Source organism: Halopolyspora algeriensis, assembly GCF_003337235.1.
Classification (GTDB): Bacteria; Actinomycetota; Actinomycetes; order Mycobacteriales; family Pseudonocardiaceae; genus Haloactinomyces; species Haloactinomyces algeriensis.
In genome coordinates, this window is the sequence record NZ_QPJC01000003.1 from 37724 (window position 1) to 95394 (window position 57671).

General features: G+C 67.1%; 53 protein-coding genes, 3 tRNA genes, 1 pseudogene and 1 CRISPR repeat array (1 of these 58 cut by a window edge). Of the genes and pseudogenes, 19 read left to right on the forward strand and 38 right to left on the reverse strand.

What is annotated here, in order from left to right:
- Window positions 1-7: 7 nt before the first annotated feature.
- The 6 genes from DFQ14_RS06575 to DFQ14_RS06600 all read right to left on the reverse strand — a co-directional run bounded on the left by DFQ14_RS06575 (window position 8) and on the right by DFQ14_RS06600 (window position 1959).
- On the reverse strand, window positions 8-205 hold the full coding sequence (locus tag DFQ14_RS06575; RefSeq protein WP_114452221.1) for a DUF397 domain-containing protein: 198 nt from the start codon (window positions 203-205) through the stop codon (window positions 8-10).
- On the reverse strand, window positions 202-531 hold the full coding sequence (locus DFQ14_RS06580) for a DUF5753 domain-containing protein (RefSeq protein WP_114452222.1): 330 nt from the start codon (window positions 529-531) through the stop codon (window positions 202-204). The genes DFQ14_RS06575 and DFQ14_RS06580 overlap by 4 nt, the downstream gene beginning before the upstream one ends.
- Window positions 532-584: 53 nt before the next feature.
- Window positions 585-983, reverse strand: coding sequence for a type II toxin-antitoxin system VapC family toxin (locus tag DFQ14_RS06585; RefSeq protein ID WP_114452223.1), 399 nt, complete (start codon window positions 981-983; stop codon window positions 585-587).
- A complete protein-coding gene (locus tag DFQ14_RS06590) occupies window positions 983-1255 on the reverse strand; it encodes a type II toxin-antitoxin system Phd/YefM family antitoxin (RefSeq protein WP_114452464.1) in 273 nt (90 codons plus the stop codon). The genes DFQ14_RS06585 and DFQ14_RS06590 overlap by 1 nt, the downstream gene beginning before the upstream one ends.
- 108 nt (window positions 1256-1363) lie before the next feature.
- Entirely contained in the window at window positions 1364-1561 is a 198-nt protein-coding gene (locus DFQ14_RS06595; protein WP_114452221.1) for a DUF397 domain-containing protein, read from the reverse strand.
- On the reverse strand, window positions 1558-1959 hold the full coding sequence (locus DFQ14_RS06600) for a DUF5753 domain-containing protein (protein ID WP_147275565.1): 402 nt from the start codon (window positions 1957-1959) through the stop codon (window positions 1558-1560). The genes DFQ14_RS06595 and DFQ14_RS06600 overlap by 4 nt, the downstream gene beginning before the upstream one ends.
- Between DFQ14_RS06600 and DFQ14_RS22615 the strand changes: the two are divergent.
- The 3 genes and pseudogenes from DFQ14_RS22615 to DFQ14_RS06615 all read left to right on the forward strand — a co-directional run.
- Window positions 1874-2050, forward strand: a pseudogene (locus DFQ14_RS22615) (Imm1 family immunity protein); the annotation flags it as partial. The gene DFQ14_RS06600 and the pseudogene DFQ14_RS22615 overlap by 86 nt on opposite strands.
- Window positions 2051-2432: 382 nt before the next feature.
- Window positions 2433-3284, forward strand: a complete 852-nt coding sequence (gene fdhD, locus DFQ14_RS06610; RefSeq protein WP_114452225.1) for a formate dehydrogenase accessory sulfurtransferase FdhD — start codon at window positions 2433-2435, stop codon at window positions 3282-3284.
- Window positions 3285-3356: 72 nt separating this feature from the next.
- Complete coding sequence (locus DFQ14_RS06615; protein WP_179951511.1) at window positions 3357-4373, forward strand: alpha/beta hydrolase; 1017 nt, start codon at window positions 3357-3359, stop codon at window positions 4371-4373.
- Here DFQ14_RS06615 and DFQ14_RS06620 read toward each other — a convergent pair.
- The 7 genes from DFQ14_RS06620 to DFQ14_RS06650 form a co-directional block, all read right to left on the reverse strand.
- Window positions 4347-4985 (reverse strand): RBBP9/YdeN family alpha/beta hydrolase, encoded by a 639-nt coding sequence (locus DFQ14_RS06620; RefSeq protein ID WP_114452226.1) that lies wholly within the window; start codon window positions 4983-4985, stop codon window positions 4347-4349. The genes DFQ14_RS06615 and DFQ14_RS06620 overlap by 27 nt on opposite strands.
- A 145-nt stretch (window positions 4986-5130) precedes the next feature.
- Window positions 5131-6414 (reverse strand): ATP-dependent Clp protease ATP-binding subunit ClpX, encoded by a 1284-nt coding sequence (gene clpX, locus DFQ14_RS06625; RefSeq protein WP_114452227.1) that lies wholly within the window; start codon window positions 6412-6414, stop codon window positions 5131-5133.
- A gap of 256 nt (window positions 6415-6670) precedes the next feature.
- Window positions 6671-7303 carry an ATP-dependent Clp protease proteolytic subunit gene (locus DFQ14_RS06630; RefSeq protein WP_114452228.1) on the reverse strand — a complete coding sequence of 211 codons (633 nt, stop codon included), beginning with the start codon at window positions 7301-7303 and terminating at the stop codon, window positions 6671-6673.
- Window positions 7304-7356: 53 nt separating this feature from the next.
- Entirely contained in the window at window positions 7357-7983 is a 627-nt protein-coding gene (locus DFQ14_RS06635; RefSeq protein WP_114452229.1) for an ATP-dependent Clp protease proteolytic subunit, read from the reverse strand.
- 345 nt (window positions 7984-8328) lie between these two features.
- Window positions 8329-9759, reverse strand: a complete 1431-nt coding sequence (tig, locus tag DFQ14_RS06640) for a trigger factor (RefSeq protein ID WP_114452230.1) — start codon at window positions 9757-9759, stop codon at window positions 8329-8331.
- Between the two features lie 214 nt (window positions 9760-9973).
- Entirely contained in the window at window positions 9974-10171 is a 198-nt protein-coding gene (locus DFQ14_RS06645) for a hypothetical protein (RefSeq protein WP_114452231.1), read from the reverse strand.
- A 211-nt stretch (window positions 10172-10382) separates the two neighbouring features.
- A tRNA-Pro gene (locus DFQ14_RS06650) sits at window positions 10383-10456 on the reverse strand.
- A 141-nt stretch (window positions 10457-10597) separates the two neighbouring features.
- On the opposite strand from DFQ14_RS06650, the gene DFQ14_RS06655 reads away from it, so the two are divergent.
- From DFQ14_RS06655 to DFQ14_RS06670, 4 genes are all read left to right on the forward strand, one after another.
- Window positions 10598-10671 (forward strand) — tRNA-Gly (locus tag DFQ14_RS06655).
- A gap of 235 nt (window positions 10672-10906) precedes the next feature.
- Complete coding sequence (locus tag DFQ14_RS06660; RefSeq protein ID WP_246195689.1) at window positions 10907-12421, forward strand: DHA2 family efflux MFS transporter permease subunit; 1515 nt, start codon at window positions 10907-10909, stop codon at window positions 12419-12421.
- A gap of 133 nt (window positions 12422-12554) precedes the next feature.
- On the forward strand, window positions 12555-13181 hold the full coding sequence (locus DFQ14_RS06665; RefSeq protein ID WP_114452465.1) for a 2'-5' RNA ligase family protein: 627 nt from the start codon (window positions 12555-12557) through the stop codon (window positions 13179-13181).
- A gap of 150 nt (window positions 13182-13331) precedes the next feature.
- Window positions 13332-14090 carry a hypothetical protein gene (locus DFQ14_RS06670; protein ID WP_114452233.1) on the forward strand — a complete coding sequence of 253 codons (759 nt, stop codon included), beginning with the start codon at window positions 13332-13334 and terminating at the stop codon, window positions 14088-14090.
- Window positions 14091-14117: 27 nt separating this feature from the next.
- On the opposite strand, the gene DFQ14_RS06675 is transcribed toward DFQ14_RS06670, so the two are convergent.
- The 3 genes from DFQ14_RS06675 to DFQ14_RS06685 all read right to left on the reverse strand — a co-directional run bounded on the left by DFQ14_RS06675 (window position 14118) and on the right by DFQ14_RS06685 (window position 15894).
- Window positions 14118-14924, reverse strand: coding sequence for an Fpg/Nei family DNA glycosylase (locus DFQ14_RS06675; RefSeq protein WP_114452234.1), 807 nt, complete (start codon window positions 14922-14924; stop codon window positions 14118-14120).
- 127 nt (window positions 14925-15051) lie between these two features.
- The gene (locus DFQ14_RS06680) at window positions 15052-15405 is read right to left on the reverse strand and encodes a hypothetical protein (protein WP_114452235.1); all 354 of its coding nucleotides are present in this window, start codon (window positions 15403-15405) and stop codon (window positions 15052-15054) included.
- Window positions 15406-15423: 18 nt separating this feature from the next.
- Entirely contained in the window at window positions 15424-15894 is a 471-nt protein-coding gene (locus DFQ14_RS06685; RefSeq protein ID WP_114452236.1) for a ribose-5-phosphate isomerase, read from the reverse strand.
- A gap of 124 nt (window positions 15895-16018) precedes the next feature.
- Here DFQ14_RS06685 and DFQ14_RS06690 point away from each other — a divergent pair, with 124 nt between their 5' ends.
- Window positions 16019-16816 carry an MBL fold metallo-hydrolase gene (locus DFQ14_RS06690; protein ID WP_114452237.1) on the forward strand — a complete coding sequence of 266 codons (798 nt, stop codon included), beginning with the start codon at window positions 16019-16021 and terminating at the stop codon, window positions 16814-16816.
- Between the two features lie 71 nt (window positions 16817-16887).
- Here DFQ14_RS06690 and DFQ14_RS06695 read toward each other — a convergent pair whose 3' ends face one another.
- The 3 genes from DFQ14_RS06695 to DFQ14_RS06705 all read right to left on the reverse strand — a co-directional run bounded on the left by DFQ14_RS06695 (window position 16888) and on the right by DFQ14_RS06705 (window position 18231).
- Complete coding sequence (locus DFQ14_RS06695; RefSeq protein WP_114452238.1) at window positions 16888-17289, reverse strand: type II toxin-antitoxin system VapC family toxin; 402 nt, start codon at window positions 17287-17289, stop codon at window positions 16888-16890.
- Complete coding sequence (locus DFQ14_RS06700) at window positions 17289-17543, reverse strand: hypothetical protein (RefSeq protein WP_114452239.1); 255 nt, start codon at window positions 17541-17543, stop codon at window positions 17289-17291. The genes DFQ14_RS06695 and DFQ14_RS06700 overlap by 1 nt, the downstream gene beginning before the upstream one ends.
- A 64-nt stretch (window positions 17544-17607) precedes the next feature.
- Window positions 17608-18231, reverse strand: coding sequence for a mycothiol-dependent nitroreductase Rv2466c family protein (locus DFQ14_RS06705; RefSeq protein ID WP_114452240.1), 624 nt, complete (start codon window positions 18229-18231; stop codon window positions 17608-17610).
- A 246-nt stretch (window positions 18232-18477) separates the two neighbouring features.
- Between DFQ14_RS06705 and pepN the strand changes: the two genes are divergently transcribed.
- Window positions 18478-21060, forward strand: coding sequence for an aminopeptidase N (pepN, locus tag DFQ14_RS06710; protein WP_114452241.1), 2583 nt, complete (start codon window positions 18478-18480; stop codon window positions 21058-21060).
- Between the two features lie 185 nt (window positions 21061-21245).
- Here pepN and DFQ14_RS06715 read toward each other — a convergent pair whose 3' ends face one another.
- The 3 genes from DFQ14_RS06715 to DFQ14_RS06725 form a co-directional block, all read right to left on the reverse strand.
- Complete coding sequence (locus DFQ14_RS06715) at window positions 21246-21752, reverse strand: DUF5130 family protein (protein ID WP_114452242.1); 507 nt, start codon at window positions 21750-21752, stop codon at window positions 21246-21248.
- Entirely contained in the window at window positions 21739-21990 is a 252-nt protein-coding gene (gene ctaJ, locus DFQ14_RS06720; RefSeq protein ID WP_114452466.1) for an aa3-type cytochrome oxidase subunit CtaJ, read from the reverse strand. Before ctaJ ends, DFQ14_RS06715 begins: the two co-directional genes overlap by 14 nt.
- Window positions 21991-22627: 637 nt before the next feature.
- Window positions 22628-23281, reverse strand: a complete 654-nt coding sequence (locus tag DFQ14_RS06725; RefSeq protein ID WP_179951512.1) for an HNH endonuclease — start codon at window positions 23279-23281, stop codon at window positions 22628-22630.
- Between the two features lie 235 nt (window positions 23282-23516).
- Between DFQ14_RS06725 and DFQ14_RS06730 the strand changes: the two genes are divergently transcribed.
- From DFQ14_RS06730 to DFQ14_RS06750, 5 genes are all read left to right on the forward strand, one after another.
- Window positions 23517-25634 carry a prolyl oligopeptidase family serine peptidase gene (locus tag DFQ14_RS06730; protein WP_114452243.1) on the forward strand — a complete coding sequence of 706 codons (2118 nt, stop codon included), beginning with the start codon at window positions 23517-23519 and terminating at the stop codon, window positions 25632-25634.
- A gap of 162 nt (window positions 25635-25796) precedes the next feature.
- Complete coding sequence (locus DFQ14_RS06735) at window positions 25797-26774, forward strand: mechanosensitive ion channel family protein (RefSeq protein WP_114452244.1); 978 nt, start codon at window positions 25797-25799, stop codon at window positions 26772-26774.
- Window positions 26775-26790: 16 nt separating this feature from the next.
- On the forward strand, window positions 26791-27177 hold the full coding sequence (locus DFQ14_RS06740) for a globin (RefSeq protein WP_114452245.1): 387 nt from the start codon (window positions 26791-26793) through the stop codon (window positions 27175-27177).
- A 114-nt stretch (window positions 27178-27291) separates the two neighbouring features.
- Complete coding sequence (locus DFQ14_RS06745; protein ID WP_114452246.1) at window positions 27292-28566, forward strand: alpha-amylase family glycosyl hydrolase; 1275 nt, start codon at window positions 27292-27294, stop codon at window positions 28564-28566.
- Window positions 28567-28671: 105 nt separating this feature from the next.
- On the forward strand, window positions 28672-29928 hold the full coding sequence (locus DFQ14_RS06750) for an alpha-amylase family glycosyl hydrolase (RefSeq protein ID WP_114452468.1): 1257 nt from the start codon (window positions 28672-28674) through the stop codon (window positions 29926-29928).
- Between the two features lie 24 nt (window positions 29929-29952).
- On the opposite strand, the gene DFQ14_RS06755 is transcribed toward DFQ14_RS06750, so the two are convergent.
- From DFQ14_RS06755 to ssb, 6 genes are all read right to left on the reverse strand, one after another.
- Complete coding sequence (locus DFQ14_RS06755) at window positions 29953-30594, reverse strand: DUF8185 domain-containing protein (protein ID WP_114452247.1); 642 nt, start codon at window positions 30592-30594, stop codon at window positions 29953-29955.
- Window positions 30587-31030, reverse strand: a complete 444-nt coding sequence (locus DFQ14_RS06760; RefSeq protein WP_114452248.1) for an acyl-CoA thioesterase — start codon at window positions 31028-31030, stop codon at window positions 30587-30589. Before DFQ14_RS06760 ends, DFQ14_RS06755 begins: the two co-directional genes overlap by 8 nt.
- 97 nt (window positions 31031-31127) lie before the next feature.
- Window positions 31128-36107 carry an NAD-glutamate dehydrogenase gene (locus DFQ14_RS06765; RefSeq protein WP_114452249.1) on the reverse strand — a complete coding sequence of 1660 codons (4980 nt, stop codon included), beginning with the start codon at window positions 36105-36107 and terminating at the stop codon, window positions 31128-31130.
- A gap of 125 nt (window positions 36108-36232) precedes the next feature.
- Complete coding sequence (locus DFQ14_RS06770; protein WP_141921355.1) at window positions 36233-38716, reverse strand: hypothetical protein; 2484 nt, start codon at window positions 38714-38716, stop codon at window positions 36233-36235.
- A gap of 17 nt (window positions 38717-38733) precedes the next feature.
- Window positions 38734-40410, reverse strand: coding sequence for an energy-dependent translational throttle protein EttA (gene ettA / locus DFQ14_RS06775; protein WP_114452469.1), 1677 nt, complete (start codon window positions 40408-40410; stop codon window positions 38734-38736).
- A gap of 144 nt (window positions 40411-40554) precedes the next feature.
- Window positions 40555-40998 (reverse strand): single-stranded DNA-binding protein, encoded by a 444-nt coding sequence (gene ssb / locus DFQ14_RS06780; protein ID WP_114452251.1) that lies wholly within the window; start codon window positions 40996-40998, stop codon window positions 40555-40557.
- 380 nt (window positions 40999-41378) lie between these two features.
- On the opposite strand from ssb, the gene DFQ14_RS06785 reads away from it, so the two are divergent.
- Together DFQ14_RS06785 and DFQ14_RS06790 are read left to right on the forward strand one after the other, a co-directional pair.
- Window positions 41379-41455, forward strand: a tRNA-Arg gene (locus tag DFQ14_RS06785).
- 88 nt (window positions 41456-41543) lie between these two features.
- On the forward strand, window positions 41544-43364 hold the full coding sequence (locus tag DFQ14_RS06790) for a tyrosine-type recombinase/integrase (protein WP_114452252.1): 1821 nt from the start codon (window positions 41544-41546) through the stop codon (window positions 43362-43364).
- A gap of 56 nt (window positions 43365-43420) precedes the next feature.
- Window positions 43421-45799: a CRISPR direct-repeat array (repeat unit 37 nt; unit sequence GTTGCGATCCTCGCCAGCCCCGGAGGGCTGGCGCCAC).
- A 162-nt stretch (window positions 45800-45961) separates the two neighbouring features.
- Here the strand turns inward: DFQ14_RS06790 and cas2 are convergent.
- The 10 genes from cas2 to DFQ14_RS06840 form a co-directional block, all read right to left on the reverse strand.
- Window positions 45962-46252, reverse strand: coding sequence for a CRISPR-associated endonuclease Cas2 (gene cas2 / locus DFQ14_RS06795; RefSeq protein ID WP_114452253.1), 291 nt, complete (start codon window positions 46250-46252; stop codon window positions 45962-45964).
- Between the two features lies 1 nt (window position 46253).
- Window positions 46254-47270 carry a CRISPR-associated endonuclease Cas1 gene (gene cas1, locus DFQ14_RS06800; protein ID WP_114452254.1) on the reverse strand — a complete coding sequence of 339 codons (1017 nt, stop codon included), beginning with the start codon at window positions 47268-47270 and terminating at the stop codon, window positions 46254-46256.
- The gene (gene cas4, locus DFQ14_RS06805; RefSeq protein ID WP_114452255.1) at window positions 47263-47907 is read right to left on the reverse strand and encodes a CRISPR-associated protein Cas4; all 645 of its coding nucleotides are present in this window, start codon (window positions 47905-47907) and stop codon (window positions 47263-47265) included. The genes cas1 and cas4 overlap by 8 nt, the downstream gene beginning before the upstream one ends.
- On the reverse strand, window positions 47907-48803 hold the full coding sequence (gene cas7c, locus DFQ14_RS06810; RefSeq protein WP_114452256.1) for a type I-C CRISPR-associated protein Cas7/Csd2: 897 nt from the start codon (window positions 48801-48803) through the stop codon (window positions 47907-47909). The genes cas4 and cas7c overlap by 1 nt, the downstream gene beginning before the upstream one ends.
- Before the next feature lie 44 nt (window positions 48804-48847).
- On the reverse strand, window positions 48848-50620 hold the full coding sequence (gene cas8c, locus DFQ14_RS06815) for a type I-C CRISPR-associated protein Cas8c/Csd1 (RefSeq protein ID WP_114452257.1): 1773 nt from the start codon (window positions 50618-50620) through the stop codon (window positions 48848-48850).
- Window positions 50620-51288 (reverse strand): type I-C CRISPR-associated protein Cas5c, encoded by a 669-nt coding sequence (gene cas5c / locus DFQ14_RS06820; RefSeq protein WP_114452258.1) that lies wholly within the window; start codon window positions 51286-51288, stop codon window positions 50620-50622. The genes cas8c and cas5c overlap by 1 nt, the downstream gene beginning before the upstream one ends.
- The gene (cas3, locus tag DFQ14_RS06825; RefSeq protein ID WP_114452259.1) at window positions 51285-53498 is read right to left on the reverse strand and encodes a CRISPR-associated helicase Cas3'; all 2214 of its coding nucleotides are present in this window, start codon (window positions 53496-53498) and stop codon (window positions 51285-51287) included. The genes cas5c and cas3 overlap by 4 nt, the downstream gene beginning before the upstream one ends.
- 335 nt (window positions 53499-53833) lie before the next feature.
- Window positions 53834-54358 (reverse strand): flavoprotein, encoded by a 525-nt coding sequence (locus DFQ14_RS06830; protein WP_114452260.1) that lies wholly within the window; start codon window positions 54356-54358, stop codon window positions 53834-53836.
- Window positions 54355-55554: a helix-turn-helix domain-containing protein gene (locus tag DFQ14_RS06835; RefSeq protein WP_114452261.1), complete on the reverse strand. Its 1200-nt coding sequence runs from the start codon at window positions 55552-55554 to the stop codon at window positions 54355-54357. Before DFQ14_RS06835 ends, DFQ14_RS06830 begins: the two co-directional genes overlap by 4 nt.
- Before the next feature lie 235 nt (window positions 55555-55789).
- Window positions 55790-56152, reverse strand: coding sequence for a helix-turn-helix domain-containing protein (locus DFQ14_RS06840; RefSeq protein WP_114452262.1), 363 nt, complete (start codon window positions 56150-56152; stop codon window positions 55790-55792).
- 175 nt (window positions 56153-56327) lie between these two features.
- Between DFQ14_RS06840 and DFQ14_RS22230 the strand changes: the two genes are divergently transcribed.
- The 3 genes from DFQ14_RS22230 to DFQ14_RS06855 form a co-directional block, all read left to right on the forward strand.
- Window positions 56328-56606, forward strand: coding sequence for a helix-turn-helix domain-containing protein (locus tag DFQ14_RS22230; protein ID WP_114452263.1), 279 nt, complete (start codon window positions 56328-56330; stop codon window positions 56604-56606).
- 30 nt (window positions 56607-56636) lie between these two features.
- Window positions 56637-57542, forward strand: coding sequence for a helix-turn-helix domain-containing protein (locus tag DFQ14_RS06850; protein ID WP_114452264.1), 906 nt, complete (start codon window positions 56637-56639; stop codon window positions 57540-57542).
- Window positions 57543-57658: 116 nt separating this feature from the next.
- Window positions 57659-57671, forward strand: the 5' portion of a protein-coding gene (locus tag DFQ14_RS06855; RefSeq protein ID WP_114452265.1) for a hypothetical protein. 176 nt of this gene lie beyond the right edge of the window; the window shows 13 of its 189 coding nt (coding positions 1-13); the start codon lies at window positions 57659-57661; the stop codon falls past the right edge of the window.

Here is a 57671-nt window from a genome sequence, read left to right on the forward strand (position 1 = left end):
TCGCGGCTCAGGCGAAGCGGTCGGCCTTGATGGCGGCCACGAACGCCTGCCACTGCCGGTGATCGGTGGTGAAGTACCCGGCCGCGCGGTCCTTGGTGTCGCGCACGGCGGCACCGCCGGCCACCCGGCCGACCTCGACGCAGGTGCTCGCGTTCTGACTCCGGCTGGACTTGCGCCAGTTCGTGGGATGCTGGTGCGGCGTCATGGGGCTGCCTCCATATCCTTGGCGATCTCGGCGATGAACTCCGAGGACTCTTCGGGGCTCATGGCTGCCCGAAAGACCGTATCGGCGGCCTCCCGATAGCTCTGCACATCCTCCTGCTCGTGCAGGAACAATCCCGATCGGCGACTTTCCAGTTGCACCACGGGCGTCTGCTCGGACTCGATCAGCAGGAACAGGCCCTCCAGCGCGGGATGCCAGCCGCTGGAGAACGGCACCACCCGAAGGTCCACATTGGGCAGCTTGGCCATCTCCCCGAGGTATTCGAGTTGCTCGACCATCACCTCCGGGGCACCGATGACCTGCCGCAATGCGGCCTCCCCCGGTCGCACTTTCGATAACGAAGAGTCACACGGCGGCGCCATCAGTCGCCCGGATGAGCAGTGGCCAACCCGAGGGAGTCCGCTGCGGCCAGTAGTCGCTTGTCGTAGGTGACGAATGCGGTCAGGTGCGCGCCGAAGACGGCCGAAGCAGTAGCCAGATGAACGGCGTCGAGCGACCGCAGGTAGGGGTCCTGGTAAGCACCCGCCGTGGCGCGCACCAGGTCGTCGATCTCGTACAGCGCGACCCTCCGCAGGATCGCGGGTACCGACCCAAGCAGCTCCGGTTCACTACGGCGCAACGCACGCGGCACCTCGACCTCCACCAGCGCCGAGGAGACCAGTGACTGATCACTGCGGTCGTGCAGCCACGTGACCAGTTCCTCGCTGGCGACCTCGGGACGGATGATCTTGATCAGGGCTGCCGTGTCCAGGTAGATCATCAGTAGCGTTCCTCGTCGCGCATCTCGCTGACGAGTTCGCCGCTCTCGTGGTCGGTACGGACGGGTCCTCGCGGCCGGGGCATCGGGTCATCAATGGTGGGCAGGCGAAGCTTGCCGCTCGCCGCCATTTCGGACAGCGGGTTCGCAGCAGCGGGCACCAGCCGGGCCACCACCGCCCCGCGTTCGGTGACCTCGATCTCCTCGCCGCGCTTCACGCGGGCCAGCACACTGGCGGTCTCCTGATTGAGTACACGTACCGGCACTTCGCTCATGAACACAGTGTAGTACGAATACGTCAGACAAGCCATCTGCGCGGCGGTGACCACACAAGAGGGGTTGCCCAACCCCGACAAGGCCGGGCAACCCCGCACCTGCGCGGCTCAGGCGAAGCGGTCGGCCTTGATGGCGGCCACGAACGCCTGCCACTGCCGGTGATCGGTGGTGAAGTACCCGGCCGCGCGGTCCTTGGTGTCGCGCACGGCGGCACCGCCGGCCACCCGGCCGACCTCGACGCAGGTGCTCGCGTTCTGACTCCGGCTGGACTTGCGCCAGTTCGTGGGATGCTGGTGCGGCGTCATGGGGCTGCCTCCATATCCTTGGCGATCTCGGCGATGAACTCCGAGGACTCTTCGGGGCTCATGGCTGCCCGAAAGACCGTATCGGCGGCCTCCCGATAGCTCTGCACATCCTCCTGCTCGTGCAGGAACAATCCCGATCGGCGACTTTCCAGTTGCACCACGGGCGTCTGCTCGGACTCGATCAGCAGGAACAGACCTTCCAGCGCGGGATGCCAGCCGCTGGAGAACGGCACCACCCGAAGGTCCACATTGGGCAGCTTGGCCATCTCCCCGAGGTATTCGAGTTGCTCGACCATCACCTCCGGGGCACCGATGACCTGCCGCAGCGCGAGCCACCGATGGTCCCCGCCAACGGCACGAACTCCGAGCCGGTCGACTACTGGCTCGGCGGCCTGCACCACACCCCGGCCACACACCGAGATCCCCGTCGAACAAGCTCTCGCGGCCGTGGACGAGTTCAAGCGCACCGGACAGCGCCCCACCTGCATCAACTGGCGTCCGAAGGCGCCGGCGACGCAGCAGACGGGTGACCAACCGGACCGACCACCATTCGAGGAGTGGGTCCAGAATGATCAGTGTCTTTATCGAGCGGGTAGTGGATCGAGTGGTTGCGACGACCACGGAAGAGGCCGAGGAGGTTGTCCGGACGCTGCTTTCCGGACCGGAGACCCACCAGACCGGCGTGGTCGTCGACCCCGACCACGGTCGAACGAGCAGGCACACTGGAGATACCGCGAGCCGGGTGACCCGCTTGCGTCGCGGGACGAGGTTGTGTCTCCCGACGAGAAGGATCACGGTATACCCAAATCACGGTATACACAGCGTGGGTGGAACAGCACAAGAGTCCATCCGACCAGACGAGGAGGACCGGATGGGACGGATCACCGTACGGCGCCCGGTACTGCGGATCACCTCCGAGGGCACCCGGCAGCGGCCGGACACCCTCGCCGCCGAGGAACCGCTGGAAATCCGCGTCGATTCTCACCCCCTCAGCGTCACCATGCGCACCCCCGGCAACGATGTGGAACTCGCGCACGGATTCCTGCTCACCGAGAGCGTGATCACCACCGACGCCGACGTGCGCGCCGCGCGCTACTGCGACAGCCCCGGCCCGGACGGGCGCAACACCTACAACGTGCTGGACGTGCACCTCGCCCCGGGCGTCACCCCGCCCGACGCCTCGGTGGAACGCAACTTCTACACCACCTCCTCCTGCGGGGTGTGCGGCAAGGCGGCCCTGGACGCAGTGCGTCTGCGCACCCAGCACCCCCCGGCGGACGACCCGCTCACCATCACCCCCGAGCGGCTGACCGAACTGCCCGACCGGCTCCGCGACGCGCAGCGGGTGTTCGACTCCACCGGCGGGCTCCACGCCGCGGGCCTGTTCGACGCAGGCGGTGAACTGCTCGCCCTGCGCGAGGACGTGGGCAGACACAACGCCGTGGACAAGGTGCTCGGTCGGGCCCTGCTGGACGGGCGTGTGCCGCTGTCCGAATGCGTGCTGATGGTTTCCGGCCGGGCCTCGTTCGAACTCGTCCAGAAAGCCGCCATGGCCGGGGTCCCCATGCTCACCGCCGTGTCGGCCCCCTCGTCCCTGGCCGTGGAACTGGCCGAGGAACAGGGCATGACCCTCGTCGGATTCCTGCGCGGATCGACGATGAACGTCTACACCGGAGCCGAGCGGGTGCGACTCGCCGAAGCCGAGACCCCTGCCCGCCACTGAGAGTTCCGCACCCGGCACACTCACACCCGGCACCGTGCGCGCGGCACGGCAGGCACGGGCGAGGAAGGCGGTATGGAGCACGACGGGCACTCCCGGACGAGCACGGTGACCAGGCGCACGGCACTCGCCGGCGGGGTGGCGGCAATGCTCGGGATCGGCGCATACCGCTGGAACAGGTCCGAGGAGCAGAGCCCGGCCGCGCCGCAGCCGACCACCCCGGAGATCACCTCCCCTGCTCCCACAGCACCGGAGGTGCCCCCCACCGTCACGATCGAGCGGGTGTACTCGCAGGCCCGCCGCCGGGAGGTGGAACTGGTCACGGTGGAACCCGAAGACGCCGGCCGCAGCGGCCTGCCCACCTGCCTCATGCTGCACGGGCGCTGGGCCGGTGCCCGCGAAGCCATCGGCGGACTGCCGGAATGGCTGTCGCCCGCGGTCGCCGCCGGAACCGTCCCCGCGTTCACGTTCGTGGCCGTGGACGGCGGTGAGCACAGCTACTGGCACGAGCACCCCGACGACGACCCGATGGGAATGCTGCTCCACGAGCTGCCCCACTGGCTGGCCGAACGGGGCATGGGCGGCCTCGACGGCCTACCGTTTGCGGCTGCGGGCCTGTCCATGGGCGGGTTCGGAACCCTGCTCTACGCGCGCCGCCGCCACGAGCACGGCATCCCGCTGCGGGTGGCCGCCGTGGTCTCCCCCGCCCTCATGACCACGTGGGAGGAGGCACGCGAGCGCGACGCCTTCGCCGACGAGGCCGAGTGGGCCGCGCTGGACCCCATCCGGCACACCGACCTGCTCGGCGGCACGCCGCTGGGTGTGTGGTCCGGCACCGAGGACAGCTTCATCGAAGGCACCCGCCGTTTCATCCGTCGAGCCGATCCCGAGCTGGTGTCACTGACCCCCGGCGAGCACAACCACGACTACTTCGGTCCCGCCACACTGCAGGCCGTCGAATTCATCGGCACGCGGCGCCCTGACACACTCCCGGAAACGGTTCCCGTGGGCACGGCCTTCCCGACGGAGATCCCCGCGAGGTCGGGGCAAGTGCAGTACAGCCGCTCACACCAGCCGGAGCCGGTCGGGTGAGTACGCCGCCGTGTGCGCCTCCGAGTCGAAGCGGTCCTCCAGCGGCGTGGTTCCGTACAACGCCCAGCGCAACACCGAAGGCCACGGCCCGTAACCGGCCTCGGTGTTGAGATGCTCCCCGTCCGGGATGACGTCGAGCTCCACCTGCAGGGAATCGGCCAGCGAGTGCGCGCTGTGCACCGGCAGATACGGATCTCCGGTACCCGCGACGATCCGGGTCAACCCGGCCGCGCGCCGCAGCGACCGCGCGTCGAGCGGGTAGGGCAGCAAACCTCGCACATCCGGATGGCACCACTCCGAAGCGGGAGGAGAGACCAGGAGCACTCGGTCGGCACGGCGCCCTCGCGCCTCGATGGTCGCGGCATGATGCAGCCACAGCGCTGCCCCGCAGGAATGCGCAGCGACGACGAGTTCCGCGTGCGCGGGAACGGCGTGCAGCCGCCGGCGAAGCGCCGGAAGCCATTCCCCGAGCCGCGGATGATCAGGGTCGCCCAAGGTGGGCAACTCCACCCGGACGTCGTGGTCCGGCAATTGCCCGGCAAGCCACTGCTGCCAATGCCAGGGGCCCGACCCCCCGAAGCCGTGCACCAGCAGAACGTGCATCTCACTCATGGCGCCGCTCCCCGAAGTCGGTGGTCATGGCTGTCTACCGTGCCACCTGTGATCATCTCTCGAGGACGGCGCATGGGCGAGCATCCCCACGCCACTCGAACGACTGATACGTCACCGAGGTCACCGCCGGCGGCAGCACACCCTCTTACGCCGACTTCTCCTGGCGCTCGTGGCGACTGCTCTGCCGCGCCACGATCGTCGGGTTCACGTTCTCCCGCACGGTCTGCTCGGTAATGACGACCTTGGCGACGTCCGAACGGCTCGGGATGTCGTACATCACCGGCAGCAGGACCTCCTCCAGGATCGCGCGCAGACCCCGGGCGCCCGTCCCGCGGGCGATCGCCAGGTCGGCGATCCCCTCCAGTGCCGAGTGCGTGAACTCCAGCTCGACACCGTCCAGCTCGAACAGGCGGGTGTACTGCTTGATCAAGGCGTTGCGGGGTTCGGTGAGGATCCGCACCAGCGCCTGCTTGTCCAGGTTCGTCACGCTGGCCACCGTGGGCAGCCGTCCGATGAACTCCGGAATCAGGCCGTACTTGATGAGATCCTCGGGCAGCACGTCGGCGAAGTAATCGGCCGAATCCACCTCGGCTTTGGACCGCAGGTCCGCACCGAAGCCGACACTGTGCTTGCCCACCCGGTCCTCGACGATGTTCTCCAGGCCACCGAACGCGCCCGCCACGATGAACAGCACGTTGGTGGTGTCGATCTGGATGAACTCCTGGTGGGGATGCTTGCGCCCACCCTGCGGAGGAACGCTGGCGCTGGTGCCCTCCAGGATCTTCAACAGCGCCTGCTGCACGCCCTCACCGGAGACGTCCCTGGTGATGGACGGGTTCTCGCTCTTGCGAGCGATCTTGTCGACCTCGTCGATGTAGATGATGCCGGTCTCGGCGCGCTTGACGTCGTAATCGGCGGCCTGGATCAACTTCAACAGGATGTTCTCGACGTCCTCGCCGACATAGCCGGCCTCGGTCAGCGCCGTGGCGTCGGCGATGGCGAACGGGACGTTGAGCATCTTCGCCAGCGTCTGGGCGAGGTAGGTCTTGCCGCAGCCGGTGGGTCCGAGCATCAGGATGTTGGACTTGGCCAGCTCCACGCTCTCGTCGCGCCCGGAGTGCTGCTGCTGTTCACCGGCCTGGATGCGCTTGTAGTGGTTGTAGACCGCCACCGAGAGGTTGCGCTTGGCGCCGTCCTGGCCGATGACGTACTGGTCGAGAAAGTCGTGGATCTCGCCCGGCTTGGGCAGCTCGTCGAGCTTGGCGTCGCCCGTCTCGGCGAGTTCCTCCTCGATGATCTCGTTGCACAGATCGATGCACTCATCGCAGATGTACACGCCGGGGCCGGCGATGAGTTTTTTCACCTGCTTCTGGCTCTTCCCGCAGAAGGAGCACTTCAGCAGGTCGCCGCCGTCACCGATACGCGCCATGCCGATGACCTGTCCCCTCCGGTACACCGTTCTTCTGGCGTACCTCGCCGTCTCTGCCTTCGACGGTACCTTGCATCCCCCGCTTCGGGGAGATTCCGGAGTTCCCGCTGATCGAAAAGCCCCGAGACCGAGCTCGAACCAGCCGGGGAAACCGGTTGCCGGACCCGGCACCCCGAGACCGACCGTCCCCGTTCAGCTTGCCCCACGCAACGCCGGACGCGGCGGCAGCACCGCCGCGTTCGGCGTGTCGGCGAGGTCAGGACTTCTGCGTCGAGAGCTTGCGATACGGCATGATCTCGTCGACGATGCCGTACTCCTGGGCCTGCTCAGCGGTCAGGATCTTGTCCCGCTCGATGTCCTCGCGGACCTGCTGCGCGGTCCTGCCGGTGTGCGCGGCCAGCGTGCTTTCCATCAGCTTTCGCATGCGCTCGATCTCGTTGGCCTGGATCTCCAGGTCCGAGACCTGACCGTAGATACCCTCGGTGGCCGGCTGGTGGATCAGGGCGCGCGCGTTCGGCAACGCCATCCGCTTGCCCTTCGTTCCCGCGGCCAGCAGCACGGCAGCGGCCGAGGCCGCCTGCCCGAGGCAGACCGTGCGGATATCGGGCCGCACGTACTGCATGGTGTCGTAGATCGCCATCAGCGCGGTGAAGGACCCGCCCGGAGAGTTGATGTACATCTGGATCTCGCGGTCCGGATCGTCGGACTCCAGATACAGCAACTGGGCCATGATGTCGTTGGCCGAGGCGTCGTCGACCTGCACACCGAGGAAGACGATGCGTTCCTCGAACAGCTTGTTGTACGGGTTCGACTCCTTGACCCCGTAGGCCGTGCGCTCGACGAAGGACGGCAGGATGTACCTGGCCTGGGGAGGCTGGAATGAGCTCACGTCAGTGACTCCTCGTGACTGTGATGACCGGCAGGGCTCGCGGATGGACGCGCTCAGGTGTTCGGCATGTTGGCGCGGTTGGCAATGTGGTCCACGAAGCCGTACTCGAGAGCCTCGTCGGCGGTGAACCAGCGGTCCCGATCGGAATCCGCGATGATCTTCTCGACGGTCTGACCGGTCTGCTCGGCGATCAGCTCGGCCATCTCGCGCTTGTGCCGGGAGAACACGTCCGCCTGGATAGCGATGTCGGAGGCGGTGCCACCGAGGCCTGCCGAGGGCTGGTGCATCAGGACCCGCGAGTGCGGCAGCACGAAACGTTTGCCCCGAGCGCCCGCCGAGAGCAGGAACTGCCCCATCGAGGCGGCCATCCCCATCGCCACGGTCGCCACGTCCGGCTTGATGAGCTGCATGGTGTCGTAGATGGCCATGCCCGCGGTGACCGACCCGCCGGGGGAGTTGATGTAGAGCGAGATGTCGCGTTCCGGGTCTTCGGCGGCCAACAGGACCAGCTGGGAGCAGATCTGGTTGGCGATGGTGTCCTCGACCTGGGAGCCGAGCACGATGATGCGCTCGCGAAGCAGCCGCTCGTAGACCGAGTCGTTGAGCGAGAGTCCATTGCTCGTGCTCCGCATCTGCGGCGCCTGTGCGTCGGACGCCGGAACCGTCTGGTGCTGCGTCACGTCTCCCTGCCTTCTTCCACAATGGACCCGGCCGTCACGCCGGCCGGGTCGCGCTGAAGTTTGTCCTTACCGGGCTGCCGGTATGTCGGTGATCCGTTACAACAGACCCTAACGAACGTGGGCGGTACCAGCTTCCCGATACCGCCCACGTTCGCTCTCAGCGTGTTTTTCACCTTGAAGGGTCCGCGGATTGGTTTGCGTAGCGGTGCGGGTGAACGACCGCACACAGCCGACCGGCCGACCCCAATCCGCACGGTCACTCGATCCAGTGGTCTGCGAACGGGTGGTCACCCGACACGGGTCGACCACCCGAACGGCAAACTCCGGGGCGCAGCCGCCGGAGAGTCACTCCGAGGAGTCCGCCGAACGGGACTTCTCCTCGGATTCGGCTTCGACGACCTCGGGCTGCTCAGCGGACTCGCCGCCTTCCGCGTCGCCCTCCTCGGCATCCTCTTCCTGAGTGCCGAACAGCTCGTCCATGTCCAGAGCATTGCCCTCGGGGTCGGTCACCGTGGCCTGGCGCACCACCGAGAACAGGGCCTTGCTCCGGCGGATGTCGGCGTAGATGGCACCCAGCTGGTTGTTCTGCTGAAGCTGCTGGACGTACTGATCCGGGCTGATGCCGGACTGCTGCGCCTGGTAGATGATCCGCTCGGTGAGCTCGTTGTCCGAGACCGAGGTCTCCTCGGCATCGGCGATCGTGTCCAGCACGAGCTGGGTCTTGACCGCCTCCTCGGCCTGCTGGCGAGTCTCGGAGTCGAACTCCTCACGGGTCTTGCCCTGCTGCTGCAGCGACTCGTTGAAGCGCTCCTCGTCGTGATCGAAGGGATGCACGGCATCGTGCTCGCGCACCTCGACCTCGGACTGCACGACGGACTCGGGCAACGGGACCTCGGTGTTCTCCAGCAGGGCCTCCAGGATCTTGTCCCTGGCCTGCATCCCCTGCTGCATCCGCTTGACCCGGCCGAGTCTCTCACGCAGGTCGGCGAGCAGCTCGTCCACCGTGTCGAACTCGCTGGCCATCTGGGCGAACTCGTCGTCGACCTCCGGCAGCTGCCGTTCCTTGACCGAGTTGAGCGTCACCGTGACATCGGCTTCCCGACCGGCGTAATCACCCGCCACCAGAGTGGTGGTGAAGTTCCTGGTCTCGCCTTCGCTCGCGCCGGTCAACGCCTCGTCGATGCCCTCGATGAGCTGGCCGGAACCGATCTCGTACGACAGGCCGTTGGTCCGGGCGTCGGGGACTTCCTCGCCGTCGACGGTGGCCGACAGGTCGATGCTGGTGAAATCGCCGTGCGCGGCGGGGCGGTCGACGCCGGCCAGCGTGCCGAAGCGGGCGCGCAGCTCGTCGAGCTGCTCCTGCACCTCTTCCTCGGTGACCTCGACGTCGTCCACGCTCACGGACAGCTCCCCGTAGGCGGGCACGGTCAGCTCGGGCCGGACGTCGACCTCGGCGGTGAACTCGATCTGCTCACCGTCGGCGATGTTGGTGACCTCGAGCTCCGGACGGCCGAGAGTGCGCACCTCGTTGCTGTTGACGGCCTCCATGTACTTCGACGGGACCGCCTCGTTGACAACCTCGTCGAGCACGGGGGCGCGGCCGATACGGCTCTCCAGCACCCGTGACGGTACTTTCCCGGGACGGAAACCCGGGATCCGGACCTGCTTGGCCAGTTCCTTGTACGCGCGGTCGAAGTTCGGCTTGAGCTCGTCGAACGGCACCTCGACGTTGATCCGTACGCGCGTCGGGCTCAGGTGCTCGACGGTGCTCTTCACGTGGTCTCCTAGTGCGAACGTGCTTGGTAACCCCGGCGGTGCCGGTGGGAGTCCGGGGCAGATCCGCCGGGGCTCCGTCGACGCCGGGCTGACCTCTGAGTCTATTGTGCAAGTTCCGAGTGCTCGGTTCCGGGTTCCTCATGCGGGCGCGCGACACTCCGCGGACCGGCACGGTCTCCGGACCTGCCCCGACACCGCGGGAGCCGCCCGGGCTCTACCGGGAGGTGTCGAGACGGGTCGGGGTGATGGCCGGAGCGATGTCCCGTCCCGGACCGGTGAGGGCCGGCCCCTCCACGAGGGCCGAAACGGCGATCAGGAACACCGCGGCGATCCCCAGCAGTGCGAGCACCGTCACGGCCGGGGCACGCGGAGGCGTCGCGGGAGCGGAAGCCCTCTTCGTCGAGGTGGACACGTTCCCTTCATCGCCGGAGCCCTCCCCTGTCGTTATCGCGCGTCAGCGATCGACATCCACGGAGCCCGACCACACCGCAACGGCGGCCGAGGAATGACCACCGGCGTCTCGGGCGTCCCCCGGCACGAGGAGCGGGTCGTCGGAGACGCGGAGTTTCCGGCAAGGAGGAGAAAGCCGGTCACCGTCCTGACACCGGTGACCGGCTCGCAAGTCGGGGTGGCGGGATTTGAACCCACGGCCCCTCGCACCCAAAGCGAGTGCGCTACCAAACTGCGCCACACCCCGTCGTGAACCCGTACATCCGGGTCCGTTGCGAGTACCCTATCGCGACGGGTTAGGCTGTGGCATGCGTGGTCGGCATGGGCCGTACGCCAGGGGTCCTGAGTCAGGACTCGTGCGGTATGGTTTCATGTGGCACCAACACACGCGGGTGTAGCTCAATGGTAGAGCCCCAGCCTTCCAAGCTGGTCACGCGGGTTCGATTCCCGTCACCCGCTCCAGAAGCGAGCATGGCCTCGCAAGGAAAGCGGCCGCCCGAACGGGCGGCCGCTTTCCTCTGTGATCGGTGTCGCAGAGTCACGAACCGACTTGGTCCCCATCCCCGAGCGGGCGCATGCTGGAAAGTCCGTGCGTCCCTCGGAGACTCCTGCCGTGTTCGTCCGGCACCCTCGACGCACCTGGCCACGATCGCCTGCCGCGGCAGGCACCACTCGAAAGCGGACGGAGAGTGCGGGTTTGCGACGGCTCGAAGGCATGTTGCCGGAGTACAAGTGGCTGGTCGGCATCACCTTCGTGCTCGGTCTCATCATGCAGATCCTGGACATGACCATCCTCAACGTCGCGCTGGCCACGCTGGGAGACGAATTCGGGGTCGAGGCGGGGACTCTGCAGTGGGTCCTGACCGGGTACATGATCAGCCTCGCCGTGTTCATCCCCTCCTCCGGTTGGATCGCCGACCGGTTCGGCAGCAAGCGGACCTTCCAGCTCGCCGTGATCATCTTCACGCTCGCCTCGGTGCTGTGCGGCCTGTCGAACAGCATCGGGATGCTCATCGCGACACGAGTGCTGCAGGGTGTCGGTGGCGGGATGCTCGTCCCCGTCGGCCAGGCCATGCTCTTTCGCGCGTTCCCGGCCCGGGAACGCGCGAAGGCCTCGGCCATCCTGGCCATTCCGATCACCATCGCTCCCATGCTCGGCCCGCTCGTGGGTGGTGTCCTGGTCCAGGCCGCAAGTTGGCGGTGGATCTTCTTCATCAACGTGCCGGTGGGCGCGCTGGCCCTGCTGTTCACGATCCTGTTCCTCAGGGAGGAGCACGGTGAGCGCCCCGGCCGGTTCGATCTGCCGGGTTTCCTGCTCGCCGGAACCGGTCTGGCCACGCTGCTGTTCGGTCTCGACGAGGCCGCCCGGATCGGGTGGTCGACGCCGCAGGTGTGGGCGATTCTGGGCATCGCCGCACTGCTCGTCGCCGGACTCGTCCGGCGGGAACTCGGCGTCGCCGAACCGATGCTGAACCTGCGCCTGCTCGGCAACAGACTGTTCGGCACCGGCAATGCTCTTCTGCTGTGCCAGACCGTGGCGATGTTCAGCGTGCTGTTCCTGCTGCCGCTGTACCTGCAGAACCTTCGCGGCATCTCACCCATGCTCGCCGGTGCGGTGCTGATGCCCCAGGCGGTGAGCATGCTGCTGGTGACCCAGATCGTCTCCCGGGTGTACGGGCGGATCGGCCCGAAACGGCTGATCGCAGCGGGTTTCCTGCTGCTGAGCAGCATCGGTCCGGCCATGCAACTGCTCAGCCCGAGTGTGCCGCTGTGGTTCGTCATCGCCGTTCTGCTCGTGCAGGGCGTGGCCATGGGACTGCTGATGACTCCCCTGCAGACCGCCACGTTCGCCCAGACCTCCCCCGCCTCGATGGGGCATGCGACCTCCATGTTCAACGTCAGCAGGCAGGTGGCCACCGCACTCGGCACGGCGATCGTCGCCAGCGTGCTGGTCATGCTCACCAACGCCGCGACGGCCGCCGCGGACCCGGCCGTGTCCGCCCAGTTCGTCCAGGCCCGGATGCAGGCATTCCGGGGAGCGTTCCTGGTCAGCACGGCATTCGCCCTGCTCGGATTGCTGCTGACCGCGTGGGTGCGCGATTCGGATGCGGCCGCGACCCTCGACCGGCATCGTGGTGATTCGGCAGCGAGCACGGCCGAGGAAACCGGCCGGGGGCGAACAGCGTCACAGGGTGGTGGCGCACACACGTGACAGCACGGGCCCGGCCTTGCGCGCTCGGATGGTGGGGTGTGCTCGCGGCGCCCGACATGCCCGGGCACCATTTCCACGGGCCCGATCCACCGAGCAGGCAAGATTCGACGGGACGATCCGAAAGGTGGCCGAGATGCCGCACGCCGAACAGGTCCGCAACCACGCACGCTGGCGCCCGGGGTGGTCTGCCGGGCGCACCGGTTACGCCTGGCTGCTCCCACTCGGCGACCATCCCGAGCTCCGGGAACTGGCCAACCAGTACCAGTACGCGCTCCGTGACCTGCCGGGCTTCGACCCGGTGCCGCTGGAATGGATGCACATCCTGCTGCAGGAGGTCGGATTCACCGACGAGGTGCCCGTCGAGCGCACCGATGCGCTGCTCGAGGCCGGGCGTGCCCGGTTGTCCGGCGCCTCCCCGCTGGAGCTGACATTCCACGACGGGGTCGTGCTGCCCGAGTCGCTGGCTCTGCCCGCCGCGCCGCAGGCCGTCCTGACCGGGTTGCGCTCGAGCCTGCGCGAGGCGAGTGCGGACGTGGTCACGGAAGCGGCACTACCACCGGAGCCCGAGGAAACCGACCAGCACGTCAGCCTGGCCCACCCCACGGCCGACGGTCCGGCCGCCTTCGCCGCGGCCACGCTGTCGGCCACCGTCGTCGAGCCCGTCACGGTCCGGGTTCCGTCCGTGTTCCTGGTCGAACTCACCCGCGACCACTTCTCCAACGAGTGGAAGACCCTCGACCGGATCGAGCTCGGGAACTGATCCGGGCCGACGCGGACCTCACCGGGAGCACCACCGCTCCCGGAAATGCCCTGCCTGCACGAGTCCCGCTCCGGCCACGGACGGGTACTGTCGAAAGCGTCGGAGTTGCGGCCCGGCCGCATCGGGCCGCTCCCTAGCGCGGGAGGGATCATGGGCACCGCAATTGCCCTCGTCGTGATCGTCGTGCTCCTCATCGGCGGCGCGGTGTGGTGGTTCAACTACCGCGCCGTGACACAGCAAAAGCAACTCGACGACGCCAAGGCCGAGGCACGCCGCTGGGTGGAGCGGCTCGGCGGGCAGGTCCTGAACCTGGTGGGCACCAACGAGGCCGCCAAGCAGGCTCTGGCCGATGCCGCGGAGCGGCACACCGCGGCCGGTTCGCAGATGGAGCAGGCCGACAGCGTGGAAAAGTGCCGCTTGACCACCCAGACCGCACTGGAAGGGCTGTACTACGTCCGCGCCGCCCGCACCGCGATGGACATGGATCCCGGCCCGGAACTGCCCGATCTGGCCGGCATGCAGGGCGCGGGCAAGGTCACCGAGTACCGCGAGGTCGATGTCGAGGGGCGGCACCAGGTCGCCTCACCCCACCCCACCGACGAGACCCCGCACTACTACCCCGGCGGCAGGGTCGCAGGCCGGCCGGTGCCGCAGGGCTGGTACAGCGAACCCTGGTGGAAGCCCGCACTCGTGGCGGGTGCCTGGGGCTTCGGTTCGTTCATGCTGATGGGCGCCCTGTTCAGCGGTATGGCCGGTGTTCCCGCCGCAGCCGCGGCCCCCGAGGACTTCCCCGAGGGCGACGCCGGTGACATGGGCGGCGATGGCGGCGACATGGGCGGTGACGGTGGCGACATGGGTGACATGGGCGGCGGTTTCGACATGGGCGGTTTCGACTTCGGCGGTTTCTGACCGACCGGCGCCGGCGGGATGCCGGCGCTACCCCTGGCAGGAGGGGCACCAGTAGAGCTTGCGACCGGCCAGCTCGTCCGTCAGCACGGGCGCGGCGCACACCAGGCACGGTTGCCCGGCACGGCGGTAGACGTAGACCTCGCCGCCGTGCCGGTCCTGCCGGGGAGCCCGCCCTGTCACCTCCGGTTCGTGCTGCGGCCGCACGGTGTCGATACGTCCGCTGTGCACCCCCTGGTTCATCAGCTCGACGAGATCACTCCAGACGAGTTGCCAGCGCTCCCGGCCCAGTTCCCGTCCGGGTGTGTGCGGCGCAACCCCCTGCCGGAACAGCACTTCGGCCCGGTACACATTGCCGGCACCGGCGAGCACCTTCTGGTCCATCAGCAGCGCGGCGATACTCGTCCGCGAGCGTGAGAGGCGCTGCCAGGCCCGCTCGGGATCGGCGTCCGCGCGCAGCGGATCGGGTCCCAGCTTGGACAGCAACGCCGCGACCTCGTCGTCGGTGATCAGCTCGCAGGCGTTCGGTCCGCGCAGATCCGTTCCGTGCGTCGCTCCGACGATCCGCATGCGTACCTTGCCGCGTGGTTCCTCCAGCGGAACCGGGGACTCGGTGAACGTCCCGTACAGCCCGAGATGGACGTGCACGACGCGGTCGGGCCCGAAACTGTGCAGCAGGTGCTTGCCGTGGGCGTCGACCCGTTCGAGAACGGACCCGTCGATCAGGGACGCACCGGCGGTGAACCGCCCCTGCGGGCTGCACACCCGGACCTGGCTGCCCGCGTATCGCCGGTGATGCAGCCGGGCGAGCCGGTGCAGCGTGTGACCCTCGGGCATCGTGGGCGAAACCGTTCCCTTCCCGTGTGCGTTCCGGTGCTTGCGGGTTCCGGCACTTCCGGCGGCGAATCGGGGCGGAGCGCCTGCCTGTGGCGGCTGCCCGCGGCAAGCGCCGGGGTGGTGGTGACTACACCGCGATCCAGACGAGCGCCGAGGCCACGAGATAGCCCAGCAGGCTCCACAGGCACACGAACGCGCCGCGGCGGGCAGCCGCCCGGGTATCGGTGTCGCGGCGATGCACCATCCCCAGCACGGTGCCCGCGATCATCGAAGCGCACAGTGCCAGGAAGCCGCCGGCGATCAGCAGTACTCCGATGCCGAGAACGCAGTCCGGCGCGCCGCACGGGGCACCGTAGCCACCGGCCACAGCGGGAGCGAACTCGACTTGGGCGAAGAAGAGCGCGGCGGTCCCGGCCAGCGTTCCACCGAAGGCCAGCAGGGGCGTCAGCAGCCAGGCGGCCGGGACTCGTGGCTCGGGCATCGGACTCGGGTGCCGAGCTCAGGTTCCGGGCAGCGCCGGCGGCGTACCGGTCCTCTCGTAGTCGGCGAGCTGGTCGATCCGGCGCTGGTGCCTGCCGCCCTCGAACTCGGTCGCCAGGAACACGTCGACGATCTCCTCGACTTCGGCGACGGTGTGCATCCGCGCACCGATCCCCGCCACCAGCGCATTGTTGTGCTGCCGCGACAACTTCGCGGTGTCCACGCTCCAGGCCAGGGCGGCGCGGGCACCGGACACCTTGTTCGCCGCGATCTGCTCGCCGTTGCCCGAACCGCCGAACACCAGGCCGAGGCTGCCCTCGTCGGCCACGGTGCGCCGGGCGGCCTCGATGCAGAACGGCGGGTAATCGTCCTCGGCGTCGTAGACGCTGGGGCCGACATCGGTGACCTCGTGGCCGAGATCGGTCAGCCGCTTGGCGAAGTGGTTTTTGAGTTCGAATCCGGCATGGTCGGAACCTAGGTAGACGCGCACGCCGATAAGTCTGTCAAACGCCGTACGGGCCGCGCACACCCTGGTTAGGCTCGGCGGCTCCGCGGTTGTGCGAGGGCGTTTTCCGGGCGGATTCCGGACCGGGACGAAAGGGAGGGTGGCCGTCATGAGCCGGTGGACCGAGCTCGCCGACGGAGTGCTGGTGCGACGGTATGCGGAGCTGGACCTCTCGGTCGGCCTGGTCCTCGGCAGCGAGCAGGCCCTGGTGATCGACACGCGCGGCGACACCGCCCAGGGTGCCGAGCTCGCCGGAGCCGCCCGGCAAGTGACCTCGCTGCCGTGGCAGGTGGTACTCACCCACGCCCACTTCGACCACTGCTTCGGCACGGCCGCGTTCCTGCCCGCACCGGTCCGGGCGCACGCGCGGTGCGCGGCGCACCTGCGGCAGACCGCCGCCGCCCAGCGCGCGGAGTGGGCCGCGCACTACCGCGCGGAAGGCCACCACGAGACCGCCCGGGCGCTCGCGGCGACCGAACCCGTCCTTCCCGGCCACGAGGTGCACGCCGAAGCCGCACTCGACCTCGGCGACCGCACCGTACGTCTGGTCCACCCCGGGAGCGGGCACACCGATCACGACCTGGTGGTGCACGTGCCGGACGCGGCGGTGGTCTTCGCCGGGGACCTCGTCGAACACGGTGCCCCGCCCGCCTTCGAGGACTCCCACCCGCTCGAATGGTCCTCCAGCGTGGACGCGCTGCTGCGGCTGCAACCGTCGACGGTGGTACCGGGACACGGCGATCCGGTGGACCGCGAGTTCGTCCGGGGGCAGCGCGACGAGCTCGCTTCGCTGGCGAAGCTGTGCCGGGCCGTCGCCGCCGGCTCACTCACCGAGACCGAAGCGCTGCGCCACTCGCCCTATCCCGCCGAAACCACCCGGACAGCACTCGGGCGAGCCATCGACTGACCTCACCGCGCCCCTCGGTCTCGCCGCTGCCCACCGATGTCCGCATCATCGGGACACGGCGGCCACAGCGGCTACTCCCCTTTGACGAGACGGACTTCGCAGCGAATTCCCCGCGCACGGGACAATCGTCGGTCCCGCGTCACCAGCGGGCATTCCATCGCTTCCGCCGCAGCCACGTACGTCGCATCGTAGGCGGTGGCATTGCCCCGCAACTGCCAGACACGAGTGATGAGCTGCCCCGATTCCACCAGTTCGACAGCCAGCTCCCCCAGCGCGAGGACGGCTTCGTCAGCTCGTTCACGAGTGATCTTTCGGCCGAGGAGCCGCCCACGAACGACGGACAGGATCTCGACAGTGAGGTGTGACGGGGCGGCCCACCGATCGTCGGCAGCGAGTTCGTCCCGACACTGCCGCCCCGCTGGACCATCGTCGAGGAGCGCGTCGGCGAGAACGGACGCATCCACGACGAGCACTAGCAGCCATCCAGATGGCGATCGTGCGCCGTGCGCAGCTCATCGAGCTCATCCGCTGTTTCGCCGCTCGAAACCCGGCTGCCATCGGAACGGCCGCCGAACCGGTTCAGTACCGCCACATTGCCCGAACGACGAGCTTCGTCCTCGACCAGAGAAAGCAGGAAGCTCTGAAGCGACTGCCCCCGGCCACGCGCTCGCTCGATCAGAGTGTCCCGCACTTCCGGGGGCACGTCGCGTATCTGCAATGCCACCATACATGCATTCTACATGCATCCTGGAAGGATCATGCCCGGCGAATCGCCCACCCGAGGGCCCGTTTCAGTCGAACTGCGGCGCCTCGGTGCGGGAGCGCTTGAGCTCGAAGAAGTACGGGTACTCGGCCATCATCCGCGCGCCGTCGAAGAGCTTGCCCGCTTCCTCGCCGCGCGGGATCCGCGTGGTGATCGGCCCGAAGAAGGCCACCCCGTCGACGTGGATGGTCGGGGTGCCGACCTCGTCGCCGACCGGATCCATTCCGGCGTGGTGGCTGGCCCGCAGCTCCTCGTCGTAATCCTCGCTGCTCGCGGCCTTGGCCAGCGATTCGGGCAGCCCGACCTCGGCCAGCGACTCGGCGATGACCTGGTCGAAGTCCCGATTGCCCGCGTTGTGAATCCGCGTGCCCATCGCCGTGTACAGCGGCGCGAGCACCTCGTCACCGTGGTGCTCGGCGGCGGCGATCGCCACCCGTACCGGCTTCCACGCCGCGGTCATCAGTTCCCGGTACTCCTCGGGCATGTCCCGGCCCTCGTTGAGCACGGACAGGCTCATCACCCGAAAGTGCAGGTCGATATCGCGGACCTGCTGCACCTCCAGGATCCAGCGCGACGAGACCCAGGCGAACGGGCAAACGGGGTCGAAGTAGAAATCGACCCTCGGGCGGGTCGTCTGGTCGGTAGCGGTCATCTCGGAACTCTCCCTCGACATCGCCGGTCGGATGCGGCTGGTACGGAAACTGGGCGCCCTTCCCGGTACAACCCGCGAACCGGTCCGTGTCTTCCCGATCATGCCGACACACCGATCGACTGCACCGCCCGGGCGCGCACACGGGTGGAGACGTGATTGGATGCCTGCATCCCCCAATCGAACGCGACATTCCCGAACCGAACGCGCCGAAGAACCGGCAACGATCGACGATCAACGAGGTGATCCGTGGCCCCGCCGAATCTCACCCGCCAGCAGGCCGAACAGCGCGCCGAACTGCTCACCGTGCAGTCGTACGTGATCGAACTGGATCTCTCCGGCGGCGGGAACGGACAGGAAGTGGAGACCTTCGGCTCCACCACCAGGGTGCAGTTCCGCAGCGAACGCGCGGGGGCCACCACCTGGATCGACCTGATGGCCGCACGCGTGCACAGCGCCGTGCTCAACGGCGTCGAGCTGGACGTGTCCGACTACGAGGAGTCCCGAGGTCTGACACTGCCGGACCTGGCCGCCGACAACGAACTCGTCGTGCACGCCGACTGCGAGTACACCAACACCGGCGAGGGCCTGCACCGGTTCGTCGATCCCGTCGACGGCGGCGTCTACCTGTACAGCCAGTTCGAGACGGCCGATGCCAAGCGGATGTTCACCTGCTTCGATCAGCCCGATCTCAAGGCCACCTACCGGATCACGGTGACCGCGCCCGCCGAGTGGAAGGTCGTCTCCAACGCCCGTGCCGAGGTCACCACCGACGAGGGAGGTACCCGGCGGCACGAGTTCGCGACGACGCCGCCCATGTCGACCTACCTGGTCGCCCTGGTCGCCGGCCCCTACGCGGAATGGCATGACGTGTTCACCGGCCAGAACGGGCAGGACGAGATCCCCCTGGGCCTGTACTGCCGCGCATCCCTGGCCGAACACCTCGACGCCGAACGCGTGTTCGCCGAAACCAAGCAGGGATTCGGCTTCTACCAGGAAGCCTTCGGTGTGCCGTACCCGTTCGGCAAGTACGACCAGTGCTTCGTTCCCGAGTTCAACGCGGGTGCCATGGAAAACGCGGGGTGCGTGACCTTCCGCGAGGACTTCGTCTTCCGCTCGCGGGTCACGAGCTACCTCTACGAGCAGCGCGCCGAGGTCGTGCTGCACGAAATGGCGCACATGTGGTTCGGCGATCTGGTCACGATGCGCTGGTGGGACGACCTGTGGCTCAACGAGTCCTTCGCCACCTGGGCGAGCGTGCTGGCGCAGGTCTCGGCGACGCAGTACACGCACGGCTGGACCACCTTCGCCAACGTCGAGAAGTCCTGGGCGTACCGGCAGGACCAGCTTCCGTCCACTCATCCGGTGGCCGCCGACATCGAGGACCTGCAGGCGGTCGAGGTCAACTTCGACGGCATCACCTACGCCAAGGGCGCCTCGGTGCTCAAGCAGCTCGTCGCCTACGTCGGGCTGGAGAACTTCCTGGCCGGCCTCAAGGTGTACTTCGACCGCCATGCGTGGGGCAACGCCACGCTGAACGATTTGCTGACCGCGCTGGAACAGGCGTCCGGACGGGACCTGTCGTGGTGGAGCGCGCAGTGGCTGGAAACCAGTGGCATGAACATGCTGCGGCCGAAACCCGCCACCGACTCCGAAGGCCGGTTCACCGAATTCACCATCGTGCAGAGCCCGGCCCGCCCCGGTGGCGGCGAGTTCCGCACCCACCGGCTGGCCATCGGCGTGTACGACGACGATCCGGCCACGGGCAAGCTGGTACGGACCCATCGCGTCGAGCTCGACGTCACCGGCGAGCACACCGAGGTCCCCGACCTGGTGGGGGTGCACGCGGGCAAGCTGGTGCTGGTCAACGACGACGACCTCACCTACTGCACGCTGCGGCTGGACCCGGATTCGCTGGCGACGCTGATCAACCGCATCGGCGACATCGAGCAGTCACTGCCGCGCGCGCTGTGCTGGTCCACGGCATGGGAGATGACCCGCGAGGCCGAGCTGAAGGCCCGCGACTTCGTGAACCTGGTGCTGGGCCGCGACGTGCACAGCGGCATCGGTGCGGAAACCGAGATCGGCGTGGTCCAGCGGCTGCTGCTGCAGACCCAGACCGCACTCTCCTCCTACGCCGACACGGCGTGGCGCCAGGAGGGCTGGCAGCGCTACACCAGCCGTGTCCTGGAACTCGCGCGCGCTGCCGCCCCCGGTTCGGACCACCAGCTCGCACTCGTCAACGCGCTGACCGGTTCCGTGCTCGACGAGGCGACGGTCACGGTGCTGCGGGGCTGGCTGGACGGCTCCGTCCCGCTGGAGGGCCTGGTCGTCGACACCGACCTGCGCTGGCGGCTCCTGGAGGCGCTGGTGGCGCACGGCGCGGCCGCCGAGTCCGAGATCGATCGGGAACTGGCTCAGGATCCGACCGCGACCGGGCAGCGCCGCGCGGAGCGCGCACGGGCACTGATTCCGACCCCGGAAGCGAAGGAGAAGGCCTGGCAGCGGGCCGTCCACGACGACGAGCTGCCCAACGCGGTGAACGAAGCCATCATCTCCGGGTTCCAGCATCCCGCCCAGCAGAGCCTGCTCATGGGTTACGTACAGCGCTACTTCGACGAGATCGACGAGGTGTGGCAGCGCCGGTCCAGTGAACGTGCCCAGCCGACCGTGATCGGGCTGTTCCCCTCCTGGGCGGTCGAGCAGGAAACGGTGGAAGCCGCCGACGCGTGGCTGGCCGACGAACATCCGGCAGCGCTGCGACGGCTGGTTTCCGAGGGGCGGGCCGGCATCGTCCGTGCACTGGCCGCACGGGAATTCGATCGCTCCTGACGCGGCGGGGTTGTGGCACGTGAGCGGCTTTCCGAGGGAAATCGACGCTCACGTGCCACACCCGCATGGCCACTGCCCGTAAGCTGAAAGATCATCCGGGATCCGGCGAGCACGTACGAGAGGTACCGGCCCTTTCGGAACGTCGGCCTGCTCTGGAAGCTGCCCCAGCAAGCCACGAGCACTGCTCAGTGGTGGCCGGACTCACCGCCGGGTCGGGTACCTGCGGCGTCCGAGAGCATCCGCAGCCCGCTGAGGAGACCCTCGATCAGGTTGCCCTCCTTGAACGAGGCCACCATGCTCATCACAGCCAGGTTGCAGCTCCGGTCCGAGACCCGGCGGTACGCCTCTTCCCCGGTGACGATCTCGAGCGTGCGCTGGCCCGGTGACACCGCGATCAACACGCCCACACCGGCCCGGCCACCCAGGTTCGTGTGGAGCTGTTCGGCACGCTCCCGCGTCTGCTCTCCCAGATCACCGAGGTAGATGGCGAACTCCAGGCCGGTCGTGCGGCTGGACAGCGTGAGCGCCTCGTCCACGCGGGCGAGCTGGGCCGGGCTGAAGGGCAGTTTCGGACGATCGGGGTCGATTCGGCGAGCGATCGACAACCGGCCCGTGGCCATGACAGCCTCACCGGCCTCCAATTCCTCCGAGCGCCCCTCGCCGGACGTTTCGGCGACCTCACCAGTTGCCACGTGCGCCTCCCCGAGCGGTGCTGAGCTGTGCGTCCGACGTGGTGCCCTCGTCCGCCGGCGGGCTGGTCGTGCTCACGCCCTCGGGGTCGGCCACCCAGAACACGGGATCGAAGTCCCACTCCTGGCCTGCGCGGTAGCGGTTACGTGCGAGCCTCGGCCACAGCACGAGGAGTGTGACCAGGCCATAAATGGCCGCAGGGGTCACCACCAAGACGAGCAGGATCTCCACGACAGTCACACCGTGCACGGTATCCGATCGAGTTGCTCGGTCGGTCACGACCCGGGAGACAGCACAGCCGGCGTGCCGATTGTCGAAGCGCTGCTCGGCAACGCGCTCCGCCCCGTGTCAGCCACCCGATGCCCCTCCACCGTGAGTGACAAAGCCTCGCCATCCGACTCGCTGAACTACTCCACGTTACTAGTGTCCGTGATGCACATCACCTAAAATAATCCCTCCAGGTGAGCCATCCCTCAGCAGAATCCCCCAGAAGAATGCTACCGACAGTCAACTTGGCGGATTGCTCCGGAAAGACTTCGACCCTAGTTTTTCACCTGTATGGATCTTGCGTATTCGACCAAAACATTTCAACCACGGTCCACGGAGACCGGAGGTGCACCATGACGATCCCCGAAACGGCTGAACGAGACCGTGAAGCCACTCGTCCGGACTTGCACACGTTCGCCCGACAGGGTGTGCGTATCAGCAACCATCGTTCCCAACGCCCCCTCGACAGCAAGCGACGGGGAGTGCGCATCAGCAGTCACACAGCCGGCCCTCGCCCCGGCACACCGGCTTCGGTCCGCGGAGGGCAGGCCGACAGCCCGGGGCGGCGACCCGGCAATCCCCTGCACCTCGTCGCCACCTCCCGGGCGGTTCAGGCGACTGCTTCGCCCAGGTAAGGCAGCCACAGCGGGTCGGCCTCGTGCACACCCGTGATGAGCCGCCAGTTCCTGCCGCGCGGAGCGCGCGGTGTTTCGGCCAATCGCCACCCCAGCTCGCGCAAGGTACGGTCGGCCTTACGACGGTTGCATTTGACGCAACACGCCACGCAGTTCTCCCACGAGTGGGCACCTCCCCGGCTGCGGGGCACGACGTGATCGATCGTCTCGGCACGCATACCGCAATAGACACACCGATGGCTGTCACGCTGCATCAACGCCGAGCGGCTCAGTGGTACGCGACCCCGATAGGGCACCTGCACGAAAGTGCTCAACCGGATCACCGAGGGGACCTCGACACTGCTCGTGGCCGAGCGCAGCGTCAATCCCGCCGAATCACCGTGCACGATCTCGGCCTTGCCGCACACGACCAGCACGATGGCCCTGCGCAGTGGGAGCGCGGTGAGCGGCTCGAAGGTCGTATTGAGCAGGAGAACGCGCCGTTTGCGCCAGGCCACCCCGTGTGCGGATGCCTGCTCCGGGGCTGTCGCCCTGCTCGCGGATCCGTTTCCCCGGCCCTGCGGGCACCATGAGGCGCGCGGCGCCGACCCCACGGTAGCGCCGGGCGGAGTCGGTTTTCGGTCGGGCACTCGACCACCTCCACCGGTTACCGGGCAATAGTCGAACACAAAACCCGCCCGGAACGCACGTGTGATCCGCATCGCATCGGTCGAAACGATCAAAAATCCTTCGAACGAATATCGAATACGCGGCAAACGGCATCCGAACACGTGCCCGAATCCCACGATGCTCCTGCAACGGGGGAGGCAACGGAGACCGGGACGGAAACGCTCCACACGCGCACAACCCGTATCGTCGACGGGTGTGAGCGACGTTCAATCCGGGCCCGTGTCCTACCCCGCCGCCGAACGCGAGGAGCTCGTGGAGCAACTCCACGGCCACCGCGTCGCCGATCCCTACCGGTGGCTCGAAGCCGCCGACGATCCCAGGACCGTTGCATGGTCGCAGGACCAGGACGAACTCGCTCGCCACCGGCTCGACGCGCTGCCGGGTCGAGCCGCGATCGCCGACCGGATGCGCTCGCTCATGGAGGCCGGTTCGGTTTCCGCGCCGGTGTGGCGCGCCGGGCGGGCTTTCTTCACGCGCCGCCGCCCGGAGCAGGAATTCCCGGTGCTCCACGTGCGTGACAAGGACGGCACCGAGCGTGTCCTGCTCGACGTCACCGAGCTCGATCCGTCCGGTCTGACCACGCTGGACCGCTGGTCCGCGAGTCTGGAAGGCGACCGGCTCGCCTACCAGATCTCGTCGGGAGGCGACGAGGAATCCCTGCTCTACGTCCTCGACGTGCCGACAGGGCAGCTCGTCGAGGGGCCGATCGACCGGTGCCGGTACTCCCCGATCGCGTGGCTGCCGGGCGGCGACGAATTCTTTTACGTCCGCAGGCTGCCCCCCGAGTCGGTGCCCGAAGGGGAGGAGCAGTTCCACCGCAGGGTATGGCACCACCGGATCGGTGCCCACCCGGACGAGGACCTGCTCGTGCACGGCGAGGGCCTGCATCACACCTTCTTCTTCGACGCGAGCGTGTCGCGCGACGGGCACTGGTTGCTCATCCACGGCAGCCCCGGCACGGCCCGGCGCGACTCGGTGTGGATCGCCGATCTCACCCGCAACGATCCGGTGCCTCGCCTGCATCGGATTCTGGACACCTCCGAGGGGGTTCGCGCTTCCGCGTGGGTGGAGCGCGACGGGCGGATGTACGTGCAGACCACGCTGAACGCCACCCGCTGGCGACTGTGCGTGGCGAACCCGGAGCAACCCGACCCGGCGAACTGGACGGAACTGATCGCCGAGGACCCCGACGCCGTCCTGGAAGCCGCCCGCTGGTTCGATCCGGCCGACGGAGCGCCACGGCTGGCCGTGCTGCGGACACGCCATGCCGTCTCCGAAGTGACGCTGCACGACCCCGCCACCGGTGCCCGGACCGGCACGGTGCCGCTGCCGGGCACCGGCCAGGTGACCGCCCTGACGACGGTCGACGAGCACACCGACACCGGACGCGATCGCCTGTGGATCGGCTGGACCGACTTCGCCACGCCGCCGTGCGTGCACTCCTACTCGCAGACCGATGGGGACACCACGCTCGTCGAGCAAGCCCCCGGCACGCAGGAGACGTCCCCGGTCCACACCCGCCAGGTCGCCTACACCTCCGCGGACGGCACCACGGTGCGGATGTTCGTCCTGAGTTCCACGCCGGAGCCGGATGCACCCCGACCGGCCCTGATGACCGGCTACGGGGGGTTCTCCCTGCCGATGGAGCCCGGCTACTCCCCTTCGGCTCTGGCCTGGGTCGCCGCGGGCGGCGTCTGGGCGCTGCCGTGCCTGCGGGGCGGCGGCGAGGAAGGCGAGCAGTGGCACCGCGCGGGCATGCGCGAGAGCAAGCAGAACGTGTTCGACGATTTCCACGCCGCCGCCGAGCATCTCGCAACACACGGCTGGACCACTCCGGAGAAGCTCGCGATCACCGGTGGCTCCAACGGCGGGCTGCTGGTGGGGGCCGCACTGACGCAACGCCCCGAGCTGTACCGGGCGGCGGTGTGCTCGGCGCCCCTGCTCGACATGGTGCGCTACGAGCAGTTCCTGCTCGGGCGTCTCTGGAGCGAGGAGTACGGCTCGGCCGAGGACCCCGAGGAACTCGGGTGGCTGCTGTCCTACTCGCCGTATCACAACGTGCAGGAGCAGACCGCCTACCCCTCGGTGCTGTTCACGATCTTCGAGTCCGACACCCGGGTCGACCCCAACCACGCCCGAAAGATGTGTGCCGCGCTCCAGCACGCGACGGCGTCCGCTCCGGAAGAACGTCCCGTACTGCTGCGCAGGGAAACCGAAGTGGGACATTCCGCTCGCTCGGTTTCACGTACGGTGGGATTGGCGACCGACCAACTCGCCTTTCTCGCGGAGGCGACGGGACTCCGATTCGAGTGACTCCCTCCGCGACCGGTACCGATCCCCCGGTCGGCACCGGTGGTTTCGTGGGCGGCGGGGCGTTCACGAAGCACAGGCGAGCGGCACGGGCCACCCCACGAGCGTCGACCGTGCCCCGGTCCACGCCCAACCCCCGAAATACCGCCATGGAGCCCCGAACCCATGACCACGTCCCTGCTGTCCCAACCCCGGTGCGACGGCGAAAGCCGGTTGTGCCGCTGGATCTCCCACGTGACCGGTAACGACTGGCTGGCGGTCTACTCCGACATGCTGATCGCCAAGCCGCTGCAGATCCTCGTGATCCTGCTCGTGGCCCTGCTGCTGCGGTGGCTCGTACACCGCACGATCACCCGGCTGACCCGGGGCAACGGCAAACCGCCGAAGCTGTTGCAGCCGCTGCGGGAACGCCAGGGGGAAGGGCTGTCCGGCGAGACGCTGGCGGAGCGGCGCAGTCAGCGCGCGAGGACGATCGGCTCGGTGCTGAAGTCGGTGGCCTCGTTCGTCATCTTCGGCTTCGCCCTGGTGTATGCCCTGAAGGTGCTGGGCGTGGAACTCGGGCCGCTGATCGCCTCGGCGGGCGTGGTCGGTGTCGCCCTCGGTTTCGGTGCGCAGAACCTGGTGCGCGACTTCCTGTCCGGCGTCTTCATGATGCTCGAGGATCAATACGGGGTCGGCGACTGGGTGGATCTCGGTGAGGCCACCGGTACGGTGGAAACCGTCGGTCTGCGTGTGACGACGCTGCGCGACGTCAACGGCACTGTCTGGTATGTCCGCAACGGGGAGATCCTGCGTGTCGGCAACTCGAGCCAGGGCTTCGCGATCGCGGTGGTGGACCTGCCGATCGCACACACCAGTGACGTGAAGAAAGCGCAGGAAGTGGCGGCGACCGTCGCCGCCGAGGCCTCGAACCGTGAGCCGCTGACCTCGGAGGTTCTGGAAGTGCCGGAAATGCTCGGCATCAACCAGATCACCGCCGATACGATCACGCTGCGATTGACGGCCAAGGTTCGTCCCGGCCAGCAGTGGTCGGTGCAACGCAGGTTGCATGCCGAGATCAAGCGTGCCTATGACGAGGAGAACATCAAACCGCCTTATCCGGCCGGTCGCGTGATGCCACACTCGGACGGGTACCAGTCATAACGCTCAGGGAGGGCGCGTGAGCACTCCGGAAAAAACCTTCTACGAGCAGGTCGGCGGGGAAGCCACCTTCCATCGCATCGTGGCGCGCTTCTACGCGGAGGTGGCCAAGGACGAACTGCTGCGCCCCATGTATCCGGAGGAAGATCTCAGCGGTGCCGAAGAGCGGCTGCGACTGTTCCTGATGCAGTACTGGGGCGGGCCGCACACCTACTCCGATCGCCGGGGGCACCCGCGGCTGCGGATGCGGCACGCACCGTTCAAGATCGGGATCACGGAGCGGGATGCCTGGTTGCGCTGCATGCGCATCGCGCTCGACGAGGTCGAGCTCAGCCCCGAGCATCGCGAGCAACTCTGGCAGTATTTCGAAATGGCCGCGCACGGCATGGTCAACTCCTGGTTCTGACAAGGCCGGTGGTCGTCACCTCGCCGATTGCCAAGTGCCGCACGAACTGCCAAGCTCCGATCATGTCCGGCGGCAGAACCGCCGCACCGATGTCCGACACCAGGATGAACAATCGTGCCTCGCTCTGCCGATCACTCACCCGCACCGCCCGGTGCCGATCACTCGTCCGTATCGCCCGACACGCGGCCATGGTGGTATGACGCGCTCTTCTACGGGGTCGACCTCCCCTTCTTCGCCGACTCGGATGCCGACGGGATCGGCGATCTCGACGGTGTCCGCAGCAGGGTGGGCTACCTCGAACTGCTCGGCGTCGACGCGCTCTGGCTGACCGGAGTGCCGATGACCGGTGCCGGTCCCACGATCACCGACCCCGGCGAAGCGGCGACGGTGCTCGAAGCCTTCGAGCTGCTGGCTGCCGAGACGCACGACTGCGGCCTGCGCCTGGCGCTCGATGTGGGTGCCGATCTCACCCGGCTCGACGATCCCCGTGAGCAAGAAGAGCTGGCGGAGACGCTGCGATTCTGGATCGGCCGTGGCGTGGACGGGTTTCGCATCGCCTCGACAGCTCCCCGCAGCACGATTCGTACCGACTCCCGGACCGGAGACGTGATACGCGCGGCGGACCGGATGGTCCGTTCCGTGATCGACGAGCATCCGGGACGGATCATGAGCGCGCTCACCTCGGATCCGCACGGGCACGGATGGCACCTGAGCTTCGATCAGCATCTCGCCGATGCCGCATTCGACGCCGAGGAGTTCCGGGAAGCCATCACGCAGGGCATGCTCCTCGTCGACAAGCGTTCCACGCAGCCTGCCTGGATGAGCGCCGGGCGGTGGCAGCTCCGCCCGGTGACGCGCTACGGCGGTGGTGAACTCGGGCACGCCCGCGCCCGCGCGATGGCGCTGCTCGTTCTCGCTCTGCCCGGCATGGTCTGCCTCGACAGCGGTGAGGAACTCGGGCTTCCCGAGCTCGCCCCGTCCGAGTCCGCTCCGGGCAGCGGGAACCTCCGGAACGGTCGTGCTCCCATGCCGTGGGAGGGATCGGGGCCGACCTTCGGATTCACCAGCACCGCCTGGCCCGGCGTATCGCCGGACTGGGCCCATCTCACCGTCGAAGCCCAACTCGAAGACGCCACGTCGACACTCTCGCTCTACCGTGAAGCACTCGACATCCGGCGTACCCACGATGCCTTCCACGGCACCACCATCGAGTGGTACGGCGCCCCTCCGGGCTGCCTCGCCTTCCGGCGTGGCAGCACCGGTCTCACCTGTGCGATCAACACGTCCGGTAGCCCGGTCCCTCTCCCCCCGGGGGAGTTGCTGCTGGCCAGCGCACCGCTCACCGGCAGTGGCGAACTTCCCGCCGATACCGCCGTGTGGTTGGCCTGACCCCGGCCGGACAACACAGCACCACGATTCCTGTCGGCGGGCTGCTCACGGAGACCGTCCATCAATACGGTGCGCAGTCCCGCCAACACCTTCCGCAATGGCAGGATGATCACTGTGCGAGATATCTCCGACACAGCGCGTGCGCGCACCGGACCGCGAGCATGGTGGTCGGACGCTGTCATTTACCGGGTCGATGTCCGCGCATTCGACGATTCCGACGGTGACGGGGTCGGCGATCTGAACGGTGTCCGGGAACGGCTCGGGTATCTGGAACTTCTCGGCGTCGACGCCGTCTGGATGACCGGTGTCCTCGCCGGTCCCGTGGGCAAACCGGGCCAAGCCCGCGAGGTGGATCCGATACTGGGCGATCTCACCTCCTTCGACAGGCTCGTGGCCGAGACACACGCATCGGGTTTGCGGGTGGCGATCGACATCGCCGTCACCCGCCACAGCGCCGAACAACCCGAAGTCCACGAGGAGTTGGAGCGGACATTGCGGTTCTGGATGGACCGCGGCGTCGACGGTTTCCGCCTCGGTGCCGCCCCTGGGATGGCGCATCCGGCCGACGACGCCACCCATCGGATCCTCCGGACGGCACGGGCCGTGGTCGGCGAGTCCCCGCAGCGGCTGATCGGCGCACTCGTCCGGGAGTGGTCCACCTCGCTCGGGAATCTGGAAGCGCTGGACGTGGGCCTCGATCTCGGCTTCTGCGCCGTGCGGTTCCAGGCCGATGCGATCCGTGCCACCGTCGAACGGGTCCGGTCCGCTGCCGAGCAGGTCGGTGCCGTACCGGTGTGGGGCCTGGCCGACTGGGACCACCCGCGCCCGGTCACGCGTCTCGGCGGGAACACCACCGGGCTCGCGCGTGCCCGAGCGATGGCGCTGGTGCAGTGCGCCCTTCCCGGCGTGATCGGTGTGGACAACGGCAACGAGCTCGGTCTGCCCGAGAGCGCCTCGCAGGACGGGATGATCGCCAAATCGATCCGTGCCCCGATCCCGTGGGAAGGGGCGCACGCCCCCTTCGGTTTCTCCGACGCCCCGGGAAACTGGTCGCCGATTCCGGACGAGTGGTCGGAACTCACCGTGGAAGCGCAACTGGCGAACCCGGCCTCGACGCTGTCGCTGTACCGGGAGGCGCTGCGTATCCGGCACAACCATCCGGCGTTCTCCGGTGACCGTGTCGAGTGGTACGGCGCGCCGGAAGGGTGCCTGGCCTTCCGGCGCAGCGGCGGCAACCTGGTGTGCGCCTTGAACACCGCACCGACCCCCGTACCGATGCCGCCCGGTGCGGTGCTGCTGTCCAGCCGACCCCTGGACAGCGAGCAACTTCTGCCCGTCGACACCGCCGTGTGGCTGGTATGAGGGGTGCTTCTGCGCAAAGCACTCCTAAAACAGCAACGGCAGCAGGGCGTGGCGGCGCCGGGCCACCGCACCGAAACGGGAATCCAGCCGCAGCCACGATTCGGTCGCGCTCACCCGCACCACCTCGCTCTCCGACGGCGAGTTCACGAGGAATCCCATCCCGGACAGCGCGAACAGGCACCGCAACGGAATCTTGACCTCGAGCCCGGAGCCGCTGACGGTGAACACTTCCTGATCCAGCAGCGAAGCCGGTGGGGTGCCCTTGGGACCCACGTTGTCCTTGGCCAGGCCGATCCCCTGCTCGGCCACCTCACCCACCAGCTTGGCCGGAAGGTCATCCACGCGCCTCCACCCCTCGACGGGAGGAAGCTCGGAACGCCACAGCAGGTCGCGCGGCGCGCCCGGATCCATGCTCACTCCCCCGGCGACGGTCAATGTCGCCAGCAGCTCGCTGCCCGACACGCTCAGGTCGGCGGGATCGACCTCGCCGCCGACGGACCTGGTACACAGCACCTCGAACGGTGTCGCCGACCACGCGTCGATCCGTCCGGTGCCCGCACGGGCCCGCAGGCGGATCACCGCCTGCTCGTCCAACCGGACGGCACGTGCCACGAAAGCACCGAGGTCGTCACGCTCGACCGCTTCGGGCATTCGCAGCTCAGGCAAGGTCGCGCTCCTTGTTCGTCAAAGCGGGGTCGAGTTGCCATTCGGCGAGGAACTCCCGCTCCCCATCGGTGAGCCGGCGGGGGCGCCCGGCAGCCAGGTCATAGGGGACCATCAGCGTCTCCGCCGTGGCCACCGAGGCGGCGTCCCCGGCGGTGGCCGTGTAGTCGATCACGAACGAGGCCGCTCGCAAGTCACGCACCGACATCCGCACTTGGATCGCTCCCGCCCGGTAGACCAGCGGTGCGTGGTAGTCGATCACCACTCTGGCCACCACCATGCCCTCGGCCATTCCGGACAGGCCCTGCCGCTCCGCCTCGGTGAACAGCAGGCCGGCCCGGGCCTCCTCGAGCAACGTGACGGTCCTGGCATGGTTGACATGGCCGAATGCGTCCATATCGGACCAGCGCAGAGCCACTTCGGCGATGAACGCTCCCACCGGCTTCCCTTCTGCTCTCGCACGGTCGTCCGGTACCGGTACCGGCACCGGACGACCATCGCTCGGCGGTCCGCGCGGAATGCCCGGACTTCTCCCGCTACCGGACCATACTGCTCAACTGCCGCGCGGCGACCGACAGTGTCGCCAGGTCGTGCCGACCGGAGCGCCTGACCTCCTCCAGCGTTGCCCTGGCACGGCTCAACCTGGAGGCATTGGCCTGCTCCCACTGCTCGATCTTGCTCTCCGGGCTGTCCGCCGGAGTGCTGGTGCGCAGCACATCCACGGTGATCGCCCGGAGGGATGCGTAGAAATCGTCCCGCAGTGCCAGCCTCGCCAGCGAATGCCACCGGTTACCGCGTTCCAGCCCGCTCACCGACACCAGCATCCGTTCGATGTCGAAGTACTCGGACAGGGCGTAGTACAGCTCGGCGCTTTCCCGGGGACTGCGCTCGGTGCTGACCCCGGCATCGCGCTCGGCCAGCTCGGCGATCTCGGTGATGTCCAGCAGCCCGTAGGTGTTCAGCAGCGCACCGATCCGCCGGGCCAGGTCCGACGGCACACCCGAGGCAACGAGCTCTTCGGCCTCTTCGGCGGCGTTGTCTGCCGCGCGGCCGTGCAGCATGTCCGGCACGTGTGCGGACAGTTCGGCGACCACCGGCCGGAACCGGTTGATCTCCGCGCTGATGGCCAGCGGCTGCGGACGGTTCGACAGCAGCCACCGCGATGCCCGGTCGAGCAGTCTGCGGGTCTCCAGCACCATCCTGTCGGTGACATGGGTGGGGATCGCCGTGTCCAGATCATCGATCTCCCGCCACAACGCGGGAAGATCGTAGACGCGCGTCACGACGGCGTACGCCCGGACGGCATCGGTGGCGCCGGCGCTCATCTCCTCGGCCAGCCTGTGGGCATAGGAGAGCCCTGCCCCGTCGACCACCTCGTTGACCAGCAGCGTCGTGGTGATCTGTCGCCGCAGCGGGTGCTGCGCGATCGCGTCCGAATGCCGGTTGCGCAACGGCTCCGGGAAGTAGTCCGGCAGTCGCCTGGCGAACGCGTCGGCCTCCGGCAGCTCGCTGGCCAGCACCTCGTTTTTCAGGGACAGCTTGACGTGTGCCAGCAGGGTGGCCAGTTCGGGCGAGGTCAGGCCCCTGCCCGCTTTCTCGAGCTCCCGGAACTGCTCGGGAGTCGGCAGCGCTTCCAACTTCCGGTCGAGACCGTTGCGCTTTTCCAACTCGCTGATCTGCCGCGCGTGGACCCCGACCATCGCCGAGGCATGAGACCGGGAGATTCCCAACACCCGGTTCTGCCGGTAGTTGTCGCCCAGAACCAGCTTCGCGACCTCGTCGGTCATGTCCCGCAGCAGCTCGTTGCGCTGGACACCGTCCAGATGCCCCCGAGAGACCAGCTGGTCCAGGAGCACCTTGATGTTGACCTCGTGGTCGGAGCAGTCCACTCCCGCCGAGTTGTCCAGCGCATCGGTGTTGATCTTGCCGCCCGTCTCGGCGAACTCGATCCGGCCGAGCTGGGTCAAGCCGAGGTTGCCGCCCTCGCCGACGACCCGTGCCCGCAGCCGGTTACCGTCCACCCGCACCGGGTCATTGGTCTTGTCTCCCACATCGGCGTGCGACTGCGTGCTCGCCTTGACGTAGGTACCGATGCCGCCGTTCCACAGCAGATCGACCGGCGCCAGCAGGATCGCCTTGACCAATTCGGCCGGGGCGAGCTGTTCCACGTCCTCGCTGATCCCCAGCGCGCGACGGATCTGCGGGCTCAACGGGATCGACTTCACCGTGCGCGGCCATACTCCGCCACCTTCGCTGATCTTGCTGCGGTCGTAGTCGTCCCATGTCGAGCGCGGCAGCTCGAACAGGCGCTTTCGCTCGACGAACGAGGACGCCGCGTCGGGGTCGGGGTCGATGAACACGTGCATGTGGTTGAACGCGGCGACCAGTCTGATGTGCTCGGACAGCAGCATGCCGTTGCCGAAGACATCACCGCCCATGTCTCCGATGCCGACGACCGTGAAATCCTCGTGCTGGGTGTCGGTGCCGAGTTCCCGGAAGTGGCGCTTGACGCTTTCCCAGGCACCTTTGGCGGTGATTCCCATGGCCTTGTGGTCGTATCCCACGGAACCGCCGGAGGCGAAGGCATCACCCAGCCAGAACCCGTAGGACCGGGCCACCTCGTTGGCGATGTCGGAGAAGCTCGCGGTTCCCTTGTCCGCGGCCACCACCAGGTAGGTGTCGTCATCGTCATGGCGCACCACGTCCCGCGGCGGCACGACACGACCGTCCGACAAGTTGTCGGTGAGATCGAGCATCCCGGAGATGAACATCCGATAGCAGGCGATCCCCTCGGCCTGGCTCGCCTCCCGATCGGCGGCGGCGTCACCGGTCGGTGCCGGGGGATGCTTGACGACGAAGCCGCCCTTGGCGCCCACCGGAACGATCACCGCGTTCTTGATCGCCTGGGCCTTGGACAGACCGAGAACCTCGGTACGGAAGTCCTCCCGGCGATCGGACCACCGAAGGCCACCGCGCGCGACCGAGCCGAACCGCAGGTGCACACCTTCCACCCTCCGCGAGTACACGAAGATCTCGAACTGCGGCCGCGGAGCGGGCAACCCCGGGATCTCCCGGGGCTCCAGTTTGAAAGCCAGGAAGGCACGCGAGTGCCCACCATCGTCGGTGACGAAGTAGTTCGTGCGCAGCGTGGCCCGAATCAGGCCGAGATAGCTGCGCAGGATCCGGTCGGCATCGAGGCTGGTGACCGCATCGATCGACCGGGCGATCTCGTCGACCAACTCCTCTTCCCGGTGCGAGCGCCGGTCGGCGGACAGCGACGGGTCGAAACGCACCTCGAACAACCGGATCAGCGCAAGGGTGATGTCACTGTGCGCCAGAATGGTGTCTTCGATGTAGTCCTGGCTGTAGGCGGTGCCGACCTGACGCAGGTATTTCGCGTAGGCACGCAGCACGCGCACCTGCCGCCATCTCAACGCGGCCTGCAGGACCAGCGAATTGAACCGGTCGACCTCGGACTCTCCCAGCCATGCCGCACGGAAGGCCTCCTCGAAGCGCTCCCGCAGTATGTCGACCCGCTCCGACTCGACGGCGTGCAAGCTCTGTTCCAGCCTCAGGCCGAAGTCGAAGATCCAGCACCGGGTGCCGTCGGAGCGCAGGACCTCGTAGGGGCGCTCGTCGACGACCTCCACGCCCATGCTCTGCAACACCGGCAGGACCTGGGACAGGGTCACCCGCTCGTTGAGGAACATCTTGAAGCGGAATTCCCGCGGTCCGGCATCGCGCGGCGCGTAGAACGACATCGCCAGCTCGCCGGGCTCGGACAGCGACTCCAGCCGCCGCAGATCCACCAGACCCTCGCCCGCGTGGAAGTCCTCTTTGTACGCCTCCGGGAAGGCGGCGGCGTAGCGTTGCCCGACCTCGCTGTCGGCTTCCGAGCCGTACCCGGCGGGACGGCCGTCGTATTCGCGGTCCGGACGCTCGGCCTCGATCGCTTCGATCATCCTGTCGTCCCAGGTGCGGATGGCCTCCTCGAGCCGCTTTTGCACGTGGGCCAGATCGGGCTCGGCAACCTGCCGGCGCGGGTCCGTGTACACCATGAAATGCACCCGCGCCAGTGCCGACTCACCGACTCTGGTGCTGTATTCGAGGTTGCTGCCGCCCAGCTCCGCGAGCAGGACCTCCTGCATCGCCAGCCGCGAGCGTGTCGTGTACCGGTCCCTGGGCAAGTAGACCAGGCAGGAGAAGAAACGACCGTAGGGATCCCGCCGCAGGAACGGCTTGAGCTTGCGGCGCTCGGCCAGCGCCAGGACACCTGTGATGATCTCCTGCAGCGTGTCGGTGTCGGTGGAGAACAGCTCGGTGCGCGGGTAGTTCTGGATTTCCTCCAGCATCCGTTGCCCGGAGTAGGACTCCATCGGAAAACCCGCACGATGGATCACATCCCGTACCCGCCGCTCGATGACGGGGATGTCCAGCACGTTCTCGTGCAGTGCTGTCGTGGTGAGCAGCCCGAGAAAGCGATGCTCCCCGGTGACGCGGCCGTGGTCGTCGAACGTCTTGACTCCCACGTAGTACGGATGCACAGCGCGGTGCACCGTCGACGTCGCGCTTGCCTGGGTGAGTATCAGCAGTTCCTCGGAGAGGATGCCCGCCGGTGCTTCCGCCTCTTGCGTCAAGGTGCTGGACGTGTCGTTGTCGCTGCGCAGCACTCCCAGACCGGAAGCCAGTACGGTCTGCAACGCCGGGTTTCCGTCCGCGTCCCGCACCAGCTCGCTGTGCCGGTACCCCAGGAAAGTGAAGTGGCCGTCGGCGAGCCAGCGCAGCAGCCCGGCGCCGTCCGCGGCCTGATGGCCGGGCAGCGGCGGCGGATCGCTTTCGAGGGCATCCGCCAGGCCACGCGCGGTCCCGATCATCCGATCGGTGTCCTCGACCACCTCTCGGGCATCGTTGAGCACCTTCAGCAATCCCCGTTCGAGAGCGCGGACACGACTCGGGTCCTTCACCCGGTCGACCTCGACGTACATCCAGGACTCGGCGATGGCATCGGGCCCCGGGGCGCTCGGGTCCGCGTCCGGGAACACTTCCAGCAGCTCACCGGCCAGGTCTCGCCGGACCACCACGATCGGGTGCACGATACGTCGCACCTGGGCACCATCGCGGGTCAGCTCGGCGATCACCGAGTCGACCAGGTACGGCATGTCGTCGGTGACCATGTGCACCACGGTCGCCTTGCTGCGCCAGCCCTCCTCGGCACGGCCGGGATTGAAGATCTTCACCACCGGACGCCCGGGTACCCGGGTTCTGGCGAGTTCGTAATGCGAGCGAAGCGCCCCGGCCAGATCGGCCGGATCGTCATGGGCGACTTCCTCGGCCGGAACATGCCGGTAGTACTTGTGCAGCAGCGCAGCCAGCTCGGGCACCGTGCGAGCGGCCCGATCGAGCAGCTGGTCCCTGGCTCGCTCGGGGTTGTGCGGATATTGCTCGGCGACGGTCACAGCGGGGTCTCCGCTGCTCGGATCGTGCTCGGTGCTCAACTGTCCGGATTTCGAGGTCATCTTTCAGGCAGCTCCATATACCGCGGCACCTCGTTGTGCCGACATGGCTCCACCCTAGAACCCCGCAGAAGGCCCCACGCGATTCGGCTGAAAGAGTGAGGCGACCGGTCCCCGGCTTGCGCTGCTCAGCCTGCCGGCGGCGTCCAACCGTACGGATTGTCCGAGGCCGCATGCCGGTGCCGCGCTCGTGCTCCGGAGGTCTCGGTTCCCTCGCCGGACCTGTGGGAGGACCACGTGTCGGACTCCGCCCGCTCGGTCCTGTCCATGCCGCCGCGATCGATGTGACGACTCATCGCGATGTGCGCCGCGTTGCCCGTGTCTTCCGGCTGATTGCGCTTGCCGTTCTCGTAGGCGACCAGAGCCTCGGCGAGCAGGTCGGCGAGGCCCGCATCGCCACCGGATTCGGCATCACCGCCGAAGTCGGCATCGTCGCCGGATTCCCCCTCCTGGTGTGCGCCCCGGGCCGGTGGGAGGCCCTGCAGCAGCTCACGGTGCTTGGCCAGGAAATCGTCGGCGGGGTGCTCCCCGGAAGACCCCGGGACGCCGGCACCTTCGGAAGCGACCTCCGGTGGCTCGCTCTGCCGTCGTCGCCCGGCACGTCCGGAGGGAACCTCGACTTCCCCGACGGGGTCCGGTTCCGGCTCCGGTGATCCCGGAACGACCGGCATGATCGTGGTGACATCAGGGGCGGGCAAGTCCGGCCCCGAGGTCTCCGACTCCCCGAGGCCCGATCGCCGGGACCCCCATTGCGGGGATGGTGCCTCGGTGAGTTCCTCTTCGGCGGTTTCGCCGGTGGGTTCGGCTGCCGCCGCAGCGTTGTTCCACGAACCGGCATCGCTCAGCGCCGCCAGCCGGGGCAGATCGCCGAAGTCGCCGGGAAGAGCATCGTGCTGCCCGGGACGTTCTTCCCGGGCACCGAGGTCGGCGGCCGGGGCCTCCGGCAGCGATACCACGTTTTCCGAATGGTCGCCGCTGCCGTACGTCCCCCCGGGGGCCCATGCAGCGCCCTCCGCGACCGCCTCCTCGTCATCCACCGGCTCACGCTGTGCTGCCCGCCGGATCTGCTGGGCCAGACCGGGCAACTTCTCGACACCACCGGGCATCCCGGTCTCGGTCATCGGCGCGGACGCACCGCCGGACTGCTCCACCGGAAACCGGTCGGCATGGTCAGGCAGGCCCGCATGGTCCGGTGGGTCGGCATGGTGGGATCCCGTCTCGGCTGCGCTCGTTCGCTGCTCGGGTGGCGGAGAAGCCATCCGATTCCCGCCGGCCGTCGAGGAGGACCAGGACGGGGTGTCCTGCGGTTCCCGGAATGCGGACTCGGCGGGTGCCGCCTCGCCCCCGCCGGTCAGCGTGTCCATCAACCGGCGAACCGACTCGCGTATGTCTTCGCCGTGGGCGCGATGCCGCGATTCCGTGCTGTGCGGTACCTGATCGGCCTCGCGCGTATCCGGTGCCTGCTGTCGAGCCGATGCGGGCTGCTGAGGCGGTGCCGGCTGCTGAGGCGGTGCCGGCTGCTGAGGGGGAATGGAGGCCTCGGTGTCCGCAGGTTTCGCCGGGAACTCCTCGAGCAGGCGGATGCGTGCAGCATGGATCCGGGATCGCCGACGCCGGTCGGCTGCACAGGCACCGCGCGCACAGCGCAGTGCCTCCTTGAAGTTCTCGCTGTCCTCGTGCACGTGGGACAGCGTGCCGAGCAGCTCGGCTTGCACATCGTCCAACTCGTGCCGCTCGGCATCGGCAAGAGCCTCGGTGAGCAGCTGCACCGCCGTGCTGTGCTCGCCTTCCGGCAGGTACAGCCGGGTGGCCAGGGCGAGTCTCAGCCATCCTGTCGGGGCGGCCGCGGCCGCCCGCAGGGGCTGCTCCAGGACGGGGGCGGCCACCCGCACTGCCGCCGAGCGCTCGCCGAGGTCCAGCAGCGCCTGGACCCGTTCCAGGGCCAGCTGCGCGTGGATCTCTCCGCTGTCCGCGGTCGGATCACCGAGGCGCTCCAGCAGCTCCAGCCCCGCTCCGGCGGCCTCGGCCGCTGCCGTGTGGTCCGCGTGCCTGCGGTGATGCGCAGCGCGCGACATGTTCACCCGGGCACGGAGCAACCGGGTCATGTCACGCCCGAGGCCGGCCTCCTCGGTGTAGAGGCGTTCGGCCTCGTCCAGTGCTCGGACACGATCGGCACCGGTGCGGTGGGCGGGCAGCGAAGCGGCCAGTTCGAGCAGCGCGTGCGCCCGGAGTTCCGGATCGATCCGTTCGCGGTCCAGGAGCGGCTGCAGTACCCGCAGGGCGATGTCGCGGCTGCCCGCACTGCGGGCGCAACAGGCCAGCTCCACCCGCAGCTCGGCAGCGCTTCCGGGGTCGCCGTGGCTCTCGGCATCGCGCATCGCCGCGATCGCACGCTCGGTTGTGGCCACGCCACGACCGAGCCGGTTCGAGGCGAACAACGCCAACGCTTCGGCATGGAGCCGCAGTTCCGTATCGCCCGCCCGGCGGGCCTGCGCCGCAGTCCGATCACTGAGCAACAGAGCCAGTTCCGGAACCCGCCAGCGCATCTGCCGAGCGGGCTCCAGTAATTCCCGGGCGGGTGCGTTCCATTGCGCACCGCGTACGCTCGCCAAGTCGACTCCCCGCTACTTCAGCTCCGCGTCAACTTACGATGCGTGACACGATGCGGGCGTGCGGCCTCTTCGCCCAGCCGCTCGATCTTGTTCTTCTCGTAGCCCTCGAAGTTGCCCTCGAACCAGAACCACTTCGCGGGATTCTCCTCGTCGCCTTCCCAGGCCAGGATGTGCGTGGCCACCCGGTCCAGGAACCAGCGATCGTGCGAGGTGACCACGGCGCAGCCGGGGAACTGTTCGAGCGCGTTCTCCAGCGAGGACAGCGTATCCACATCGAGGTCGTTGGTGGGCTCGTCCAGCAGGATGAGATTGCCGCCCTTTTTGAGGGTCAACGCCAGGTTGAGCCGGTTGCGCTCGCCACCGGACAGCACCCCGGCCGGTTTCTGCTGGTCGGGCCCCTTGAAACCGAAGGCGCTGACGTAGGCGCGGGACGGCATCTCGACTTGGCCGACCTGGATGTGGTCCAGCCCGTCGGAGACGACCTCCCAGACGTTCTTGTTCGGGTCGATGTTGGCCCGGTTCTGGTCGACGTAGGAGAGCTTGACGGTGTCACCGACCCGGACATCTCCGGAATCGGGGTCCTCCAGTCCCACGATCGTCTTGAACAGCGTCGTCTTGCCGACACCGTTCGGCCCGATCACACCGACGATGCCGTTGCGCGGGAGGGTGAACGACAGCCCGTCGATGAGCACGTTGCCGTCGAAGCCCTTCTTCAGGTTCTCGACCTCCACGACCTGGCTGCCCAGCCGCGGCCCCGGCGGGATCTGGATCTCCTCGAAGTCGAGCTTGCGGGTCTTCTCCGCCTCGGCGGCCATCTCCTCGTAGCGCTGCAGTCGGGAGCGGGACTTGCTCTGCCGGGCCTTGGTGTTCGACCGCACCCACTCGAGCTCGTCCTTGAGGCGCTTCTGCAGCTTCTGGTCGCGCTTGCCCTGCACGGCCAGACGCTCCTGCTTCTTCTCCAGGTAGGTGGAGTAGTTGCCCTCGTAGGGGTAGGTGCGTCCGCGATCGAGTTCGAGGATCCAGCCGGCGACGTTGTCCAGGAAGTACCGGTCGTGGGTGACGGCGAGCACGGCGCCGTGGTATTCGGCGAGGAACTGCTCCAGCCAGTGCACGCTTTCGGCGTCGAGGTGGTTGGTGGGCTCGTCGAGCAGCAGCAGGTCGGGTTTGCTCAGCAGCAGCTTGCACAGCGCGACCCGTCGACGCTCACCCCCGGAGAGGTTCTTGACCTCGGCTTCCGGTGGCGGGCAGCGCAACGCGTCCATGGCCTGGTCGAGCTGGGAGTCGATCTCCCAGGCCTCGGCGTGGTCGAGTTCCTCCTGCAGCCCGCCCATCTCGGCCATGAGCTCATCGGTGTAGTCGGTGGCGAGCTGCTCGGCGATCTCATTGAAGCGGTGCAGCTTCTGCATGATCTCGCCGACACCTTCCTCGACATTGCCGAGGACGGTCTTTTCCTCGTTCAGCGGCGGCTCCTGCTGCATGATGCCGACGGTGTAGCCGGGCGCGAGGATGGCGTCACCGTTGTCCGGATTGTCGAGTCCGGCCATGATCTTGAGCACGGTCGACTTGCCGGCCCCGTTCGGGCCGACCACGCCGATCTTGGCACCGGGGTAGAACTGCAGGGTCGCGTCATCGAGGATGAGCTTGTCCCCGTGCGCCTTGCGCACCTTCTTCATGGTGTAGATGAACTCGGCCATGACACCGATCGTAGTTGCGTCCGGTATCGGACCGTGCACTGCGGTCGACATACGGTCGGCCGGCCACCTCGACGATTGCCACAGCGCTTTCACCAGGCACGGCACCCGGGGTGCAAGCCGGTCGGGCAAGCACCCTCGCGGGCGCTACTCTCCCGCGCCCACCACCGGTGGTGGGTGCTGTGCCGGTCCGGTCGGGCGGGACTCGTCGTCGACGGCGCCGCGGGGCCGCTCCTCCTCCGGCCCGGCAGCGCGGTGGCTGCGGGCCAGGTCGAGCCCGACAGCGGTGGCCTCGATTTCCGTGCTGGATCGTCGCTGACCGTCGACCTCGTAGTCCCGGGTCCGAAGCCGTCCGGTCACCACGACGGGATCGTTCTTGTACACCGCATCCGCCACAGCGTCGGCCAGCTTTCTCCAGCAGTTCACCGTCGCGAAAACACGATCCCCGTCGACCCACTGCTCGGTGGTCTTGTCGAAGCGACGTGCCGTACTCACCATGCGGAAATTCGCCACCCTGCTTCCGTGGGCGGTCTCGCGCACCTTGGGCGGGCTGATGGCGTTGCCCACCAGGGTCACGGTCGTCTCGAACATCCTCGCTCGTCCTTCCTTCGTGGCCTCGGCAGCCCGGATACGGCACCCGCGTGCCTGCGGTTGCTGCCGTCACGCCTGCCTGTATCGCCATCAGCCTGCAGGGAAGGAATACGAATCGCGATGGTTGCGTCGCAGTATGTGGATAGCTGGAGAGCCTGTGGACGATCGTGACCTTGTTCCGGGGCTCACCGACGACCCCGGAGCCCGCTTACCGAGGGTGGCCGGAGGGTGACGACGGCCGTCCGCGGCTGTCGATCGGTTGCCATTCGATACCAGCTCGACAACGGTATCGTGTGGGGTCTACCAGTACCGCCACAGACCGTTACGCTGCTTGATGCGGCTCAAGGCTTGATGCGGCTCAAGCCGAGTGAGCCACGCGAGCCCTCGTAGCTCAGACGGACAGAGCAAGAGACTTCTAATCTCTAGGTCGCAGGTTCGAATCCTGCCGGGGGCGCCACCTATAAACAGGGAAAACAGGATTACGGTTCCTGGCCGGTTCCGTTTCATGACCCAGTTTGTGACCCGAAAGCCGCTATACTGAGGCCATGGCAGGGCGTTCGAAGGGCCACCACCGGCGCGGTGCGATCGATCGTTTACCGAACGGTTCCCTGCGGGTCCGGGTCTCGGCAGGTCTTGATCCGGTCACGAAGAAGCGGCACCGGCTGGTCGAAGTCGTGCCATCGGGTCCCGATGCGGAAGCCGAAGCCGAGCGGGTCCGGACCCGTCTGCTCAACGAGGTCGACGAGCGCCGTAACCCGAAAACCAACGCCACCGTGGAGCAGCTCCTCGAGCGGTACTTGGAGCAGCACTTCGACGGCGAGGCCACCACCCTCAACGGCTACCGTCGAGCAGCGCGCAAGCATGTGCTGCCCTTCCTCGGGCAGGTCAAGGTCGGCCAGCTCGACGCCGACGCGCTGGATTCGCTGTACGCCGAGCTGCGCCGGTGCCGCGATCACTGCACCGGCAAGCGGCGCATCGACCACCGCACCCGCCGGCACCACGAGTGCGACGAACGCTGCCGACCACACCGGTGCGTCCCGCTCGGACCGACCGCGATCCGTCAGATCCACTATCTGCTGTCCGGCGCGTTCAAACGTGCGGTGCGGTGGAAGTGGGTCGCGGTCAACCCGGTCGGCCAGGCCGAACCACCGGCCGCTCCCCGACCCGAACCGAACCCACCCAGCACCGCCGAAGCCGTCCGGATCCTCAATGAAGCCTGGCGCACCGACGAGGACTGGGGTGCGCTGGTCTGGACGGCGATGACCACCGGTGCACGCCGCGGCGAGCTCTGCGGGCTGCGCTGGGACCACATCGACCTCGAGGCTGCCGTGCTACGGCTGACACAGTCGGTGGCCTACGACGAGCGGAACAAGCACTGGTACGTCAAGGGCACCAAAACCCACCAGCAGCGCCGCATCGCGCTCGACGCCGAAACCGTCACCGTGCTGGCAAGTCTCCACTCACGGCACGAGCAACGCGCCGGCCAGTTCGGGCTCGTGCCCGCCCCGGATGCGTATGTGTTCTCCCCTGATCCGGACGGTGCCTGCTTCCTGCATCCCGACACGGTGACGCAGCGCTACGAACGCATGGCGCGCAGGCTCGGCATCCACACCACGTTGCACAAGCTGCGGCACTACTCGGCCACCGAGCTCATCGCCTCCGGTGTCGACCCGCGCACCGTGGCAGGCAGACTCGGCCACGGGGGCGGCGGCACCACCACACTCAAGGTCTACTCCGCGTGGGTGTCCGAAGCCGATCAGCGCGCCTCTCAGGCCCTGTTCTCGCGCGTTCCCACCCGTCCAGAGGGGCCGCAGAGCAGGCAGGAGCGGGCCAAGACGGCCCCGGAGAGTCCGTACGAGCGCATTGCCGCTGATCTCCGGGCGAAGATCGCCTCGGGAGAGCTCGTCGGCGGTGCACCTCTTCCGAGGGTCAAGAAGCTCATGGCCGACTACGGCGTATCCGCCGGAACCGCCAATCGCGCCGTATCGCTGTTGAAAACCTGGGGCCTGGCCGAAGCAGCCCGAGGGCGGCCCACCACCGTGCTTCCCGGCGCAGCCGAGCGTCTGGCAACCGAAGAACCGGCACCACAGGCAGTAACGACTCCAGCCAAATCCGCGATCACGAGTGACAACGCTCCCCCGAGCAGCGAACCGGTTTTACTGGAGTTCGAGGTCCGTCGGCTCGGCGAGTCGATCCGCACCTTCACCGCCGAAGCCGACCCGACCAATCCCGAGCACCTGCGTCGCCTGCTGGCCTCCACAATCCGCCGCGACGGCCGCGACTCTGGCGAGGTCCTCGACTACGAGATGGACGTCCGGAGTTCCAGCGGTGAGCTGCTTACGACCTTCGTCACCATATCGGCCTGACATGGAAGGGCTGACGCCACCGGCCAGGTGCCACGTGTTTCGGTCTCACCGCCGTCGTTGCGATCCTCGCCAGCCCCGGAGGGCTGGCGCCACAGCGGAGACACCGCCCGTTGTGCACGCTCGGAGTGGTTGCGATCCTCGCCAGCCCCGGAGGGCTGGCGCCACCCGCGCCGTGATCTACGTCCGCCAGTCCACGGCCAAAGTTGCGATCCTCGCCAGCCCCGGAGGGCTGGCGCCACCTGACCGAGGCCACCGTTTCCCGCGTGCTCGCCGGGTTGCGATCCTCGCCAGCCCCGGAGGGCTGGCGCCACCTGACCGAGGCCACCGTTTCCCGCGTGCTCGCCGGGTTGCGATCCTCGCCAGCCCCGGAGGGCTGGCGCCACTGCTTGAGGTCGCGGGTGAACATCGGCATGCCAGCGGGTTGCGATCCTCGCCAGCCCCGGAGGGCTGGCGCCACCTCCATCCTGAGCCCCCTCCGTGTAGCTCACGGTTTCCAGTTGCGATCCTCGCCAGCCCCGGAGGGCTGGCGCCACCCATCGCCGCGGTGTCGTCGAGATCGCCCTCCGGCGCGTTGCGATCCTCGCCAGCCCCGGAGGGCTGGCGCCACCTGCTCGTCGGGCGATCGGCCTCGCCCGGACCGATCGTTGCGATCCTCGCCAGCCCCGGAGGGCTGGCGCCACAAGTCATCTCGTCTGTCGCTCGCCTTCGGGGGGAGGTTGCGATCCTCGCCAGCCCCGGAGGGCTGGCGCCACCCGGCACCTCGCCGGACAGGCCGTGATGCGTCATCGGGTTGCGATCCTCGCCAGCCCCGGAGGGCTGGCGCCACCAGCGTATCCGCTGCCGCTCGGTAGTCGTTGACGTCCCGTTGCGATCCTCGCCAGCCCCGGAGGGCTGGCGCCACCTGGACCGACATATCCACCAGCGTTTCCAAAAAGGTCCAGTTGCGATCCTCGCCAGCCCCGGAGGGCTGGCGCCACTCGTCCACTACGCCCAACATTTCGCCGCCGAGGCGGTTGCGATCCTCGCCAGCCCCGGAGGGCTGGCGCCACATTTCGCCGTCGAAGGTCCTGATGGGGTAACCGAGTTGCGATCCTCGCCAGCCCCGGAGGGCTGGCGCCACCCACGGCACCGGACATCGAGGTGTCGCCCGCTCTGGGTTGCGATCCTCGCCAGCCCCGGAGGGCTGGCGCCACCGGGGACTGCGAGTCGCCGAGCTACCGCTTCCACGAGTTGCGATCCTCGCCAGCCCCGGAGGGCTGGCGCCACTCGGCCGTCGCCTGCACCTCGACCAGGACACCGTGAGTTGCGATCCTCGCCAGCCCCGGAGGGCTGGCGCCACCCGCCACGACAGTGCCGTCGATGCCGTCGCGCAGCTCGTTGCGATCCTCGCCAGCCCCGGAGGGCTGGCGCCACCCGACACGCAGCTCCACATGAGACTCGATCATGTTCCGTTGCGATCCTCGCCAGCCCCGGAGGGCTGGCGCCACCGCAGCCCGGGCAGGAGATCGCGGTTGTAGCTGGTGTCGTTGCGATCCTCGCCAGCCCCGGAGGGCTGGCGCCACACTGCGGACAGCGGCACAACCCCGAGGAGCACCGATGTTGCGATCCTCGCCAGCCCCGGAGGGCTGGCGCCACGATGACGCGCATGTAGGCATCCAGCCCGCGTGAGTGTTGCGATCCTCGCCAGCCCCGGAGGGCTGGCGCCACATGTCGTCCAGCAGCTCGCGCTTGGCGGTCCCGCAGTTGCGATCCTCGCCAGCCCCGGAGGGCTGGCGCCACTCGACGCCCACGGCGAGACATACCAGATCATCCGCGTTGCGATCCTCGCCAGCCCCGGAGGGCTGGCGCCACGCACGCCGGGATCGTCGGTGGTGGCCTCGCCGCCTGCGTTGCGATCCTCGCCAGCCCCGGAGGGCTGGCGCCACGCCGACACTGCCCGCGACGAGATGCGCGCCGAGCTGGTTGCGATCCTCGCCAGCCCCGGAGGGCTGGCGCCACCTCCTGACTTCTTCCACGGCGTCGATTCCGGGCGGGTTGCGATCCTCGCCAGCCCCGGAGGGCTGGCGCCACCCGACTGGGGCCGGTGGTGCTGCGAACAGTGCGCCGTTGCGATCCTCGCCAGCCCCGGAGGGCTGGCGCCACCGCGCTTGCCCTCGTCCTTGACCCCGCGCAGCTCGGTGTTGCGATCCTCGCCAGCCCCGGAGGGCTGGCGCCACCTGTCGTCGAGCACGGCCCCGGTCGGGCTGTAGACGTTGCGATCCTCGCCAGCCCCGGAGGGCTGGCGCCACTGGCCATGGTGGCCCCTCCTTATTTCTCGCGCCCGAGTTGCGATCCTCGCCAGCCCCGGAGGGCTGGCGCCACTCGCCGAGCAGGCACTCACCCGCCACGACCAGATCCTGTTGCGATCCTCGCCAGCCCCGGAGGGCTGGCGCCACCCTGCTTATGCAGGCATGACCATATGGCCACTGAATGAAGGTTACTGCTTCGAAATCGACACGCCCGTTGGCCACTTCGGAACCTACCGGTGTGTCGGGTCACGCTTCCGGTTCCGAAGCGCGATGCCTCGAATGCCTCCATGGTGCACACGGAAAGCAGGTTCAGTAGATCAATGGCTCATCATGGGGGGCTGGCGGCGACTGCCCGATATGCTCGGCAGAGACGAAGGTGCCTCGCTGGAGCACATATACTCGGATGCTGTCTTGCTCCGGGTCAATGATGTCGAGCAGCCGTTGTTTCATAAGCACCCAGTCGGCGTCCCGGCAGACGACCTCGAAAACGGATTTCTGAACACGGATCCCGTACGCCTCACAAGCTTTCGCAACGTGCCTCAACCGGCGTCGTCCATCCGCTGTCGTGGTGTCCACGTCATAGGTGATCAGGAGCTCCATGTCAGGTCGCAGCCCAGGGTGTGTACGCCGTCTGATCCCCGCGCAGGTATCGCGCCAGCAATCGCGCTTGCACCACCGGCAACAACGCAGCAGGCACCTCACGCTGTAGCTGATTGTGCTTCCACAGACGCTCACGGGCCTTTGACCATTGACCGAGAAACAACGCGCGTCCTTCCTCCGTCAACTGCACGGCACCACCCGGCAGCGTTTCAGTATGAGCGGCCGTGATCTGGTTTCGGTTGAACAGGGTCGCGACAAGCCTGTCCACAAGCAACGGACGGAACTCCTCCATCAAGTCCAGAGCCAGAGAAGGCTTACCGGAACGGACCCCATGCAGATAACCGATGTACGGGTCGAGCCCGACATGCTCCAATGCCCCCACCACGGCCACTCGAAGCATCCCGTAACCGAATGACAGGAGACAGTTGAACGCGTCCATCGGCGGCCGTCGTGTTCGCCCCGGACGTGCACCTGGGGCCAGGAGATGCATAGCCTGGAAGTAACTGCGTGCTACTTGGCCCTCGATGCCGAGCACCTCGCTCAGCGAGGAGCTTCCGGCGAGTGGATGGAGCGCATCCGCGTGCTGCTGAGCCAATACTCGAAGATTCTCCTTGCGAGTGCCGGATACATCGCGGGCTGTGCGCAGCAGCAACTGCCGATAGTTGTGGATCTTTCCTGCCACGATGGTCTTGGCAAGATTCAGGCGCCTTGACTGATCGTCATAAGCACGAACCTGTTCGAGACGTAGCAGCGGGTTACCTGTCTGTGCGCCCGCGGTGCGGTTGAGGAAGCGACCGTTACGACTCAACCACGTTATTCCGCGTGAATCTTCGGCGCAGCGGTGCATCAGCTCATTGCTGACTTCCACACCTCTCCACACCACGAGCTGCTCAATGCGCACCAGCGGCAACACATGACGCCCCGGACGCTCGGGGTGATGAATGCGGACAGTATCGCCTTCCAGATGAAGACTGGTTCCGGGCGTGGTGAGAAACAGCGTCTTCAGGAGTTCAGTCATCCCAGTCTCCCAGGGATTGTGGGGTGAACAGCGACTCAGGTGGTGCCACGCGTGCTTCCGGCATACAGCCCTCACGTAGTGAACACCGCCTGCACCGCGAGTCGTTTACCGCAGCGGGCAGAGCACCGGCCCGGAACAATTTCCTCAGCTCGGCAACGGCAGTGCTGAGCCGAGCCTCGAGGTCCTCGTCGATCACGACTTCGTAGCGGCGCCTGTTCTGGCCAGCGAAGATGATCCCCTTGGGCACAGGGGCATCGAACATACTGCGCAAGCACAGTGCCTGCGCAGCCACTTGCAAATCCGCAGCACTACCCGGTCGGTAACTACCCGACTTGTGCTCGACGGGAACCGGACCATCCGGCTCGAACTCGACCACGTCACAGATGCCATGAACGCCGAGTTCAGCTTCCCAAACCGGTAATGCTGTCCAGCGCTGGTGTCCTGTGCGGCTGATCCTCGAATCCCCGCGGTCGACAACATCATGCGCGAGCTGACCGCGTGCGGTGTCGACATTGTCTGCGAAGTACCGCTCAAGATGGATGAGAGCGGCCTGCCGAGCACAGTAAGCGTAATGCTCAAGAGCTGCGATCGGGATACTGGACCACGAGGCCTCGGCCGGCCGCTCCTCCGGCTGCATCAGGCGACGATCTTGGTCATCGTCACTCCGCGCGGCAGGTCGTCATCCTCAACGGAGACGCTGTAGTCACCAAATCCGCGAGGGACCACCCCGGAGTCAATCACCTGCGGAACCTTCACCCGCTGGAGCAGTGTGTGTGCGGGAGCACTCCCGAATGCGCTGTCATGACTGAACACGTACAACCCGCGCGCGGTCATCGTTCCTCGCGCCGATGAACGGTCGTGATCGAACATCATGGTCAATGTGCGGTACAGCATGTCCAGGTCCGTGCTGTCGACACCGGTCTGCTGCCCGCGGCTCGCGGAGTAATAGATCTCGGCACGGTACAGGCCGTACGGAACGGTCCACTTTCCACCCATTTCCGTACTCTCACCCTTGTCGATATCTTCTTGCTTCGTCTGGGTGATACGGGTGATCGCGTGATGCTGCGGCATCACTGGGTCGATACTGCGCGCGTTAGTGACCTGCACAGGCCCGTAGATCTGACCGAGATCCTTTGTTGTTCCGGTGTTGAGCACCGCGCCGAACAGACGGATATCGGCATAGCGCTCGGTCAGCCACGACCGTGCTGTGCGCCTGTCCTCCTCGGTCAGGTTCTTCTTCTTGTCGAGTCCGTTCGCGGTCTTGGACTCGCCGAGCCTGGTGTTCAACGCGTGGCCGGCTTCGACGAAGATGCCGTAACGCTCCGCAGTATCGGAACCCTGCGCAGCCAGAGGCAGCGTATCGCGGACTTTGCGCTTGATGGCCACATCACTGACCAGGCCATCCCCGGTTTCCTCGTCCATGCGGGGACGATTGTCGAAGTCGGGATCGCCATTGGGGTTTCCGTCGGCGACGTCGAACAAGAACACCATGTCGTGGCGAACGGACGGGTCGAGGTGCGGTTCGAGAGTCATCAAAGTTCCTTTCCGTGATGCGATGTCGGGTCGGCCATTGCCGTCTACTCGGAAGCGGAGTCGCCCGTGGTGCTCTTGTATTGCCGTACCTGCTCGGCGTCATGGGCTTTCTGGTGGTGATAGCCCAGCAGGAACAGAGCCTGTTGCTCGGCAGGCAGGTAGCCGGTGGCCGGGCGGTTCCGGTCGAGCAGGGCATGCAACTCCGAGAGTTTCCTGTCCAGGGCAACGGCTTTGCCTGCGGTTGCTTGGCGACGCCGCAGCTTGGCCAACCACGAGCTGGCCAGCTTCTTACCGGCATTCAGGGCCGGGGTGGGATTGCTGATCGCGCCGGCCAGGAACCGGTCACCAAACGTGGTATTCGGGCGTCCGTCACTGGCGGCATACTGGATCTGTTCCAGGTGGGCGAAAATGCGGCCGGACACGTACGCCGTGTCCTGGCATGTCTCGTCGAGACCGGCAGGCATGGAGAACTCCTTGGTGGGGTGACGACGTAGCGCCAGGCGCAGCAAGGCTGCCCGGGCAAGATCGAGGTGGCCATCGCTGGTGATGCGGCGCAGAACGTGGTGCAGCACCGATGGGGGCAACGGGCTTCCCCGCAAGCTGCTGGTCAACAAGTCCCGTTGGATATGTGCCGGGCGCTGAGCCGCGGTGGAAGACAGATCGGCGTATAAGTTCCGCTCCGTATCCCATTTGCCGATGGCCAATACGAGATTCCAGAACCCGCTGGGCAACTCGCCGGACTGCTGTCGTGAGACCATGAGCATGTCCTCGTACCATCGGGCGAGGTTGAACACGACAGTGGCCAGCGGCTTGTCGATCCAGTCCCGGATCATGATCCGGGAGGCATTGCCTCCGAGGGACACCGAGCAGAACCGGTCCGCCGAGAACTCCTCTGCCTGCTGAGCGGCCTCTTCCAGACGGCCACTGCGCAATCTCTCCAGGAGTCGATTGACCGCGTCGGTCTCGGGGCGCGTGGACAGCACGGACAGGAAATCCTCATCGGGCTCACCCAAGGTCCACCACGCCATGGCGCTGTCCTGCTGGGCAAAGGTCATAACGTGCTCGGAACTCAAGAGCTGCGTCAACCCGGTGTTCACTGCGTTACCGCATGTGAAACAGATCGGTGTATGACGTAAACCCTTGGTGAGTCCGTAACCGAACACGAGCTCATTGACGCTGACCAGTGCCGGGTCATTACCCGCGCCCGGTACGAGACGCTTGGCGACCTTGCCGGGGATCGTATCGGCCAGTGCCCCATATCGACCGCAGACCAGGCACAGCTCGTGCTCGCTACCGCCTTTGCGGCGGATAACTTCCTCCACCCAAAAGCGCACGAGCGAGTCATGGTGAATGACCGGAATGTCGTCGACGGTGATGAGCACTCCCTGCTTGGCTGTGTACGCCTCTTCGGGAGCGGGCAGCGACTCGACCCCGCCATTGGCATAGAAGTCGCTGACCACGGCCGCTGCGGGGTCCATACCGTCCACACTCGACGCCCAGCGGGACACGAGCTCCACGAACTGCTCGTGACACTGCCGGACACGATCAGGCTTGGTGGTCTCGTCACCCCATCCGAGGACATATTGCACGTCATCGGCACCCAGATTCGGAGCCACTCCCACGGTGCGCGTGACAGACGGCGCCACCTGAAATTCCCCGCGAAGTTTCCCGCGCCCATCAGCCTGCAAGACGGAAAACAACCGGGCCGGTCCTCCGTCGCTGGGAAGGTTGAGTCGCCAGATGAACTCACGTTGGCGGTGAAACGGCGCACTGGTGGTGTGCTGGTGGGCGTAGTCGACGAGTCGTTGCAGCAGCATCAGACACCTGCGCCTTCGCCGCTAGTGATGCCGGTTCGGGGAATGTGTAGGCGCCCACCCTCCAGCCGAGCGGTGAACCACGAGAACGACACGGACTTGGCCCTGTGGTGCACGCTGTGCAGCATGATCCCGAGGTCCTCGGTGATCCTTTGCGGTTCTACATCATCGACGGGCCCAAAGAAAGCGCTGAACTCACGAGTTCCCAGGTAGGGCTGGTGGAAGCACTGCCCGCGTTCGACACGGCGCCGGAACTGATCCCGGTAGGCCGCCTCCGACTTGGTGGCGTGCTCGCGCAGGTCCACATGCGCGTAAATCCGGTAGGCAACATCGCGCAGGCATACGGAATTGCGCTGAGTACGGTTTCCCGGAGCGTCCACGGTCGCCCCGTTCTGGGCTGCGTTCTCCAGGGATACGAGGCCCGTGGTCTCGTTGCGGCGCTGGGTGAACTGGCTGATCGGTTTCAACACGTCGATGGCCACTGGCCGCCACGTGAACTCCGGCTTCCAGAAGATCGCCTCCAGTACACCGATCGCTGCGGTCGGTGTCATCACTGGGTAGGTCACCCGCTCGACCTTCAGTTCCGGCCGCGTGAACAATGCTCCCGGGCCCCAGACCTGCACGCTGACCGGTGGCGCTCCCTGCGATGATGCGGGTAGGTCGTCGGTCACCAGACCTCCTCGTTGATCAGATTAGATGTGTCGATGCCGTATGCGCTGTGGTAATCACCGCGCCAGGCACTCAAGTCGAGTCCGGCCACAATGGGTTTGCACAGATCGCAAACTCCTCGATCGTCCAGTACCCGGCGCGGGAGCGAGACGATGTACGGCTGCAGGCGCCGCAGAACGTCGCCGATTCCCTGCTCACGACCACGAAGCTCATCGATCAGGTCCTCAGCAGTCGATTCATAGTCGGTCACCACGACGGGAACCGTGTCGTCGTCGAGCATCCGGAACGCCAGAGCCGCATCCCGAACCTGACCGGCACCACCAGGTCGTAACGGGCCTTCGGCCACGGCGGTGAAGTCGAACTTGGCGCGGCTTTCCTGAATGGTCCGCGCTCTTTCGGCATGCTCGGTGTTCGAGCGCTGGTACAGCCTCCGATAGTAAAGATCGAGCGTACCCAGATCATCGGGGTCGATCACCCCGTGCTGCTGCGGTCCGAAGAGCCCACGGGTCGCGTCGGAGCCGATCCGGTATCCGGCAGGGGAACCCATATCTTCGGCATCGAAGACCGTGACCAGTCCGGATTCTGCTCGTTTGCCTTCACGGTTGGCCCTGCCAGCGGCTTGCTGCACCGCTTCCGCAGGCGCCATAGCGCGGTAAACCACGGGGAAGTCCACATCCACCCCGGCCTCGATGAGCTGAGTGGAGACAAGGCGCACCGGTTTGCCGCATGCCAGCAGGTCGTTGACTTCGGCCAATACGGCACGGCGGTGCGCCGCGCACATCCGCGTCGAGAGGTGGAACGGATTTTCGACACCTTCGTACTGCCACTGCTGATACACCGTGCGCGCATCGGCGGTGGTGTTGACGACCATCAGTGACTGCTCGTGCTCACCTGCGCGCGAAACGACCTCCGCCAAGCTCGGCTTCGGTGTCACCCACCACTCGTATCGGACCCGTCGTAGCTGCTTGAACAGCGAGTCCGGGTCCTTCACCACATTGGGAATCTCGAGCTGGTTCCACACGTCCAGGCTTTCGAAGGAAGGTTGAGTGGCCGAGGTCAGCAGTACAGTGGTCCCGAACCGTTCCGACAGGGTGCGCAAGGCATCCAGAATCGGGGTCAGCACATGCAGCGGCAGGGCCTGCACCTCGTCGAGGATCACCACGGAGTTCGCCAGCCGGTGTAGCTTGCGCATCCGCGCCGGTTTGCGCGCGAACAACGAATCGAACAGTTGGACCGTGGTGGTGACCACGAATGGCGCGTCCCAGTTCTCCGCAGCCAACCGCAAGCGTTGCGCCTCGGCGGCCGACTCGGGCACATCCACCGCCGAGTGATGCTCCAGCACCGTATCCTGCCCCAGCAGCTCCCGGTATACCTCGGCATTCTGCTCGGTCACCGTGATGAACGGGACGGCGACGACCACGCGTTTCTTACCGGTCCTGGCCGCATGATGCAGCGCGAAGCCAGCAGCACTGAGGGTCTTTCCCACACCCGTCGGCGCGGGCATGCGATAGATACCCGTCGGACCTGCTGCCTCGTGTACTGCTTCCCGATATACCTGTTCCCTGAGGTCATCGATCGGCGAAGCAGCGCGCCCGGCGATCAGCCGCCGGCGGTTCCACTCGAAGTGGTCACGTAGCTGAGCCATGTCACTGTCCTCACGCACACGCGGCGTGCTGAGCCCATCGAAGTGTGCGGCAGTGTCCAGGTGATCAGCGTCCACAAGCGAGGAAAACACCAGCCTGATTCCCAGTTCACTGGCGAGCTTGGAGTCCCGCCATACCGCGGGAATCAAGGACAGAGGAGCACGCTCCAAGACCTCGGCTGCTTCGGGAACCTCGGCAAGAAATCGGGAAAGGACCTCGCCGCCCGGGCTCGCGTCCTCCAACCGGAGATCTTTGAGCTCTCCCGCGGAGGTCAGTCCCCCGTGATGGCCGAGTACGGGCAATGCGGCCACACCCGCCGCCGATCGCAGCAAGTAGGCACCGAGGTCCTTGTGGGGGATTCCCACACGGCCCGCTTCGGTCTCCACTTGGCGAAGTCTCTCCTGCCATGCGCAGCGAACCTTGCCGGCATCGTGGAAGAGTCCGAGGGCATGTGCCAGCTCACCGGCGCCGAACTCCGTGCCGAAGCGTCCGGCCATGGCTGCCGTACCGCGCGCATGATCGGAGAACCGATGGCGTTCACCTCTCCAGTTGGCACTGTGCGCCCACACACCAAGCCTCCATGAAGCGATACTTGCTGTCGCCGGATAAGAGCCAACCGCAGCCGGTTGGCTAAGCTGAGCTCTACCACTGGGGTCCGACACTCACCCTCTGCCCAGAGAGCGAGAACTTCGGGAGCACACGAGGAATCCGCGACCGGCCGCACCGCATACCACGCCTCCACCACCACAGTTCCGACCGGAAAAAGCACTTTCCGTGATCACCAGCGCGAGCGTCCAGGACCAGCGCAGGCCGCAGCATCGCCATTTTTGAGTATTGCGCTCCCGCTCAGCAGATGACGTCAACCATCCGGGCCGACGAGACTCACGAGAGAACGGCGCTCTATTCAGACTGCTTGTAGAAACTCGGTGACCACGGTGCTCCAGTCGAAGGCGGCAAGACCGTCGAGGCCGCGGCTGGTGATGGTGTCGGGGTCGAGGAGGTGGACGCCGCAGGAGGTCAGGAGCTGCACGCTGGTCGAGTAGACCGGGTGCGTGCGCAGGAGGCTCTTGATACAGGGCGCAGCAACGATCGGCAGGTCGGTCCCGAGAAGTTCATTGACGAGGCTGACCGCCAGCGTGTCACTGATGCCGCCGGCGATCTTGTTGAGGCTGTTGAATGTCAGCGGAGCGGCGAGCACGGCATCGGCCTTCGGTAGTGGATCCTGCTCGTGCGGCAGCCGCGGGTGTACGCGGACGGGAACCGCGGTCTCGGCTTCGAGCCCGGCGATATCGATCCAACTCGCCGCGATCGGGGTGAGGATCACGCAGGCAGACCAGCCGGCCTCGTGCAGCAGGGACAGCGGCTCGGCGAGCTCACGCACCGGTGGGGCGCTGCAGGCCACAAGGTAGACGACAGGCTTGCCGGTCACTGCAGCACTCCTGCGCGCTGGGCCAGCGAGCGCAGGCCCGGTGTGGCGGAGCGACGTTCGCGCTTGAGCATCTCGCGGAGCAGTTCGCGCACGATGACGTTGTAGCGCAGCGCTTGCGGCGCGACCCGTTCGGCTTCCATCAGGTTGACCACCACGGCAGCGTCCTCGCGGTGCTGGGAGTAGGCCCAGGCGGTGTCGATGTGGACCTGGGCACGTCGGCTGCGCAGCCCCTCCGGCAACCCCTCGGTATCGATGTTCTCGGCAATGCTGATGGCCTGTTTGGCATCGCCGAGCTCGGCCGCGGCGGACACGCGGTGGATGGCGACATTGGTCGGCCCGAACGCAGTCCAACCATGGTTGCCGTCTGCACCAAGTGCATCGGCCAAGTATTGCGCCCGGCGCAGACGGTCGGTGGCTTCGGCGTGATCACTGCGGCGCCCGGCGATCACGGAGCCGATCAGAAACAGCGCGCCCTGATACGACAACCCGAGGGGACTGTCGTCGGTGAGGTTCTCGGCGGTGGCCATGGCGAGCTGCTCGGCGCGTTCGACCTGGTCGAGCTTCAGAAACGCGCAGGCCACCTGGTAGGCAGCACCGGCGCTCAGCGTGTCGGACTCAGCTTGCAGAGCTGCGGTGACCGCGCGGTCGGCTGCGATCCAGGCGAGATGGCCATCTCCGATCTTGGTGACCAGCTTGGCGGCTGCGATATAAACCTGGTTCTGCACCGACAAGGCCCTGTGCCGCTCGTTGCCGCCAGCCTCGGCGGCCATAGCGTCACTGGTGGTGATGAGGCTGGGCAGAATCTTTGCCGCTGCCCCGTAATCGGCGGCCTGATAGCGCCGATGCACCTCGGTCGTCAACCGTGAGATCTCGTCGAGGTTGCCGGCGGACACGGTGCTGAGCCCGAGTCCGGGGTAGGCACTCAGTGCTGTGCGGATCTCCTCCAGCCCGTCGAGCTCGGGTTGGCCGTTCGGCGCCAGCGCGAACCGGTAACCGGCCAGTGTCTCCACATCGGTCTTCAGTACGCGTGCCACGTCGATGAGCACTGAGAGGCGGTCCACAGAACGGATGCCACGCTCCACCTGGGACAGCCAGGACTCCGAACGTCCGACGAGTTCGGCGAGTTCGCGCTGGCTGAGTCCACGCCGGCGCCGGTAGATGCGGATGCGTTCCCCGATGGGTCCCTCGGTAACCATGCCGCTATACAACCTCTCTCACGCTGCCCGGACCCGCATTTTTGTGCGGGTCCGATCCGCACCGTGGTGCGGGCGTTGCGAAGTGCGGGTTCCGGTCGCGTCGTGCTCCCAGACTACGGGGCAGAACAGGCCATGAGCACGTGCCGAGGAGCGTCGATGTCGGTGCGAGGAAGCAAAAGCGAGATCGCCGAGATACGGAATCGGATTTCCGACCTGCAGCGAGCAGTCGAGAACCTCAGCCGCGCTCGTCGTCGTCAGCTAGCCGACGCTCGATGGCGTCGAGACGCTCGGTGATCGCTGTGAGCTGTTGCTTCAAAGCTTCCAGGTCACTCAGCACAGGGTCACTGGCTTCGGCAGCCGGCTCGCGCGGAGTTTTGCCGGCCAGCACGTCCGAGAGATGGCTGTCGGACAGCCCGAGCGCTTCGGAGATCGCTGCGAGTGTCCGCGGATTCCGGCGGCGTGGTTTCAGGTTGTGCTGCAGCTCGCGCACTGTCATGAGAGCGACGCCCGCCCGGTGTGCCAGTTCCTGCTGCGTCATCCCGAGCTCGTCGAGGCGCGTCTGGATGGCTGCTGCGACGGCGTCCCAGTCCTTGGCCACCGGCCCTCCTGTCACTGCTGGTTTCAGCGCCAAGGCTAGTAGCCGTTTGCGATCTCCTCAGCATCCTGGCCGAATTCGTATTGACAATGCTGATGTTAGTGCTAATATAAGCACTGAAATTAGACAAAAGAGCTTCCCGGGAGCAGTTGAGCATCGGGTGAACAGGAGGACACGCATGGACCGCAGCGGAGCAAGTGCCTTGACTGGTTGGAGGACTCGATCAACCTCTGCGCCGGAACAGCCGCGCTTTTACAGCGTCGCCGAGGTGGCGCGGATGTTCGGGATGTCGTCGATGACGCTGTACCGCGCGATCGCGGCGAGCGAGTTCCCGGCGGTGCGCATCCGAGGTCGGTTGATCGTCCCGGCGAAGGCGATCGAGGAGATGGTCGAGGCCTCGTTCGAGCACAACGGCCTGGTCGACGCCGCCGACTTCGTATCGGAACGGGCGGTCTGACGATCGATCTGCCGAGGCGCGAGGAGCCCCATGAGCATCAAGGTCATGAACTGGGTCTGGGAGCACTCCCCGGCCAAGGGAACGGAACTGCTGATGTTGCTCGCCATCGCAGACAACGCGACCGACGACGGAACGAACGCCTATCCGTCAGTGCGCACCCTGGCGAGAAAAACCCGGATGGGAGAGCGAAGCGTGCAACGCATCGTTCGCAAGCTCACCGAGGAAGGGCATCTGTCCGTAACGGAGCGGGGCGGCCGCAACCCAAATTGCTACGCCGTGTTGATGCATCCGGAGTTGTCCACACCCCCGTCAGATTGGCACCCCCGCCAATCCGCCACCGGTGACACGGATGGCACCCCACGGGTGTCACAGCTACGACACCCCACCCCCGTCACAGCTGTGACACCCGAACCGTCCGGAACCGTCCAGGAACCCTCCTCCGGCTCGCGCGAGCACGCGCGGGGACTCGGGCCGAACGCGGGGGAGGAGGAGTCCCATCCGGACATTGATGCGGTGCTGGACGGGCTCGGCTCGGCGTGGCCGTTGACCCCGGCACAGCGTCGGCGTCTGGCACCGAAGGTCGTCGAGGCGTTGGCGGCGGGTTGGTCGGCACAGCGGCTGGCCACGCATCTGGGTGCGAATCCGGAGGGCGTGAAGTCCCCGGCTGCGGTGCTGAAGGCGCGGCTGGAGGATCTCCCGGCGCCCGTGGACACGGCCAGGGCCTTCGTGCAGCGCCCGACGTGGTGCGGGGCATGCGATGAACCGAGCCGCACCGTCGAGCGCTCTGATGGGCGCTGGGGCCGCTGCCCGCAGTGTCACCCGCAGTCCCGGAACTCGGGGCGGTCGAAGCCGCCAAGCACCCACCGCCCCGAGTCCTCCACCCCTACCGATCACCACACCGGAAGGAGCTCCTCCAGTGTCCCGCAACGGCCGTGAACCACAGCTAGCGGGACGGCACCCAGTCACCGACTTCTGATCCCGCCTCGAGGGCGGCCGAAGCCGCCAAGCACCCACCGCCCTCGAATCGTCCACCCCATCGGCCGAGAGGAGTCATGACCATGCCGG

Coding starts and splice junctions, on each gene's coding strand:
- DFQ14_RS06575 (WP_114452221.1), bottom strand. CDS start 205: ATGACGCCGCACCAGCATCCCACGAACTGGCGCAAGTCCAGCCGGAGT.
- DFQ14_RS06585 (WP_114452223.1), bottom strand. CDS start 983: ATGATCTACCTGGACACGGCAGCCCTGATCAAGATCATCCGTCCCGAG.
- DFQ14_RS06590 (WP_114452464.1), bottom strand. CDS start 1,255: ATGAGCGAAGTGCCGGTACGTGTACTCAATCAGGAGACCGCCAGTGTG.
- DFQ14_RS06595 (WP_114452221.1), bottom strand. CDS start 1,561: ATGACGCCGCACCAGCATCCCACGAACTGGCGCAAGTCCAGCCGGAGT.
- fdhD (WP_114452225.1), top strand. CDS start 2,433: ATGGGACGGATCACCGTACGGCGCCCGGTACTGCGGATCACCTCCGAG.
- DFQ14_RS06615 (WP_179951511.1), top strand. CDS start 3,357: ATGGAGCACGACGGGCACTCCCGGACGAGCACGGTGACCAGGCGCACG.
- DFQ14_RS06620 (WP_114452226.1), bottom strand. CDS start 4,985: ATGAGTGAGATGCACGTTCTGCTGGTGCACGGCTTCGGGGGGTCGGGC.
- clpX (WP_114452227.1), bottom strand. CDS start 6,414: ATGGCGCGTATCGGTGACGGCGGCGACCTGCTGAAGTGCTCCTTCTGC.
- DFQ14_RS06665 (WP_114452465.1), top strand. CDS start 12,555: ATGCCGCACGCCGAACAGGTCCGCAACCACGCACGCTGGCGCCCGGGG.
- DFQ14_RS06670 (WP_114452233.1), top strand. CDS start 13,332: ATGGGCACCGCAATTGCCCTCGTCGTGATCGTCGTGCTCCTCATCGGC.
- DFQ14_RS06675 (WP_114452234.1), bottom strand. CDS start 14,924: ATGCCCGAGGGTCACACGCTGCACCGGCTCGCCCGGCTGCATCACCGG.
- DFQ14_RS06680 (WP_114452235.1), bottom strand. CDS start 15,405: ATGCCCGAGCCACGAGTCCCGGCCGCCTGGCTGCTGACGCCCCTGCTG.
- DFQ14_RS06690 (WP_114452237.1), top strand. CDS start 16,019: ATGAGCCGGTGGACCGAGCTCGCCGACGGAGTGCTGGTGCGACGGTAT.
- DFQ14_RS06700 (WP_114452239.1), bottom strand. CDS start 17,543: ATGGTGGCATTGCAGATACGCGACGTGCCCCCGGAAGTGCGGGACACT.
- DFQ14_RS06705 (WP_114452240.1), bottom strand. CDS start 18,231: ATGACCGCTACCGACCAGACGACCCGCCCGAGGGTCGATTTCTACTTC.
- DFQ14_RS06735 (WP_114452244.1), top strand. CDS start 25,797: ATGACCACGTCCCTGCTGTCCCAACCCCGGTGCGACGGCGAAAGCCGG.
- DFQ14_RS06750 (WP_114452468.1), top strand. CDS start 28,672: ATGATCACTGTGCGAGATATCTCCGACACAGCGCGTGCGCGCACCGGA.
- DFQ14_RS06765 (WP_114452249.1), bottom strand. CDS start 36,107: ATGACCTCGAAATCCGGACAGTTGAGCACCGAGCACGATCCGAGCAGC.
- ettA (WP_114452469.1), bottom strand. CDS start 40,410: ATGGCCGAGTTCATCTACACCATGAAGAAGGTGCGCAAGGCGCACGGG.
- ssb (WP_114452251.1), bottom strand. CDS start 40,998: ATGTTCGAGACGACCGTGACCCTGGTGGGCAACGCCATCAGCCCGCCC.
- DFQ14_RS06790 (WP_114452252.1), top strand. CDS start 41,544: ATGGCAGGGCGTTCGAAGGGCCACCACCGGCGCGGTGCGATCGATCGT.
- cas2 (WP_114452253.1), bottom strand. CDS start 46,252: ATGGAGCTCCTGATCACCTATGACGTGGACACCACGACAGCGGATGGA.
- cas1 (WP_114452254.1), bottom strand. CDS start 47,270: ATGACTGAACTCCTGAAGACGCTGTTTCTCACCACGCCCGGAACCAGT.
- cas4 (WP_114452255.1), bottom strand. CDS start 47,907: ATGCAGCCGGAGGAGCGGCCGGCCGAGGCCTCGTGGTCCAGTATCCCG.
- cas7c (WP_114452256.1), bottom strand. CDS start 48,803: ATGACTCTCGAACCGCACCTCGACCCGTCCGTTCGCCACGACATGGTG.
- cas8c (WP_114452257.1), bottom strand. CDS start 50,620: ATGCTGCTGCAACGACTCGTCGACTACGCCCACCAGCACACCACCAGT.
- DFQ14_RS06835 (WP_114452261.1), bottom strand. CDS start 55,554: ATGGTTACCGAGGGACCCATCGGGGAACGCATCCGCATCTACCGGCGC.
- DFQ14_RS22230 (WP_114452263.1), top strand. CDS start 56,328: ATGGACCGCAGCGGAGCAAGTGCCTTGACTGGTTGGAGGACTCGATCA.
- DFQ14_RS06850 (WP_114452264.1), top strand. CDS start 56,637: ATGAGCATCAAGGTCATGAACTGGGTCTGGGAGCACTCCCCGGCCAAG.